This is a genomic window from Serratia sp. TSA_198.1, from assembly GCF_052686505.1.
Genome location: NZ_JBQZFP010000003.1, coordinates 457,109 through 512,781, shown reverse-complemented (window position 1 = coordinate 512,781; position 55,673 = coordinate 457,109). Strand labels below are relative to the sequence as shown.

Annotated in this window: 57 protein-coding genes and 2 tRNA genes; 39 read left to right on the top strand and 20 right to left on the bottom strand. The window is 55.2% G+C overall.

Going from position 1 to position 55,673, the window contains the following annotated elements:
• Positions 1-123: 123 nt before the first annotated feature.
• The 5 genes from nsrR to ACUTSW_RS17000 all read left to right on the top strand — a co-directional run bounded on the left by nsrR (position 124) and on the right by ACUTSW_RS17000 (position 6,126).
• Positions 124-549: a nitric oxide-sensing transcriptional repressor NsrR gene (nsrR, locus tag ACUTSW_RS17020; RefSeq protein ID WP_004952720.1), complete on the top strand. Its 426-nt coding sequence runs from the start codon at positions 124-126 to the stop codon at positions 547-549.
• Positions 550-608: 59 nt separating this feature from the next.
• Positions 609-3,104, top strand: coding sequence for a ribonuclease R (rnr, locus tag ACUTSW_RS17015; protein ID WP_445584938.1), 2,496 nt, complete (start codon positions 609-611; stop codon positions 3,102-3,104).
• A 59-nt stretch (positions 3,105-3,163) separates the two neighbouring features.
• The gene (rlmB, locus tag ACUTSW_RS17010) at positions 3,164-3,895 is read left to right on the top strand and encodes a 23S rRNA (guanosine(2251)-2'-O)-methyltransferase RlmB (RefSeq protein ID WP_004952724.1); all 732 of its coding nucleotides are present in this window, start codon (positions 3,164-3,166) and stop codon (positions 3,893-3,895) included.
• A gap of 116 nt (positions 3,896-4,011) precedes the next feature.
• Positions 4,012-5,640, top strand: a complete 1,629-nt coding sequence (locus ACUTSW_RS17005) for an isovaleryl-CoA dehydrogenase (RefSeq protein ID WP_445584937.1) — start codon at positions 4,012-4,014, stop codon at positions 5,638-5,640.
• 87 nt (positions 5,641-5,727) lie between these two features.
• Positions 5,728-6,126, top strand: coding sequence for a DUF350 domain-containing protein (locus ACUTSW_RS17000; protein ID WP_434462228.1), 399 nt, complete (start codon positions 5,728-5,730; stop codon positions 6,124-6,126).
• On the opposite strand, the gene ACUTSW_RS16995 is transcribed toward ACUTSW_RS17000, so the two are convergent.
• Positions 6,123-6,398: a YdgH/BhsA/McbA family protein gene (locus ACUTSW_RS16995; protein ID WP_063202782.1), complete on the bottom strand. Its 276-nt coding sequence runs from the start codon at positions 6,396-6,398 to the stop codon at positions 6,123-6,125. The two genes, ACUTSW_RS17000 and ACUTSW_RS16995, sit on opposite strands and share 4 nt — an antisense overlap.
• 111 nt (positions 6,399-6,509) lie before the next feature.
• A complete protein-coding gene (gene bsmA, locus ACUTSW_RS16990; protein ID WP_062869285.1) occupies positions 6,510-6,818 on the bottom strand; it encodes a biofilm peroxide resistance protein BsmA in 309 nt (102 codons plus the stop codon).
• Positions 6,819-6,944: 126 nt separating this feature from the next.
• On the opposite strand from bsmA, the gene yjfP reads away from it, so the two are divergent.
• Complete coding sequence (gene yjfP, locus ACUTSW_RS16985; protein ID WP_063202786.1) at positions 6,945-7,697, top strand: esterase; 753 nt, start codon at positions 6,945-6,947, stop codon at positions 7,695-7,697.
• A gap of 111 nt (positions 7,698-7,808) precedes the next feature.
• On the opposite strand, the gene ACUTSW_RS16980 is transcribed toward yjfP, so the two are convergent.
• The gene (locus ACUTSW_RS16980) at positions 7,809-8,075 is read right to left on the bottom strand and encodes a YdgH/BhsA/McbA family protein (RefSeq protein WP_004952740.1); all 267 of its coding nucleotides are present in this window, start codon (positions 8,073-8,075) and stop codon (positions 7,809-7,811) included.
• Positions 8,076-8,532: 457 nt separating this feature from the next.
• On the opposite strand from ACUTSW_RS16980, the gene rpsF reads away from it, so the two are divergent.
• The 5 genes from rpsF (at position 8,533) to ACUTSW_RS16955 (ending at position 10,465) form a co-directional block, all read left to right on the top strand.
• Positions 8,533-8,931: a 30S ribosomal protein S6 gene (gene rpsF, locus ACUTSW_RS16975; RefSeq protein ID WP_004952743.1), complete on the top strand. Its 399-nt coding sequence runs from the start codon at positions 8,533-8,535 to the stop codon at positions 8,929-8,931.
• 8 nt (positions 8,932-8,939) lie between these two features.
• Complete coding sequence (gene priB, locus ACUTSW_RS16970; protein ID WP_004952746.1) at positions 8,940-9,257, top strand: primosomal replication protein N; 318 nt, start codon at positions 8,940-8,942, stop codon at positions 9,255-9,257.
• Positions 9,258-9,261: 4 nt separating this feature from the next.
• Entirely contained in the window at positions 9,262-9,489 is a 228-nt protein-coding gene (gene rpsR / locus ACUTSW_RS16965; protein WP_002210155.1) for a 30S ribosomal protein S18, read from the top strand.
• Between the two features lie 39 nt (positions 9,490-9,528).
• Positions 9,529-9,981 carry a 50S ribosomal protein L9 gene (gene rplI, locus ACUTSW_RS16960; RefSeq protein WP_004952751.1) on the top strand — a complete coding sequence of 151 codons (453 nt, stop codon included), beginning with the start codon at positions 9,529-9,531 and terminating at the stop codon, positions 9,979-9,981.
• A 109-nt stretch (positions 9,982-10,090) separates the two neighbouring features.
• A complete protein-coding gene (locus tag ACUTSW_RS16955; RefSeq protein ID WP_445584936.1) occupies positions 10,091-10,465 on the top strand; it encodes a DUF488 domain-containing protein in 375 nt (124 codons plus the stop codon).
• Here the strand turns inward: ACUTSW_RS16955 and ACUTSW_RS16950 are convergent.
• A complete protein-coding gene (locus ACUTSW_RS16950; RefSeq protein WP_434462231.1) occupies positions 10,447-11,112 on the bottom strand; it encodes an OapA family protein in 666 nt (221 codons plus the stop codon). The two genes, ACUTSW_RS16955 and ACUTSW_RS16950, sit on opposite strands and share 19 nt — an antisense overlap.
• Before the next feature lie 288 nt (positions 11,113-11,400).
• Here ACUTSW_RS16950 and fklB point away from each other — a divergent pair, with 288 nt between their 5' ends.
• Complete coding sequence (fklB, locus tag ACUTSW_RS16945; RefSeq protein ID WP_004952760.1) at positions 11,401-12,021, top strand: FKBP-type peptidyl-prolyl cis-trans isomerase; 621 nt, start codon at positions 11,401-11,403, stop codon at positions 12,019-12,021.
• 43 nt (positions 12,022-12,064) lie between these two features.
• Here the strand turns inward: fklB and ytfE are convergent, their stop codons facing one another.
• A complete protein-coding gene (ytfE, locus tag ACUTSW_RS16940) occupies positions 12,065-12,730 on the bottom strand; it encodes an iron-sulfur cluster repair protein YtfE (protein ID WP_004952763.1) in 666 nt (221 codons plus the stop codon).
• A 119-nt stretch (positions 12,731-12,849) separates the two neighbouring features.
• Complete coding sequence (locus ACUTSW_RS16935; RefSeq protein ID WP_445584935.1) at positions 12,850-14,802, bottom strand: bifunctional 2',3'-cyclic-nucleotide 2'-phosphodiesterase/3'-nucleotidase; 1,953 nt, start codon at positions 14,800-14,802, stop codon at positions 12,850-12,852.
• A 256-nt stretch (positions 14,803-15,058) separates the two neighbouring features.
• Here ACUTSW_RS16935 and cysQ point away from each other — a divergent pair, with 256 nt between their 5' ends.
• Positions 15,059-15,799, top strand: a complete 741-nt coding sequence (gene cysQ, locus ACUTSW_RS16930) for a 3'(2'),5'-bisphosphate nucleotidase CysQ (protein WP_073439542.1) — start codon at positions 15,059-15,061, stop codon at positions 15,797-15,799.
• Between the two features lies 1 nt (position 15,800).
• On the opposite strand, the gene ACUTSW_RS16925 is transcribed toward cysQ, so the two are convergent.
• Positions 15,801-16,355 carry a YtfJ family protein gene (locus ACUTSW_RS16925; protein ID WP_006323250.1) on the bottom strand — a complete coding sequence of 185 codons (555 nt, stop codon included), beginning with the start codon at positions 16,353-16,355 and terminating at the stop codon, positions 15,801-15,803.
• Positions 16,356-16,680: 325 nt separating this feature from the next.
• On the opposite strand from ACUTSW_RS16925, the gene ACUTSW_RS16920 reads away from it, so the two are divergent.
• Positions 16,681-16,887, top strand: coding sequence for a DUF1107 domain-containing protein (locus ACUTSW_RS16920; RefSeq protein WP_445584934.1), 207 nt, complete (start codon positions 16,681-16,683; stop codon positions 16,885-16,887).
• 136 nt (positions 16,888-17,023) lie between these two features.
• Here the strand turns inward: ACUTSW_RS16920 and ACUTSW_RS16915 are convergent, their stop codons facing one another.
• Both ACUTSW_RS16915 and msrA read right to left on the bottom strand, forming a co-directional pair.
• Positions 17,024-18,355: a hemolysin family protein gene (locus tag ACUTSW_RS16915; RefSeq protein ID WP_004952778.1), complete on the bottom strand. Its 1,332-nt coding sequence runs from the start codon at positions 18,353-18,355 to the stop codon at positions 17,024-17,026.
• A 187-nt stretch (positions 18,356-18,542) separates the two neighbouring features.
• Positions 18,543-19,184, bottom strand: coding sequence for a peptide-methionine (S)-S-oxide reductase MsrA (gene msrA / locus ACUTSW_RS16910; protein ID WP_062869291.1), 642 nt, complete (start codon positions 19,182-19,184; stop codon positions 18,543-18,545).
• Positions 19,185-19,470: 286 nt separating this feature from the next.
• Between msrA and tamA the strand changes: the two genes are divergently transcribed.
• The 3 genes from tamA to ACUTSW_RS16895 are packed head-to-tail and all read left to right on the top strand — an operon-like array spanning position 19,471 to position 25,372.
• On the top strand, positions 19,471-21,207 hold the full coding sequence (gene tamA / locus ACUTSW_RS16905) for an autotransporter assembly complex protein TamA (RefSeq protein ID WP_062869292.1): 1,737 nt from the start codon (positions 19,471-19,473) through the stop codon (positions 21,205-21,207).
• Positions 21,204-25,022 (top strand): autotransporter assembly complex protein TamB, encoded by a 3,819-nt coding sequence (gene tamB, locus ACUTSW_RS16900; RefSeq protein WP_445584933.1) that lies wholly within the window; start codon positions 21,204-21,206, stop codon positions 25,020-25,022. Before tamA ends, tamB begins: the two co-directional genes overlap by 4 nt.
• A 2-nt stretch (positions 25,023-25,024) precedes the next feature.
• Positions 25,025-25,372, top strand: a complete 348-nt coding sequence (locus ACUTSW_RS16895; RefSeq protein WP_006317485.1) for a gamma-glutamylcyclotransferase family protein — start codon at positions 25,025-25,027, stop codon at positions 25,370-25,372.
• A gap of 53 nt (positions 25,373-25,425) precedes the next feature.
• Here the strand turns inward: ACUTSW_RS16895 and ppa are convergent, their stop codons facing one another.
• On the bottom strand, positions 25,426-25,956 hold the full coding sequence (gene ppa, locus ACUTSW_RS16890; RefSeq protein ID WP_004952787.1) for an inorganic diphosphatase: 531 nt from the start codon (positions 25,954-25,956) through the stop codon (positions 25,426-25,428).
• A 256-nt stretch (positions 25,957-26,212) separates the two neighbouring features.
• Here ppa and ACUTSW_RS16885 point away from each other — a divergent pair, with 256 nt between their 5' ends.
• Positions 26,213-27,766, top strand: a complete 1,554-nt coding sequence (locus tag ACUTSW_RS16885) for a methyl-accepting chemotaxis protein (protein WP_445584932.1) — start codon at positions 26,213-26,215, stop codon at positions 27,764-27,766.
• Between the two features lie 42 nt (positions 27,767-27,808).
• Here the strand turns inward: ACUTSW_RS16885 and fbp are convergent, their stop codons facing one another.
• On the bottom strand, positions 27,809-28,813 hold the full coding sequence (gene fbp / locus ACUTSW_RS16880) for a class 1 fructose-bisphosphatase (RefSeq protein WP_004952791.1): 1,005 nt from the start codon (positions 28,811-28,813) through the stop codon (positions 27,809-27,811).
• Between the two features lie 169 nt (positions 28,814-28,982).
• Here fbp and mpl point away from each other — a divergent pair, with 169 nt between their 5' ends.
• Positions 28,983-30,362, top strand: a complete 1,380-nt coding sequence (gene mpl / locus ACUTSW_RS16875) for a UDP-N-acetylmuramate:L-alanyl-gamma-D-glutamyl-meso-diaminopimelate ligase (RefSeq protein ID WP_445584931.1) — start codon at positions 28,983-28,985, stop codon at positions 30,360-30,362.
• Between the two features lie 191 nt (positions 30,363-30,553).
• On the opposite strand, the gene yhcN (ACUTSW_RS16870) is transcribed toward mpl, so the two are convergent.
• From yhcN (ACUTSW_RS16870) to argR, 3 genes are all read right to left on the bottom strand, one after another.
• Positions 30,554-30,817, bottom strand: a complete 264-nt coding sequence (gene yhcN / locus ACUTSW_RS16870) for a peroxide/acid stress response protein YhcN (RefSeq protein WP_445584930.1) — start codon at positions 30,815-30,817, stop codon at positions 30,554-30,556.
• 124 nt (positions 30,818-30,941) lie between these two features.
• On the bottom strand, positions 30,942-31,205 hold the full coding sequence (gene yhcN, locus ACUTSW_RS16865) for a peroxide/acid stress response protein YhcN (RefSeq protein WP_006323257.1): 264 nt from the start codon (positions 31,203-31,205) through the stop codon (positions 30,942-30,944).
• 405 nt (positions 31,206-31,610) lie between these two features.
• Positions 31,611-32,081, bottom strand: coding sequence for a transcriptional regulator ArgR (gene argR, locus ACUTSW_RS16860; RefSeq protein WP_004952803.1), 471 nt, complete (start codon positions 32,079-32,081; stop codon positions 31,611-31,613).
• A 466-nt stretch (positions 32,082-32,547) separates the two neighbouring features.
• Here argR and mdh point away from each other — a divergent pair, with 466 nt between their 5' ends.
• Positions 32,548-33,486 (top strand): malate dehydrogenase, encoded by a 939-nt coding sequence (gene mdh, locus ACUTSW_RS16855; RefSeq protein ID WP_004952806.1) that lies wholly within the window; start codon positions 32,548-32,550, stop codon positions 33,484-33,486.
• Positions 33,487-33,553: 67 nt separating this feature from the next.
• Here the strand turns inward: mdh and ACUTSW_RS16850 are convergent, their stop codons facing one another.
• On the bottom strand, positions 33,554-33,814 hold the full coding sequence (locus ACUTSW_RS16850; protein WP_409443623.1) for a helix-turn-helix domain-containing protein: 261 nt from the start codon (positions 33,812-33,814) through the stop codon (positions 33,554-33,556).
• Positions 33,815-33,995: 181 nt separating this feature from the next.
• Between ACUTSW_RS16850 and ACUTSW_RS16845 the strand changes: the two genes are divergently transcribed.
• On the top strand, positions 33,996-34,346 hold the full coding sequence (locus ACUTSW_RS16845; RefSeq protein WP_062869303.1) for a DNA-binding protein: 351 nt from the start codon (positions 33,996-33,998) through the stop codon (positions 34,344-34,346).
• 50 nt (positions 34,347-34,396) lie between these two features.
• Here the strand turns inward: ACUTSW_RS16845 and ispB are convergent, their stop codons facing one another.
• A complete protein-coding gene (ispB, locus tag ACUTSW_RS16840) occupies positions 34,397-35,368 on the bottom strand; it encodes an octaprenyl diphosphate synthase (protein ID WP_006323259.1) in 972 nt (323 codons plus the stop codon).
• 269 nt (positions 35,369-35,637) lie between these two features.
• Between ispB and rplU the strand changes: the two genes are divergently transcribed.
• The 4 genes from rplU (at position 35,638) to cgtA (ending at position 38,490) form a co-directional block, all read left to right on the top strand.
• Complete coding sequence (rplU, locus tag ACUTSW_RS16835) at positions 35,638-35,949, top strand: 50S ribosomal protein L21 (protein WP_004933561.1); 312 nt, start codon at positions 35,638-35,640, stop codon at positions 35,947-35,949.
• Between the two features lie 17 nt (positions 35,950-35,966).
• Positions 35,967-36,224, top strand: a complete 258-nt coding sequence (rpmA, locus tag ACUTSW_RS16830) for a 50S ribosomal protein L27 (protein WP_004933559.1) — start codon at positions 35,967-35,969, stop codon at positions 36,222-36,224.
• Positions 36,225-36,329: 105 nt separating this feature from the next.
• Positions 36,330-37,301, top strand: a complete 972-nt coding sequence (locus ACUTSW_RS16825) for a DMT family transporter (RefSeq protein ID WP_006323261.1) — start codon at positions 36,330-36,332, stop codon at positions 37,299-37,301.
• A 16-nt stretch (positions 37,302-37,317) separates the two neighbouring features.
• A complete protein-coding gene (cgtA, locus tag ACUTSW_RS16820) occupies positions 37,318-38,490 on the top strand; it encodes an Obg family GTPase CgtA (protein ID WP_062869305.1) in 1,173 nt (390 codons plus the stop codon).
• 52 nt (positions 38,491-38,542) lie between these two features.
• Here cgtA and pmrB read toward each other — a convergent pair whose 3' ends face one another.
• From pmrB to dacB, 3 genes are read right to left on the bottom strand one after another with little or no spacing between them, the layout of a single operon-like run.
• Positions 38,543-39,607, bottom strand: a complete 1,065-nt coding sequence (gene pmrB, locus ACUTSW_RS16815; protein ID WP_445584929.1) for a two-component system sensor histidine kinase PmrB — start codon at positions 39,605-39,607, stop codon at positions 38,543-38,545.
• Positions 39,604-40,266: a two-component system response regulator PmrA gene (pmrA, locus tag ACUTSW_RS16810; RefSeq protein ID WP_004952828.1), complete on the bottom strand. Its 663-nt coding sequence runs from the start codon at positions 40,264-40,266 to the stop codon at positions 39,604-39,606. Before pmrA ends, pmrB begins: the two co-directional genes overlap by 4 nt.
• 8 nt (positions 40,267-40,274) lie before the next feature.
• Positions 40,275-41,708, bottom strand: coding sequence for a serine-type D-Ala-D-Ala carboxypeptidase (dacB, locus tag ACUTSW_RS16805; RefSeq protein WP_445584928.1), 1,434 nt, complete (start codon positions 41,706-41,708; stop codon positions 40,275-40,277).
• A 256-nt stretch (positions 41,709-41,964) separates the two neighbouring features.
• Here dacB and greA point away from each other — a divergent pair, with 256 nt between their 5' ends.
• Positions 41,965-42,441 carry a transcription elongation factor GreA gene (gene greA, locus ACUTSW_RS16800; RefSeq protein ID WP_004952832.1) on the top strand — a complete coding sequence of 159 codons (477 nt, stop codon included), beginning with the start codon at positions 41,965-41,967 and terminating at the stop codon, positions 42,439-42,441.
• 114 nt (positions 42,442-42,555) lie between these two features.
• On the opposite strand, the gene yhbY is transcribed toward greA, so the two are convergent.
• Positions 42,556-42,849, bottom strand: a complete 294-nt coding sequence (gene yhbY, locus ACUTSW_RS16795; protein WP_004933536.1) for a ribosome assembly RNA-binding protein YhbY — start codon at positions 42,847-42,849, stop codon at positions 42,556-42,558.
• Between the two features lie 143 nt (positions 42,850-42,992).
• Between yhbY and rlmE the strand changes: the two genes are divergently transcribed.
• The 13 genes from rlmE to rpsO all read left to right on the top strand — a co-directional run bounded on the left by rlmE (position 42,993) and on the right by rpsO (position 55,497).
• Complete coding sequence (gene rlmE, locus ACUTSW_RS16790; RefSeq protein ID WP_004952836.1) at positions 42,993-43,622, top strand: 23S rRNA (uridine(2552)-2'-O)-methyltransferase RlmE; 630 nt, start codon at positions 42,993-42,995, stop codon at positions 43,620-43,622.
• Between the two features lie 56 nt (positions 43,623-43,678).
• On the top strand, positions 43,679-45,610 hold the full coding sequence (gene ftsH, locus ACUTSW_RS16785) for an ATP-dependent zinc metalloprotease FtsH (protein WP_037430164.1): 1,932 nt from the start codon (positions 43,679-43,681) through the stop codon (positions 45,608-45,610).
• A gap of 92 nt (positions 45,611-45,702) precedes the next feature.
• Positions 45,703-46,536 (top strand): dihydropteroate synthase, encoded by an 834-nt coding sequence (gene folP / locus ACUTSW_RS16780; protein WP_062869309.1) that lies wholly within the window; start codon positions 45,703-45,705, stop codon positions 46,534-46,536.
• A gap of 7 nt (positions 46,537-46,543) precedes the next feature.
• Positions 46,544-47,881 carry a phosphoglucosamine mutase gene (gene glmM / locus ACUTSW_RS16775; RefSeq protein WP_004952846.1) on the top strand — a complete coding sequence of 446 codons (1,338 nt, stop codon included), beginning with the start codon at positions 46,544-46,546 and terminating at the stop codon, positions 47,879-47,881.
• A gap of 250 nt (positions 47,882-48,131) precedes the next feature.
• Positions 48,132-48,467 carry a preprotein translocase subunit SecG gene (gene secG / locus ACUTSW_RS16770; protein WP_004952849.1) on the top strand — a complete coding sequence of 112 codons (336 nt, stop codon included), beginning with the start codon at positions 48,132-48,134 and terminating at the stop codon, positions 48,465-48,467.
• Between the two features lie 77 nt (positions 48,468-48,544).
• Positions 48,545-48,631 (top strand) — tRNA-Leu (locus ACUTSW_RS16765).
• Between the two features lie 60 nt (positions 48,632-48,691).
• A tRNA-Met gene (locus ACUTSW_RS16760) sits at positions 48,692-48,768 on the top strand.
• 217 nt (positions 48,769-48,985) lie between these two features.
• The gene (gene rimP, locus ACUTSW_RS16755) at positions 48,986-49,438 is read left to right on the top strand and encodes a ribosome maturation factor RimP (protein ID WP_004952852.1); all 453 of its coding nucleotides are present in this window, start codon (positions 48,986-48,988) and stop codon (positions 49,436-49,438) included.
• A 21-nt stretch (positions 49,439-49,459) separates the two neighbouring features.
• Positions 49,460-50,968, top strand: coding sequence for a transcription termination factor NusA (gene nusA / locus ACUTSW_RS16750; RefSeq protein ID WP_004952855.1), 1,509 nt, complete (start codon positions 49,460-49,462; stop codon positions 50,966-50,968).
• A 24-nt stretch (positions 50,969-50,992) separates the two neighbouring features.
• Positions 50,993-53,680 carry a translation initiation factor IF-2 gene (gene infB / locus ACUTSW_RS16745; protein WP_004952860.1) on the top strand — a complete coding sequence of 896 codons (2,688 nt, stop codon included), beginning with the start codon at positions 50,993-50,995 and terminating at the stop codon, positions 53,678-53,680.
• Positions 53,681-53,748: 68 nt separating this feature from the next.
• Entirely contained in the window at positions 53,749-54,159 is a 411-nt protein-coding gene (rbfA, locus tag ACUTSW_RS16740) for a 30S ribosome-binding factor RbfA (RefSeq protein WP_004952863.1), read from the top strand.
• Complete coding sequence (truB, locus tag ACUTSW_RS16735; protein WP_004952866.1) at positions 54,159-55,103, top strand: tRNA pseudouridine(55) synthase TruB; 945 nt, start codon at positions 54,159-54,161, stop codon at positions 55,101-55,103. Before rbfA ends, truB begins: the two co-directional genes overlap by 1 nt.
• 124 nt (positions 55,104-55,227) lie before the next feature.
• Positions 55,228-55,497, top strand: a complete 270-nt coding sequence (rpsO, locus tag ACUTSW_RS16730) for a 30S ribosomal protein S15 (protein ID WP_004933502.1) — start codon at positions 55,228-55,230, stop codon at positions 55,495-55,497.
• The last annotated feature ends 176 nt before the right edge of the window (positions 55,498-55,673 follow it).

Genomic DNA, 55,673 nt, shown 5'->3' with positions numbered 1-55,673 from the left:
GCCTGAGATACGCTAAATAATTAGCGGCGAACTCTCCGGCTGGTTTATTATCCAATAAGTAATCTTTTGAATAATGCCGAAAATCGGCTTGTCAGACGGGTAGAAAGAGACCCAGAGGTAGATGTGCAGTTAACAAGTTTTACTGATTACGGCCTGCGGGCGTTGATCTACATGGCCTCGCTGCCACCGGACAAAATGACCAGCATTTCGGAAGTTACCGAAGTCTATGGCGTGTCCCGTAACCATATGGTGAAGATCATCAATCAGTTAAGCCGGGTTGGGTTTGTGACCGCAGTGCGCGGAAAGAACGGTGGCATCCGTTTGGGCAAACCGGCCGAAACCATTCGCCTCGGCGACGTGGTAAGAGCGCTGGAGCCGCTCTCGTTGGTTAACTGCAACAGTGATTTTTGCCACATAACCCCTGCCTGCCGCCTGAAGCAGGTGCTGCACCAGGGCGTACAGAATTTCCTTGAAGAGCTGGATAGCCACACGCTGGCCGATATGGTCGAAGACAATCCACCCCTCTACAAGCTATTGCTTGTCGAATAAAGCGTCGCTGAGAAGACAAGGCTCAGCGGCACCCTGCTGATGACAACGGAGGAACCGCAATGTCACAAGATCCATTCCTGGAACGAGAAGCAGAAAAATATGAGTCCCCAATCCCGAGCCGTGAATTCATTCTGGCCCATCTGGCGAAAAGAGAAACGCCAGCCAGCCGCGAAGAGCTGGCCAAAGAGCTGGATTTAACCGGTGAAGAGGCGCTAGAAGCGTTACGTCGTCGTCTGCGCGCGATGGAGCGTGACGGTCAATTGATATTTACTCGCCGCCAGTGCTATGCGCTGCCGGAACGTCTGGATCTGCTGCGCGGTACCGTAATCGGTCATCGCGACGGTTTTGGTTTCCTGCGTATTGAAGGCAGCAAAGACGACCTGTATTTGTCGGCTGAGCAGATGAAAATGGCGATCCACGGCGATGTGGTGCTGGCGCAAGCGATGGCTGCCGACCGTAAGGGCCGCCGTGAAGCGCGTATCGTGCGCGTTTTGGTGCCGAAAACCAGTCAAATCGTCGGCCGCTTCTTTATGGACGCGGGTACCGGCTTTGTGGTGCCGGACGACAGCCGTCTCAGCTTTGATATCCTGATCCCCGCCGAGGCCGTCAGCGGTGCGCGCATGGGCTTTATGGTGGTGGTTGAACTGACTCAACGCCCGACCCGTCGCACCAAGGCGGTAGGCAAGATTGTTGAGATCCTCGGCGATAAAATGGGCACCAGCATGGCGGTGGACATCGCACTGCGTACCCATGAGATCCCGCATGTCTGGCCGCCGCAGGTGGAAAAACAGGTTGCCGATCTCAGCGAGCAGGTACCCGAGGCCGCCAAGAAAGGCCGTGTTGACCTGCGTCAGCTGCCGCTGGTAACCATCGACGGTGAAGACGCGCGCGATTTCGATGACGCCGTCTACTGCGAGAAAAAACGCGGCGGTGGCTGGCGCCTGTGGGTAGCCATCGCCGATGTCAGCTACTACGTGCGCCCGCGTACCGCGCTGGATGACGAAGCGCGCAACCGTGGCACCTCGGTGTACTTCCCGTCGGAGGTTATCCCGATGCTGCCGGAAGTACTTTCCAACGGCCTGTGCTCGTTGAACCCGCAGGTTGATCGTCTGTGTATGGTGTGTGAGATGACCATCTCCGCCCAGGGCCGCCTGTCGACGTCCAAATTCTATGAAGCGGTGATGAGCTCCCATGCCCGCTTAACCTACAATAAAGTCTGGCACATTCTGCAGGGCGATGAGGAGCTGCGTGAGCATTATCACCCGCTGGTCAAGCACCTGCAGGAACTGCACACCATGTACAAGGTGTTGGATCAGGCGCGCGCCGAACGTGGCGGCATCGCCTTCGAAACCGAAGAAGCCAAGTTTATCTTCAACGCCGAACGTCGTATTGAGCGCGTTGAGCCAACGGTACGCAACGACGCGCACAAGCTGATCGAAGAGTGCATGATCATGGCGAACGTCGCCGCTGCACGCTTTGTCGAGAAGCATAACGAGCCGGCACTGTTCCGCGTGCACGATCGCCCAAGCGACGATCACATTACTGCACTGCGCAGCGTGCTGGGTGAACTGAGCCTGACGCTGGGCGGCGGTAACAAACCGCAGCCGAAGGACTACGCCACCCTGATGGATGAAGTGGCCGAACGCCCTGACCGCGAAATGCTGCAAACCATGCTGCTGCGTTCGATGAAACAGGCGATCTACGATCCGGAAAACCGCGGGCACTTTGGCCTGGCGCTGGCCTCTTATGGCCACTTTACCTCGCCAATTCGCCGCTATCCGGACCTGGCGCTGCACCGCGCGATCAAATATCTGCTGGCTAAAGAGCACGGTCAGCCGAAAGAGCGCTGGACGCCGACCGGCGGCTGGCACAGCGAGTTTGAAGAAATGCTGCAGCTCGGCGAACACTGCTCGATGACCGAACGCCGCGCTGATGAAGCGACGCGTAACGTTGCCGACTGGCTGAAATGCGACTTTATGCAGGATCACGTCGGTGAAGTGTTTAGCGGCATTATCGCCAGCGTAACCGGCTTCGGCTTCTTCGTGCGCCTGAACGATCTGTTTATCGACGGTCTGGTGCACGTCTCAACGCTGGATAACGATTATTATCGTTACGATAATATCGGCCAGCGCCTGATCGGCGAATCCTCGGGCATGGTTTATCGCTTGGGTGATACGGTGGAGATCCGCGTTGAAGCGGTGCATATGGACGAGCGCAAGATTGATTTTGCCCTGGTCTCCAGCACCCGCAAACCGCGCGGCGAAGGTAAAACCGAACGCGATCGCGCCAAGAACGGCGGCCAACGCACCTTGCGTGACGGTGCCGGTGCAGGCCGCGCCCCGGCATCGCAGCGCAATAAGCGACGTGGTGGCAAGCCACCGGCCAACTTTGAGCCGGACAGCGCCTTCCGCAAAAAAGACGACGCCAAACCGGCTGACCAGGTGAAGAAAGACAAAAAGGCGAAAGCCAAGAAAGCGTCTGACAAAACCCGGAAAATAGCGGCGGCCACCAAGGCCAAGCGCGCCGGCAAGAAGAAAGGTGCTGAGCAGGCTTAACCTGCCGCACGTCATTATCACCGGCAGGCATTTGCCAGCCGCACAGTAAAAAGAGCATCATGAGCGAAATTATTTACGGCATCCATGCCGTCAAAGCCCTGTTAGATAACGATCCGCAGCGCTTCCTGGAAGTGTTTATTCTGAAAGGGCGCGACGATCGCCGGCTGCAACCGCTGATCGCCGAGCTGGAAGCGACCGGCATTGTTATCCAGGTGGCGAACCGTCAGTGGCTGGATGAGAAAGTCGAGGGCGCAGTACATCAGGGCATCATCGCCCGGGTGCGCGAAGGGCGTCAGTATCAGGAAAACGATTTGCCTGGCCTGCTCGAAGGCATAGACACGCCATTCCTGCTGGTGCTGGACGGCGTGACCGACCCGCACAACCTCGGCGCCTGCCTGCGCAGCGCGGATGCGGCCGGCGTGCATGCGGTTATCGTCCCGCGAGATCGTTCCGCCCAGTTGAACGCGACCGCCAAGAAAGTGGCCTGCGGCGCGGCGGAAAATGTTCCGCTGATCCGCGTTACCAACCTGGCGCGTACCCTGCGTTTGCTGCAGGAAATGAACGTCTGGGTCGTCGGCACCGCCGGCGAAGCCGACCATACGCTGTTCCAGAGCAAAATGACCGGCCCGATGGCGTTGGTGATGGGGGCTGAAGGCGAAGGCATGCGCCGCCTGACCCGCGAACACTGCGATGAGCTGATCAGCATCCCGATGGCGGGGACGGTTTCGTCTCTGAACGTCTCTGTCGCCACCGGCATCTGTTTGTTCGAAGCGGTGCGCCAGCGCAGCTGATTTATCTACGGGGGCGCTTGCGCCTCCGTCAATTTCCCACCTTGTGATCCCACCTCCGGCAAAAATCCCCCTTGTGACCATAATTACTCCTGAAGCCTTTATCAGGGAGCAAGCCGATGGTCTGGACAACGCATACCGTTTTCAATCAACCCAAGCCGCTGGGCAACAGCAATCTGTTCCTGTCTGATACGTCGCTGCATGAGGCGGTACAGCGCGAGCAGGCTGGCTGGGACACCGACGTACTGGCCTCGCTGGGCCAACAGCTGGGCACCCAGGAATCGCTGGAACTGGGGCGACTCGCCAACGCCAATCCCCCTGAACTGCTGCGCTATGATGCCACCGGGCAGCGCCTGGACGACGTTCGTTTCCATCCCGCCTGGCATATTTTGATGCAGGGGCTGATCGCCAACCGAGTGCATAACCTGCCGTGGCAGGAGGATGCCCGTATCGGTGCGTTCGTAGCGCGTGCCGCGCGCTTTGTGCTGCATGCACAAGTGGAAGCCGGCACTTTATGCCCAGTGACGATGACCTTTGGCGCTATTCCTCTGCTGCGACGCTTGCTGCCGTCAGAATTTCAATCCTGGCTGTCGCCGCTACTTTCCGATCGCTACGATGCGCATTTGTCCCCGGGTGGGCAAAAGCGTGGTTTGCTGATTGGTATGGGAATGACTGAAAAGCAGGGAGGATCCGACGTGCTGAGCAATACCACCACCGCCACCCCGTTAACGGCTCGCGGTTCTGGGGAAGCGTACCGGTTGGTGGGGCACAAATGGTTCTTCTCGGTGCCGCAAAGTGATGCGCATCTGGTGCTGGCGCAGACCGAAGGCGGCCTGTCCTGCTTCTTCCTGCCGCGTATTTTGCCCGACGGTACGCGCAATGCGATACGGCTGGAACGGCTGAAAGATAAGCTGGGCAACCGTTCCAACGCCAGCAGCGAGGTGGAGTTCCAGGATGCCACTGCCTGGCTGCTGGGTGAGGAAGGGGATGGTGTGCGGCATATCCTTAAAATGGGGGGGCTGACGCGCTTTGACTGCGCGCTGGGCAGCCACGGCTTGATGCGTCGCGCGTTATCGGTAGCCTTGTACCATACCCTGCAGCGGCAGGCATTTGGCAAGACGCTTATCGAACACCCGATGATGCGTCAGGTATTGGGACGTATGGCGTTGCGGCTGGAAGGGCAGACGGCGGCGCTGATGCGCCTGGCTCGGGCTTATGACAGCGCCGACGATCCTCTTGAGCAGGTATTGTGTCGGGTGCTGACTCCGGCGGCGAAGTTTGAGGTCTGCCGACAAGGGATCCCTTTTGTGGGAGAGGCCATGGAGGCGCTGGGGGGCCTGGGTTACTGCGAAGAGAGCGAACTGCCGCGACTCTATCGTGAAATGCCGGTGAACAGCATCTGGGAAGGTTCCGGCAACATTATGTGCCTGGACGTGATGCGAGCCTGGGGAAGATTACCGGCAGTACAGGAAGCGCTGGAGCGTGAATTTGGTGAGGTGAAGGGACAGAATCGACATTTTGACCTCCAGTGGCGACGCCTGAGCCAACTGATGCGTAAACCCCATGAAGAACAGGGGCGGGCGGTCACCAGCACGTTATTCAATTTGTTCGTGGCGGCACAGCTTCTGCGCTACAGTTCACCACCGTTGGCGGAAGCCTGGTGTCAAATGACGCTCGACGCCCGTGGCGAACGGATACTGCCCGATCGGTTGTGCGATATGCTGTTTGCCAGAGCGATGGGCGGCTAGGGAAAACAGTGGCGTCGCAACAGAAAAAGCTTTTTAATTCAGCATTTGGCCCGTAAGGGATACTGACCTCTGACCAGGAAACATGACATGGATATTCTCAGCGCGTTGGCGGCATTCGCCTCTTACTTCTTCAGTGGCTTTGCCATGGTTCTGGTGTTCTTGTTTGTTTATACCCGTATTACGCCGCATGACGAATGGGCATTGATCAAGGCGGACAACCCGTCAGCCGCCTTCGGGTTCGTCGGTGCCTGCCTGGGGTATGTGATCCCGCTGGCCAGCGCAGCGATCAACTCGGTCAGCCTGCTGGACTACCTGCTGTGGGGCGTAGTGGCGCTGGTGGTGCAACTGTTGCTGTTCGCGGCGGTGAAAATCTACATGCCACGCATCAGCGACAAGATTGAGTCCAATCACCTGGCCGCCGGGATTTTCCTGGGGGGCGTTTCGATCAGCGGCGGCGTGTTAAATGCGGCTTGCATGAGTTATTAAAGATAAAAAATCGCCGAGGCGCGCCAGCCGGGCTGATGCGCCTGTTCCTCCATCTGCAGAATTCGGTAATAGCTTGCCCCATGCTCGTCAGCCTTGCGGGCAATGACCTGTTCGACGTCCTGAGGCGAGCCTGAAAGATTATTCAGGGTGATTTGCGCAATTTCACTGAGCGGTGTCACACGGTCCGCGGGCGCCAGTTCGGCAGACTGGGCGCTGACAGTGAGCAACCCCACGGAGAGCAGGAGGGCGGTGAGTGCGGCGGAGCGTTTCATGGCGTTCCCCTTCGTCGAACGACCGCAGATTGCGGCAGGTTGACCGCCAGTGTGCAATATCCAACTTCAGTCTGTGCAAAGCCATTGTAAATATGGTTAAAACGCCTCAGCTTACCGATACAGGATCGCCTGCGAATACCATTGGCCGGGAACGACAGTTTCGCTGTTCATGATGATCATGTAATAGCGTGCGCCGCTGGCGTTGGCCTTCCTGTTGATCTCCGCTTCCACATCCATCGGGCTGCCGTAAACCAGGGCGCTGGTGGTGCCTATCTTCACCAACTCAGAAGTTTGCGCTCGGGTGATCTCCTGCGCCCGATCGGTAGGCGGCGGCGGGGCTTTTGGTGTTGTGGTCATTATGCCGCAGGCGGAAAGCGATGCAGCCAGCGTCAGGAGCAGCAGCAGGCGGGAAAGTTTCATGGATACCTCGAGGAAACCGCTATCATGGCTTCAGTGTAACCCAATATAAAGTGGAACAGATTGAGCTAATGCTTTTAGCTCAAGTTTGCCATTATGAAGGCAACAGGTACGCAGAGGGAAAAACGGATGATTGAAATACATGACGAACGGGTGGGCGAGGTTGCGGTGATCCATGCTGTGCCGGCGGGGCAGTATCATCAGCCGCTGCCGACGGTGTTTTTCTACCATGGTTACACCTCGTCGAAAGAAGTGTACGCCTACTTTGCCTATGCGTTGGCCAGGGCGGGTTTTCGCGTGGTGCTGCCGGATGCCGATCTGCACGGCGAGCGCTTTGACGGTGATGAACAGCGGCGCTTGGCCAGCTTTTGGGAGATCCTCAAACGCAATATCGACGAACTGCCGGCGCTCAAAGCGCAGTTTGAGCAGCGTGGCCTGATTGCCGACGGGCGGATCGGCGTGGCCGGTGCCTCAATGGGCGGCATGACCACCTTGGGCTGTTTTGCGCGCTATCCGTGGATTAACGCAGCTGCCAGCCTGATGGGGAGCGGTTATTACACCTCGTTGGCCCAGACGCTGTTTCCGCCGTTGGATGAGCAGGGCAACCTTTTGACTGCCGCCGGTTTTGCGGCGCGCATTGCCGTTCTGGCGGATTACGGTCTGGAGTATCAGTTGGAAAAGGTTACCGATCGCCCGCTGCTGCTGTGGCACGGTGAGGCGGACGATGTGGTACCGGCGGCGGAAAGCCTGCGGTTGGCTACCGAACTGCGCCAGAGCGGTTGGGATCGCCAGTTGACGTTTATTAGCGAACCGGGCGTCAAGCACCGTATTACGCCGTTGGCATTGTCCGCGACCGCAGACTTTTTCCGCCGCGAGCTGTAAAAAAAGCCCCCTGAATAATAGGGGGCCAGGTATTACCATTCAGCGAGAGCGTCGCCTGTTCTCATTTGCCGCTTGTTGGCGCGGCTTCGTTCCCTGGTGCTGCATTTTCGCTTAGCGGTACAGCTCGGCGCTGACGTGAATGGTGCTGTTGCTGTCCGGCTCATGCAGGGCAATGATGCGGTAGGCGGTGGCACCCCGCTGGTCGGCTATTTTGCTCACCTGGCTGGTGGCGTCATCCGGCGATACCACGTTCTGGTTTAGAGTGACGAAACCGACGCTCTGGCGCTGGTCGGCCTCATGCGAAGTGATTTCGGTGGCGGCCATGACGTTGGCGGAAAACAGTAAAGCAATGGCGGTGGCGATGGTAATGCGTTTCATATTTGCCTCTCTTAACCGTTTGCTTCAACGGCCTGACAGCGGGTGCCAGTGCAGCAAAAAGTTATTTATATACATTGAATAACTTCAAATCTTTTTCGTCGCGCTGTCTGCGGCGGATAAGTACAATTTTAGACCTTCCGGCCGGATTAAAAAGTGTGTGGTTTTGATAGCCTCTTTCAAAAAAAATGAATAAAATTTACGCGTAGATGATGATTTTATTGAAAGATTTTTGGAACTGATGGATCTGCATACATAGGTTCCGCAGAGAGCAAATCGTGCTATTTTTGAATTGGCCTCGCATTACCGATAATAAACCTCACGCTGTCCTTGAGTTTTTCACCCCCCGCAAGTATGATTACGCGTCATTTTTTCAGCCGTACACACATACACGTTCCTTGCTTCCATGGGCCACGGTTGACCCTGACAGGAGGCTGAATAATCCGTAAGGAGCAATTCGATGCGTCATTACGAAATCGTTTTTATGGTCCACCCTGACCAAAGCGAACAGGTTCCGGGCATGATCGAGCGTTACAGTGCTACCATCACTAACGCTGCCGGTCAGATTCACCGTCTGGAAGACTGGGGCCGCCGTCAACTGGCTTACCCGATCAACAAACTGCACAAAGCTCACTACGTTCTGCTGAACGTTGAAGCTCCGCAGGAAGCGATCGATGAGCTGGAAACAAACTTCCGCTTCAACGACGCCGTTATCCGCAGCATGGTTATGCGCGTTAAGCACGCGGTAACTGAAGCATCTCCGATGGTTAAAGCGAAAGACGAACGTCGTGGCGATCGCCGCGAAGACTTCGCTAACGAAACCTCAGATGATGCAGATGCTGGGGATTCTGAAGAGTAATTGCTGCTGTGACCTCTAATCGTCTGGTTTTGTCGGGCACTGTGTGCAAGGCGCCGGTTCGAAAGGTGAGTCCTTCCGGGATCCCCCACTGCCAATTTGTGCTAGAGCACCGTTCGCAGCAGGTTGAAGCCGGATTCAGCAGACAAGCATGGTGCCGAATGCCCGTGGTTGTCAGTGGACAACAGTCACAAGCACTAACTCAAAGATTAACGGTCGGCAGTCAGATAACCGTGCAAGGCTTCGTAAGTTGCCATCAAGGGCGCAACGGGCTGAACAAATTGGTTCTGCATGCCGAGCAGATTGAATTGATAGATTCTGGAGACTAGCCTAATGGCACGTTATTTCCGTCGTCGCAAGTTCTGCCGTTTCACAGCGGAAGGCGTTGTTGAGATTGATTACAAAGATATCGCAACGTTGAAAAACTACATTACCGAAAGCGGTAAAATTGTCCCGAGCCGTATCACCGGTACTCGTGCAAAATACCAGCGTCAGCTGGCTCGCTGCATCAAGCGTGCTCGCTACCTGTCCCTGCTGCCATATACTGATCGTCATCAGTAATCGGCCGCTGTCTATTAACGACTTTAAGAGGATAAGGTAATGCAAGTTATTCTGCTTGATAAAGTAGCAAACCTGGGCAGCCTGGGTGATCAGGTTAACGTTAAAGCGGGCTACGCCCGTAACTTCTTGGTACCACAGGGCAAAGCTGTTCCTGCTACCAAGAAAAACGTAGAGTTCTTCGAAGCACGTCGTGCTGAACTGGAAGCCAAACTGGCTAACGTTCTGGCTGCTGCTGAAGCTCGCGCAACCAAGATCAACGAACTGGGTTCAGTAACCATCGCGTCTAAATCAGGCGACGAAGGCAAACTGTTCGGCTCTATCGGCACCCGCGACATCGCTGACGCAGTTACTGCGGCAGGCGTTGAAGTTGCCAAGAGCGAAGTTCGTCTGCCGAACGGCGTTCTGCGTACCACTGGTGAACATGAAGTTGAGTTCCAGGTACACAGCGACGTGTTCGCTAAGCTGAATGTAGTTGTGGTTGCAGAAGCTTAATCGCTCCTGCCAGCCAAGTTAAAACGCCAGCCTTGTGCTGGCGTTTTGCTTTTCTGCGCCCGGTAAAACGCGCTACCTTGCGATTATCGTTGGCGAGGAGAAGCAGTAAATGACAGATATCAATTTACAGCGCGTGTATGACTTTACCGGTCCTGCGCCGGAGAACTGCTACCTGATTGATCGGCTGTGGCCGCGCGGGGTTAGCAAGGAACGGTTGCTGGGCGTGCAGTGGCTGAAACAGGTTGCGCCGGATAACGCACTGCGGCAGTGGTTTCATCAACACGTCGATCAGTGGGAAGAGTTTGAACGCCGCTACCAGTTGCAACTGGCGGAAAACGAAGCCTGGCAGCCGCTGGTGACGTTATTGCGGCAGGGGCAGGCCTTGACCTTGCTGTACGGCAGTAAAGACACACAGCACAACCAGGGCGTGGTGCTGCGTGACTTCCTGTTGGCTCAACTGGCGGATTACCGCTCGCGGCGATAGCCGCCGTCGGCCTGACGGCGGAACAGGGCCTGGGTATTGTCTGCGGTGGTGACCGACAGCGCGGTAATCACGCCGTTGGCATCACGTTCGATACGCACTTCCTGACCTACCTTCATGTTGCTGAGCGGTTTGTCGCTCCCTTCCACTTGCGCCATGGCGAAGACTTCGTTCACCGGCAGGCTGTTATCGCGAAATAGCTGCGCCAGCGTTTGGCCAGGCTGGATCTGATAGCGTTGCCAATTGCCCGCAGGTTCCGGTTCGGCCGCTTGCTGCTGGCCATTATCTTGCAAATCGGCTTGCAGCGGTATGCCGTTGCCCTGCTGGGTGACCGGGAATGGCTGCTTCTCTGACGAGTAAGGCCATAACAGCGCCAACAGCAGAATCACGCCGAAGATAAGGGTCCAGCGACGATGGAAATAGGGCAGCGGTTCCATCCAGCCGAAGCTGTCCGGCAGGTGCCAGATCTTCAGCAGTAACGCTTTTATTCCCTGTCCTTTGCCGTTTACCGGCGGTTGCTCTGAATCCGGATCTTCTGCCGCCTCTGGCGCAGGGCCAGGTTTCAGGCGCTGGCTGAAGTTCAGCCAGGTGCGCAGCAACGGCTGGTAGATACGGGTGGTTTTCCTTCTCCTGGGCGAGATTCTGCCCATGGTGACCTCTCTTCAACTGCGTAAAAATGCCACAGTACAACATGGTGTACCGCCGGCCCGATTTCCTGCTTTCAGTATAGTCCGCTAACTGTTTGAAGTGAAAGGCAGCAGCAATTCAATGGCTGTCGCGGCAGGCGATGAGCCTGGGATCGCGGGAACGGGCGTTAACAGGGGGCCATTGTTTCTTTTTCTACGACAAAAGTCATCATTCTCCACACAAGATTTTACCCGGCTTTCCGGCACTGTTATGCTGCGCCTTCGACTTTTTACAGACTAAAGGAAAACCCCATGACAACCCCTTCTTTTGACAGCGTTGAAGCGCAAGCAAGTTACGGGATTGGTTTACAGGTCGGCCAGCAGTTGCAAGAGTCCGGTCTGGAAGGTTTGCAACCGGAAGCTTTGCTGGCAGGTTTGCGCGACGCGCTGGAAGGGAATGCCCCGGCGGTTCCGGTAGACGTAGTGCACCGTGCACTGCGTGAAATCCACGAGCGTGCGGATGCCGTGCGTCGTGAGCGCCAGCAGGCAATGGCCGTTGAAGGTCAGCAGTTCCTGGAAGACAACGCCAAGCGTGACGAAGTGACGCTGACCGAATCCGGCCTGCAGTTCTCCGTGCTGGAGCAGGGTAATGGCCCAATCCCGTCCCGTCAGGATCGCGTGCGCGTGCATTACACCGGTCGTCTGATTAACGGCGACGTGTTCGACAGCTCCGTAGAGCGCGGCCAACCGGCAGAATTCCCGGTTAGCGGCGTGATCCCAGGCTGGATCGAAGCGCTGACTCTGATGCCGGTCGGCTCCAAATGGCAGCTGTATATCCCGCACGATCTGGCCTACGGCGAGCGCGGGGCCGGCGCATCCATCCCGCCATTCAGCGCGCTGGTGTTTGACGTCGAGCTGTTGGAAATTCTGTAATTCAATAACAGATTTCTCTGGGCGCCTTAATGGCGCCCTTGTTTTATGCACCGCTCAGCGCACGTGGGAACAACAGGTTGTTCTCCAGATTGATGTGTTCCATCAGGTCGTCGATGAACTCGTCGATGCCGCCATACAGCGCCTGCCAGGTATTGCATGCTCCTTCCGGTGGCGTCACGTTATGGGTGAGGAATTTCACCACCTCAAGCTGTTCGCCCGCTTCGTCATGCTCATGCTCCATCACCGAGATCGGCCCGGCGGCCTGGCGCCCCATGCCCTGTTTGATCATCGGGAACAGGATCTGCTCTTCTTTCATCATGTGGTTTTCCAAATCCAGCCGGATCAGGTTCAGCTGTTTAGCCAAGCCGCGCGGGCAGGTGGGTTTATCTGCATGTACCCGCTCAACCTTTTCTGCCATCAGCACCAGTTCGGCCAACTGTTCACGGTGACGTTGATGGAAGCGCGGCAGTATATGGTCAATCACTTCGCCGAGCGGCGCAGTGCGCCAGTCGCGGGTTTGTTCCGGTTTGGCGGCGAGGGCGGCCAGCTCGGTTTCCAGCCGGTCGATATCCAGCCCTCTGCGCTCGGCGGCACGTTGCAGCGTTTGCTTGCCGCCACAGCAATAATCCAGATCGTTCAGACGAAACAGGCGGGATGCCCGGGGAATGGCGATGGCGAGTGCGCCGAGGGATTGATTGCGGTAATCCATGGTAGTGCCTCTTTAAATGAAGGAATTTTATAACATGCATTTTAAATGCAATTTAAAGGGCGCGCCAGAGAGAAAAAGAGGTAGGTAGCCGAGGGAAGGTATTTCCCCCGGCCTGGTGCTTATTTACTGCTCAAATCGATCTGATAAACCGCAAAACCGATGCTGTCCGTACCCTCAGCCTTCATCGGGTACTGCGCATGCGTTTTGATAAACGCCGTGGCTTTCTCACTGGGTGAGGTTTCGAAGCGGATATCCAGCGGCTGTACACTGCTGAACGTCGCCAGGCGCCAGTTATTGTCCACCTGTGGCCGTACCGCGCCGTGTTTTTTAGTCTCGGCACCGATATACGCCGCCAGTACCGAGCGGTTCTCGTCCGGCGATGCGAAGGCGATGTGCTTGTCGCCGGTGCCGGCAAACTTGCCGCCGTAAGCGCGGTAGTTATTGGTGGCAACCAGGAAAGTGGCGTTCGGATCGATCGGCTTGCCCTTGAACGTCAACTGCCTGATGCGTTCCGCCTTGTCATTGATTAACTGGCATTCGCCGTCGTAGCGCGCCGGTTGGCTGACGTCGATCTGGTAATTCACACCGTCAATCACGTCGAAGTTATAGGTGCGGAAGCCGTCCCAGTTAATCAGGCCTTGAGGCTTGCTGCTGGTGACGTCGATCTGATTGAACTGCCCGGCCGAGCATTCCAACCATTCCTTCACCTCTTTGCCACTGGCTTTCACCACCACCAGCGTATTGGGGTAGAGATAGAGATCGGAAGCGTTGCGGAAGGTGAGCTGGCCTTTTTCCACTTCCACGAAGCTGGCCGGGTCGTTTTTGCGCCCGCCGACCTTGAACGGCGCTGCGGCTGACAGCACTGGCAGGTCGGCCAGATCCGGATCGCCTTGAATGTAGTGTTCAACATAGGCCTTCTGCGCATTGTTGACGATCTGCACCGTCGGATCGTCTTGCACCAGCGCCAGATAGCTGTACATGTTGTCGTCAGACTTGCCGACCGGCTGGCTGACGAAGTCTCGCGTGCCTTTATGATCCTCTGCCAGCACTTTCACCAGCGCCGTGTCTTCCGCTGCCAGTGATTTCTTGTTTTCTTTGTCGTAGATCGGTCGCGCTTCCGCTTTGGCAGAGGCCACTTTCCAACTGCCGGAGTCGTTGTTCAGTTGCAGATCTACCACGCCGAGGTGATCGCCCCATTGGCCCGGCATGACCGCCGGTATGCCATTCAGCAGGCCTTTTTCAATATCTGCGCCTTTGATAGCGGCGAAGTCCTTGCTCGGGAATACCGCGTGGGCATGGCCGAACATGATGGCATCAATGCCCGGTACCTGGCTGAGGTAGTACACCGAATTCTCCGCCATGGCCTTATAGGGTTCGCTGGAAAGGCCGGAATGCGGGATTGCCACCACCAGGTCGGCGCCCTGTTTGCGCATTTCAGGCACGTAGCGTTTGGCGGTTTCGGTAATATCGTTAACCGTCACTTTGCCCTGCAGATTGGCTTTATCCCACACCAGAATTTGCGGGGGGACGAAGCCGATATAGCCGATGCGTAAAGTATGTTCCTTGCCGTCACGGTCTTTTACCGGCGTATCGACGATAATATAAGGCGTGAATAGCGGTTTTTGAGTTTTAGCGTCGATCACGTTGGCGTTGATATACGGGAATTTGGCGCCGGCAATGGCGTTTTTCAGGTAGTCCAGCCCGTAGTTGAATTCATGGTTGCCGATATTGCCGACCACGTAATTCAGCGTATTCATCGCCTTGTATACCGGGTGTACGTCGCCCGGTTTGAGCCCCTTGGCCGCCATATAGTCGCCCAGCGGGCTGCCCTGAATAATATCGCCGTTGTCCACCAGCACCGCATTGGTGGCCTGCTGACGCGCCTGCTCGATCAGGCTTGCGGTGCGCACCAGACCGAATTTATCGGTCGGTTTATCCTTGTAGTAATCGAAGTCCATCATGTTGCTGTGCAGGTCGGTGGTTTCCAGTACGCGCAGATCGACCGTTGCCGCTTGCGTCGAGGCGCAAACCAGCATAGCGAGGGCGGACAATGTCAGCGGACGCTTCATCATTTTTGGCTTTCTCCATTCCATTTTTCGAGTTTTATCGCAGAGGGACATGTAATTAACATTGGTTGTCTCACCAAACTGTGAAGTGTGGCAGAAAATTGGCCGAGGTTACGCAGGAAATGTCACAGTTGTGACGGCAAAGACTTGAATAAATACCGATGGTTAAACCGTTGTGATGGATATTCCATGCAAAAAAAACTAGGCTGCTAGCAATGAGGAAGGGGAAATGACCCACGGAACTGCATATCTGAGGTGAATGATGTTAGAGCAAATTTGCCAACTGTCCCGCGAGGCGGGGGCGGCAATCATGGCGGTGTATGACGGTGAACAACCGCTTGATGTCGCGCAGAAAAAAGATGATTCACCGGTGACGGCGGCCGATCTGGCGGCGCATCATATTATCAAACGCGGGCTGGCGGCGTTAACGCCGGACGTGCCGCTGCTGTCGGAGGAAGATCCGCCGGCCTGGGAGGTGCGTCGGAACTGGACGCGTTATTGGCTGGTCGATCCGCTGGACGGCACCAAGGAATTCCTCAACCGCAACGGCGAGTTTACGGTCAACATCGCGCTGATTGAAGACGGCCAGGCGGTAATGGGCGTGGTTTACGCACCGGCGATAGACGTGCTGTACCTGGCCGAGCGCGGTAAAGCCTGGAAAGAAGAGAAAGGACAACGCCAGGCGATCCGCGTCAGCAATGCTCATCCGCCGCTGGTGGTGGTAAGCCGCTCCCACAGCGACGAAGAATTGAAGGATTACCTGAACCAACTGGGTGAACATCAGACTATTTCTGTCGGATCATCGCTGAAGTTTTGTTTGGTGGCGGAAGGAAAGGCGCAGCTCTATCCGCGTTTTGGACCGACCAATATCTGGGATACCGCCGCCGGCCATGCCGTCGCGGTGGCCGCCGGGGCGCAGATCCACGACTGGCAGGGGCAGCCTTTGCTTTATGCCCCGCGTGAATCTTTCCTCAACCCCGGCTTCCGGGTTTCGCTGTTCTGATTCAGTTCAGGAGCTGGTGCAGTTGGGTCATGACCTGCTGCACCTCTTCCGGCGTCAGCGCACCGTCTTTGGCGAATTGGATCTTGCCCTGTTTATCCAGCACCACAATGGCTGACCCTTTCGGCTGTAGATCCCAGGCTTTGCGAACGTTACCGTTGCTGTCGACCACAAACTGCGACCACGGAAACTCCTTCTTGCTGTCCTCAATGCTGTTGCGAACAAACATCGCGGTGCCGAGCAGGGCGTCGTCGGTATTGACTATTGTCGTCGTTTGGTAACGTTCGTGCGGTAGCTTAGCTTTTTTAATCGCTTCTATCAGTGGGTCGTTCATGTCCTTGGCGGAGCTGCGGCCGGCAATATGCTGAATCACTCGCACTTTCCCACTGAGCTGCGCGCTATTCCAGTTTTTATAGCTAAACTTATCATTAGCGTAATTTAACTCTCCTTTATCGCTGACGCCGACCGGCGCGACGCGTTGCTGGAGCTGGAAGTTGTGCGCAGAGGCCAAAAGGGGAGCAAACAGCAGGGATACAATGAGCATGCTACTTTTTTTCATGCCTTCTCCTTGGAAGGGGACGGTGCCGACAGCACCCAACAGCCTAAAGCATAGGTGGTGATCGGAGGTCTGTCCTGTTAGCCGGATCGCAGTTTTTCCTTCTGGGAGGTAATACCTTTATTTTGAAGGGATATACTGAGAAAGTTATATATTATCATATACAATTCTGTCAAAAAGTGTAAATCCAGTGAAGATGACCGAGCGGAAGTGAACGATATGGTCTTTACTAGGTCTACTACATGGCAATCAAGTTGCGTTCTTACTTTAGAGGCTGCCACCTTGGCGGCTCGCTGAGCGCATGGACCAAACGGAGGAGAGTAAAAGAATGAGAATCTTCCAGCGTTATAACCCATTGAAAGTGGCGAAGTACGTAAAGACCCTGTTTCGTGGCCGGCTGTATATCAAAGATCTAGGCGCGTTCGAGTTCGACGAAGGGAAAATCCTGATACCGAAAATTCGTGACAGACGCCATTTCAGTGTGATGTCAGAGGTGAACCGGCAGGTGTTGTTGCTGCAATCTGAGATGGGTTAATGCGCTATACCCGTCGTATTTCAAGCGGCAGCGTTGTTTTCTGCAATTTGAAATTGATAGGGTAAATTTTGTGTACCTGCAAAAGCTCCAATTATCGCGGCCCCGATGGGGCCGCTGACGTTTTTGTCGGCAGGGGTCAGGCTGGGGAGTTGTCCCCCGGCGCTTTTGGCAGCACCGCGGCAGGTTTGTCGCTCAACCGGGTCACCAGCAACTGATCAATCTTGTAGCTGTCGATGTCCACCACCTCAAATTTATAACCGGCGTACTTAACGAAGTCAGTGCGTTTCGGGATCTTGCGCAGCATGTACATCATAAAGCCGCCAATGGTTTCGTAGTTGCCCGCCTGCGGGAACTCGTCAATGTGCAGCACGCGCATCACATCTTCGATCGGCGTGCCGCCCTCAATCAGCCATGAACTTTCGTCACGCGCCACGATCTGCTCTTCCTGGCCCTGGCCCACCAGATCGCCCATCAGCGTGGTCATTACGTCATTCAGCGTAATGATGCCCACCACCAGCGCATACTCATTAAGAATAACGGCAAAGTCCTCGCCGGCAGTTTTAAAGCTTTCCAGCGCTTCAGACAGCGTCAGGGTGTCGGGTACGATCAGCGCCGCGCGGATCTGTACGCCGCTGCTCAGTACCAGGCTCTGGTTGCCCAGCACGCGGTTCAGCAGGTCTTTGGAGTCGACGTAGCCAACCACCTGATCGATGTTGCCATCGCACACCAGGAACTTGGAGTGCGGGTGGGTCGAGACCTTCTGAATGATGCTTTCTTCGCTCTCGCGCAGATCGAAGTAAACCACGCTTTCACGCGAGGTCATCGAAGAGGGAACGGTACGCGATTCCAACTCGAACACGTTTTCGATCAGCTCATGTTCCTGTTTACGCAGCACGCCCGCCAGGGCACCGGCTTCCACCACCGCATAAATGTCGTCGGAGGTAATGTCGTCTTTACGTACCATCGGCAGCTTGAACAGGCGGAAGATCAGGTTTGCCATGCCGTTGAAGAACCACACCAGCGGCCGGAAAAGCATGATCGAGAAACGCATCGGGTTGATGATCCGGACGGCGAACGTCTCTGGTGCAATCATACCGATGCGCTTCGGGGTCAAATCTGCGAACAGGATAAACAGGCTGGTCACCAACACGAACGAACAGATAAAGCTAACCTGCTCCGCCAGTTCCGGTGACAAAAAGCGATCGAACAGCAGTTTGAACGTCGGAGAAAAAGCCGCATCGCCCACGATACCGCCGAGGATGGCCACGGCGTTCAGGCCAATTTGCACTACGGTAAAATACAGGCCCGGCGTTTCCTGCAGTTTGAGCACCTTGGCGGCGTTGACGTTACCTTCGTCAGCCATCATTTTCAGTTTAATCTTGCGTGATGCAGCCAGAGATATTTCCGACAGTGAGAAAAACGCACTCACGGCGATCAGAAAAAGAATCAGTAAAATACTGTTTAACATATTCTATCCATACGTGCCGACGGGATGACGGCGCTCTTGAGGAAGGGTAGTACCTTGTAAAAAAAGAATTGTAGGGGGCCGTATATCGCGCCCGCCAGAGCTTTATCAAAAAGCAGGGCCGCAAATGCGACCCAGCACAGTATAGCAGCAGCCCCACAGGGGCCGCCAGCGGTTAAAAAATAGTAGGTTAGCCCTGTGGCGGCAGACAAACGCCGATCCCGCCCAGGCCGCAATAGCCCTCAGGATTTTTATACAGGTATTGCTGATGGTCGTCTTCGGCATAGTAGAACGGCAGCGCCGGCGTCACTTCGGTGGTGATGGTGCGCTTGTCGCCGGCTTCATCCATCGCCTGCTGGAAACGTTGCCGGCTGCTTTCGGCTTCAAGCTGCTGTTCCGGCGTCAGCGTGTAAATCGCCGAACGGTACTGGGTACCGACGTCGCCGCCCTGACGCATGCCTTGCGCCGGGTCGTGGTTCTCCCAGAACACCTGCAGCAGGTGCTTGTAGCTGACGATTTTCGGGTCAAACACTACGCGCACCACTTCGGTGTGGCCGGTCTGGCCGCTGCACACTTCGCGGTAGGTCGGGTTTGGCGTGTAGCCGCCGCTGTAGCCTGCTGCGGTGCTGTAGACGCCCTGTTGTTGCCAGAACAGGCGTTCGACACCCCAGAAGCACCCCATGGCGAAGATTGCCACTTCCATGCCATCCGGGACATGAGTCATCGAATGATCGGTGACCACGTTGAGCGTCGCAACCGGCATCGGCGTCGTGCGGCCAGGCAGTGCGTTCGCCTTGTCGACGGTTTGGGTTTTATCAAAAAATGGCACCACGGTTGACTCCTGTTGTCACAGTAAGAATTGGCCCAAGACGCAGCGGTTCGGTTGTATCTAACCGCAACTTTGCTCACAATAAGCTGCATATTGAGATTAAGTGTAAGCTTAACGCAGTATTTTGAGCGCCAAAAGCGAAGAATGCGCCTGTTTACGGCGACAGTAAAACGGTAACACGCGGCGTCTGGAATAACGCTGAAGAGGGCTGCCGTCTTGATAGCACGGAGTCTGCCCTGGCACCAGAGAGCGATGTTATACAGGATAGTAAAATAAATAAGGAGAACGCGTGCCACGATACCGTGCCCTGTGCTTTTTTTGTACTCTGCTCGCGACGCCCGCGGCGTTTTCGGTGAATGTGCGGCTGCAGGTTGAAGGACTCAGCGGGGAATTGGAGAAAAACGTCCGGGTACGGCTGTCTTCCATTACGCCGGAAGAGGTCGGCACCGATGGGCGGTTCCGTGCTCGCGTGGATGAAGCCGTCCGTCAGGGGCTGCGTGCGCTGGGCTATTATCAGCCCACCATCGATTTTACGCTGGATGACCGACCTCAGCTGGCGCGCCCCGTGCTGTATGCCAAGGTGAACCCGGGCGAGCCGGTACGGATTGCCGGTGCCAATATCCAGTTGGAAGGCGGTGCGAAAACCGACGAAGACTATCTGCAATTGGTCAAAAAGGGTCGGCCGACGATAGGCGAGATCCTTAATCACGGTCAATATGACAATTTCAAAAGTTCTCTGACCGGCATGGCGCTACGCAAAGGCTATTTCGATGCCGATATGATCAAGAGTCAATTGGGCGTGGCAGAGGATCTGCATAAGGCTTATTGGGACATCGACTTCAACAGCGGGCAGCGCTACCGCTTCGGCAAGGTGAAGTTCCAAGGTTCGCAAATCCGCGAAGACTACCTGCAAAATCTGGTGCCCTTTCATCAGGGGGATTATTACAGTTCGGAAGAGTTGGCCGAGCTGAACCGTCGTTTGTCCGCCACCAACTGGTTTAACTCGGTGGTGGTGTCCCCTGATTTCCAAGACTCCAAAGAGAACAAGATTTTGCCGTTAGATGCGCTGGTTACGCCACGCACTCGCAATACCATCGAAACCGGGGTCGGTTATTCCACCGACGTCGGCCCGCGGATAAAAGGTACCTGGAAAAAACCGTGGCTTAACGATCGCGGGCATAGCCTGGAAACCAGCGCCAGCATTTCCGCACCGGAACAGCAGCTTGATCTGACCTATAAAATCCCACTGCTGAAGAACCCGTTGGAGCAGTATTACCTGCTGCAGGGCGGCTTCAAGAACGTCGATCTCAACGATACCAAGTCCGTCACGTCAAAAGCGGTGGTTTCCCGCAACTGGGATCTCTCCAGCGGCTGGCAACGGGCGCTGAACCTGACCTGGCGTCTGGACCACTTTACCCAGGGTACCGTCACCGACACCACCATGCTGCTGTATCCCGGCGTCAGCGTTAACCGTACCCGCTCGCGCGGCGGTTTGATGCCGACCTGGGGCGACAGCCAGCGTTATTCTCTCGACGTGTCCGATACCACCTGGGGTTCCGGCGTCGACTTTGCGCTGATACAGGCACAGAACGTCTGGATCCGCACCTTGGCCGACAAACACCGGTTTGTCGCACGCGGGCAGGTTGGCTGGATCGAAACCAATAACTTTGAAAAAGTGCCGCCGGATCTGCGTTTCTTCGCCGGTGGCGATCGCAGCATTCGCGGCTACAAATATAAAGGCATTTCACCCCGTGACGATGACGGCAAGCTGACCGGCGCCTCCAAAATGCTGACCGGCTCTCTGGAATACCAATACAACGTGACCGGCAAATGGTGGGGCGCGTTGTTCGTGGATTCCGGCGAAGCGGTGAACGATATCAAGCAAAGCAACGTCAAGACCGGCGCCGGCTTCGGCGTGCGCTGGCAGTCGCCGGTAGGCCCGGTGAAGCTGGATATCGCCGCTCCGGTTGGGGATAAAGACACCCACGGGGTGCAGTTCTATATTGGTTTGGGGCCTGAATTATGAGCCTGATTAAAAAGATTTGTCTGGGATTCCTGATCGTCTTGTTGTTGCTGATCGGCGGGTTGGCTTATTTGCTCGGCACCACCAGCGGCCTGCATACGGTTATCAACGGCGCTGCGCGTTGGGTTCCGGGGCTGGATATTGCCGGCGTCAGCGGCGGTTGGCGCGATTTGACGCTAAAGGGCGTGAAATACCAGATGCCGGGCGTGACGGTAAACGCCGGGCAGTTCCATCTTTCGCTGGATTTGTCGTGTTTTAAACGCAGTTCGCTGTGCGTTAACGCCCTGACTGCGCAGGACGTGGACGTGGTGGTGAAAACCAAAGAGATGACGCCGTCGGCGGCGGTGGAAGAGACCGGCGAGCCGACCACGAATCTGAGTACGCCGTACCCGATCACCCTGCGCATGCTGGCGCTGAACAACGTCAAGGTCAGCGTCGACGACACGGCGATTTCACTGGGCGAGTTCCGCACCGGTGCACAGTGGCAAGAGCGCGCGCTGACCCTGTTGCCGACTAAAATCAGCTCGCTGCTGATCGCTCTGCCGAAAACGCCGCAAAACCCATTGCCGGAAGTCGTGCAACCGGTCGTTGAGGTGGCGAAAAAGGTCGGTGAAAAAGTCGATGAGGCTGCCAAGCCTGCGCCACAGCCGGAAGAGAAGCCACTGGGCGAAACGCTGAAAGAACTGTTCGCCAAACCGCTGTTGCCGGATCTGCCGGACATCCGTCTGCCGCTGGATATCACCGTCAAGGAAATCAGCGGTGAACAGCTGCGGCTGACTGGCGACACCGAGGTGTTGATCACCAGCCTGCTGCTGCAGGCCAGCACCAAAGACCAGCATATCCAGCTGGACAACTTTGATGTGAAATCGCCGCAGGGCACGCTGTCCGCCCAGGGGCAGGCGACGCTGGCCGGCAACTGGCCGATGGAGATGGTGGCGAACGGCACGCTGAATATTGAGCCGCTGAAGGGCGAGAAGGTCAAACTGAACCTCGGCGGCGGGTTGCGTGAAGAGCTGAAAGTGGCGCTCAATCTGTCCGGGCCGGTCGGCGCGCAATTGGATATGCAAACTCAATTGGCTGAGGCTGGTTTGCCGCTGGCACTGACGCTGCAAAGCAAACAGCTGAAATGGCCGCTGAGCGGCGAGGCGCAATACCAAATCAACGATTTCCGCCTGCGCTTCAACGGCAAGGCGACCGACTATGCGCTGTCGACGCGCGCCAACATCAAAGGCCAGGATCTGCCGCCGGCGGTGCTGACGCTGGATGGCAAAGGCAACGTCGAACAGTTCAAACTGGATCGCTTGCGGCTGGCCGCCTTGCAGGGCAATGCCGATTTGACCGCGCTGGTGGACTGGAGCAAGGCCATCAGTTGGAATTCGCAACTGATGTTAAGCGGTATTAATACCGCCAAACAGTGGCCGGAATGGCCGGCGAAGCTGGATGGGAAGATCACCACTCGCGGCAGCCTGCACGGCGGCAGTTGGCAATTGCAGGTGCCGGTGCTGCAGCTCGACGGCAACGTGAAGCAAAATAAGGTCACCGCGCGCGGTTCGCTCAGCGGCAACGCTGCCGGGCAGTGGAAAATCCCCGGCATCGATCTGACGCTGGGGCGTAACCAACTGAACGTTAAAGGCCAACTGGACGAGAAAAGTTGGAATCTGGATGCGAACATCGACGCGCCGCGCCTGGACGGCGCGCTGCCGGGGCTGGGCGGTACGGCGAAAGGCCTGCTTAAACTGCGTGGCAACCTGCAGGCGCCTCAGTTGCTGGCCGATCTGACCGCTTCCGGTCTGCAGTGGCAGGCGCTGCGCATCAATCGGGTTAAAATTGACGGCGACGTGCGCTCCAGCGATCAGATTCAGGGGCAACTGGCGGTTCGGGTTGAACAACTGAAGCAGGATGCTCTGGAGATCAGCCTGCTGACGCTGGATGCCAAAGGCAGCGAAAAACAGCATCAGCTGCAACTGAAGATCAACGGCAAGCCGGTATCCGGCCAATTGGCGCTGCAGGGCAGTTTCGATCGCCAGCAGCAGCGCTGGCGCGGCAACCTGAACAATACCCGTTTCGATACCCCGGTGGGCGAATGGCGGTTAACGCGCGCCATTACGCTGGACTACCTGAATACCGCACAGAAAATCAGTATCGGGCCGCACTGCTGGCAGAACCCGAATGCCGAACTGTGCGTGCCGAAAACCATTGAGGCCGGCCCGAGCGGCCAGGCCAGCGTAGTGCTGAACCGCTTTGATCTGGCGATGGTGAAACCTTTCCTGGGGCCGGAAACGGCCCTGAGCGGCGTATTCTCCGGCCGGGCGGATGTTAGCTGGAAACCGGGTGGCGCGTTGCCTGATGCGAAAGTCTCGCTGGTGGGCAACGGGGTGAAAGTGGTGCAGCAGGTGCAGGGTAATGCGCTGCCGATCGCCTTCGATACGCTGAATCTCAACGCCGGGCTGACCAACGGCCGCGCTCAGGCGGACTGGTTGATCAAGCTGCACAATAATGGCCAGTTTAACGGTAACATCCAGGTCACCGACCCGCAGGTGCGCCGCAATATCAGCGGTAATGTCAATATCACCAATATTTCGCTGGCGATGATCAACCCGGCGCTGATGGATGGGGAAAAAGCGGCGGGCATGTTGAACGCCAACCTGCGTTTGGGCGGCAGCGCGCAGAAACCGCTGGTTTACGGCCGGTTAGCGCTGGATAAGGTGGATATCGATGGCCACTGGATGCCGTTTGACATGACTGACGGCCGGTTGGTGGTTAACTTCGATGGCATGACCTCGACGCTGGAGGGGCTGATCGGCACGACCCGTGGGCAGTTGAACCTGTCCGGTGACGCCGACTGGCGCGATATCAACGCCTGGCGCGCCCGTATCGCCGCCAAGGGCGACAAGCTGCGGGTGACGGTGCCGCCGATGATCCGCATCGATGTTTCGCCTGATCTGGTCTTCGAGGCGACGCCGCAACTGTTCTCGCTCAACGGCTCAGTCAATATTCCGTGGGCGCGCATAACGGTGCAGGAGCTGCCGGAAAGTGCGGTAGGCGTCTCTTCCGATGAAGTGATGCTGGATGATCAACTGAAACCGATCCAGCCAAAAACCGCTGCGATCCCGATCAACAGCAACCTGATGATCCACGTCGGCAACGATGTACGCCTGGATGCCTTTGGCCTGAAAGCCAAACTGAAGGGCGACTTGAAAGTGGTGCAGGACAAGAATGGCCTGGGCCTGAATGGCCAGATTGACATCCCGTCCGGTCGCTTCCATGCTTATGGTCAGGATTTGATTGTCCGCAAGGGCCAACTGCTCTTCTCTGGGCCGCCGGATCAGCCGTTACTCAACATCGAGGCGATCCGTAATCCGGACTCGACCGAAGACGGCGTCACCGCCGGGGTTCGCGTCACCGGGTTGGCGGATGCACCTAAGCTGGAAGTGTTCTCAGACCCGACTAAATCGCAGCAGGAAGCCTTGTCTTATCTGCTGCGCGGGCAGGGTTTGGGCAGTTCCGGCGCCGACGGCAACGCCATGACCTCAATGTTAATTGGGATGGGGGTTGCACAAAGTGGTCAACTTGTGGGTAAAATCGGCGAGGCGTTTGGCGTAAGTAATTTGGCCCTGGACACTCAGGGGGTTGGCGACAGCTCTCAGGTTGTCGTGAGCGGCTATGTTCTCCCTGGCTTACAAGTAAAATATGGGGTGGGCATTTTCGACTCGCTGGCCACGCTGACGTTGCGTTACCGCCTGATGCCTAAGTTGTATCTTGAAGCGGTGTCTGGTATCGACCAGGCATTAGATTTGCTCTATCAGTTTGAGTTTTAGCGATGCGAATAATTGTCTACGGCAGTTTACGACGCAAACAGGGAAACAGCCATTGGATGACCAACGCCCAATGGCTCGGCGAGCATGAGCTCGAAGGCTATCAGATTTATAATCTGGGCCATTACCCGGCGGCGATCCCTGGAGAGGGCACGGTACATTGTGAGGTGTACCGTATTAACTCATCGATTCTGGCAGAGCTGGACGAACTGAAAAGCAACACCAAGGACTATAAGCGCGAGCTGATTCAGACGCCTTATGGGAGTGCGTGGATCTACCTGTATAAACACAGTGTGGACGGTTACCCGCGGATTAACAGCGGCGACTGGTTGAAGCGTCTCGACGAAAAGTAATAAAAAAAACACCGCTCATTGAGCGGTGTTTTTTCATCGGACGGCGGCAAGAATTACTTCTTGGCAGCGCGTTCGAAAGAGGCAACGATTTCAGCTTTGGCAGCGGCAGCGTCTGCCCAGCCTTCCACTTTCACCCATTTGCCTTTTTCCAGATCTTTATAATGCTCGAAGAAATGGGCGATCTGGGCACGCAGCAGTTCTGGCAGGTCGTTCACATCTTTGATGTGATCGTACTCTTTGGTCAGCTTGCTGTGCGGAACGGCAACCAGTTTTGCATCTTCACCGGCTTCGTCGGACATCTTCAGCACGCCTACCGGACGGCAGCGGATCACAGAACCCGGCTGCAGCGGATACGGGGTCGGTACCAGCACGTCAACCGGGTCACCGTCCAGAGACAGGGTGTGGTTGATGTAACCGTAGTTGCACGGATAGAACATCGCGGTGGACATGAAACGGTCAACGAACAGCGCGCCGGTGTCCTTGTCGATTTCATATTTGATCGGATCGGCGTTAGCCGGGATTTCGATAACAACGTAGATGTCTTCCGGCAGGTCTTTGCCAGCTGGGACCAGATTCAAGCTCATGTCGGTTTCCTTTAATCAAACCAGAAATGGAGTGGCGGCTATTATAGCGGACTCTTTTGCGATTTCCTGCCCTTTTCATCACCGACTCCCCCGAGGGGAGCCATCCGCCCCATTTCCAGATTAATCCTCCAACAAGGTTAAGTTTCTCCCGCGGTTGCCGATAACTTCATCAAATAATAATGAGCCGGCGAAGTCTGGCTCTGCGTTTTACCTCCCCTACGTTTGATCTCACAATTTCTGAAGCCGGGAAGAACTCATGCTAAAAAAGATTACGGTGAAGGCCGGGCTGATTGCCCTGCTGAGCCTGACGACGCTGTTGCTGATTATGGTCAGCACGATTGGCGTCAACGCGATTAATGAAGGGTCGCGCTCGCTACATACACTGAACCAGATCCTGGGGGAGGAACTGGGATCGCTGGCCAGCAGTTCCAACCTGACGCTGCGCGCCAGAACCGCCGCTTCGCTGGCGGTGCGTCAGCGGGAAATCGGCCAGATTGAGGTCTCCGATGCCACGGTAGGCCGTATCTATGATTACCTCGAGCAGTCGAAGCACGAAATGGAGCGCTTTGTCAGCGTCGGCACCGTTACGGAACGCGGGCGTGAACTGTCTACCCGTTTGCAAAACAGCTACCGGGATTATCTGGAACAGGGGGTCAGGCCGATGGCTGACGCCATCAAGGCCGGCAAGGTCGATGACTATTACGAGATTCAGGAAACCCGGATTTCGGCCCTGAGTATCGCCTTCGAAAAAGACCTCAGCGATTTCCGCAGCTTTGCCATGAAGGTGGGGCAGCAGCGGGTGGATGAGGCGGAGAATAATGCCAGCACCAAAATCACCCTGATCGTGGTCGCCGGTTTGCTCAGCGTGCTGTTGGCGGTACTGGCCTGGTTTGCGCTGCGAGTGATTATCCTGCGCCCCCTCGATGAGTCTATCGCCCAACTGGAATACATCGCCGGCGGCGACCTGACGCACCGAATTACCGGCGAAGGGGATACCGAGATGGGTCGCCTGATCCGCGCCATGCAACGCATGCAACAGGCATTGGTCGGCTCGGTCAGCAAGGTGCGCGACGCCAGCAGCCAGATTGATACCGGCTCACGTGAGCTGGCTGCCGGTAACCTGCATCTGGCGCAGCGTACCGAAGAGTCCGCAGCCTCGCTGGAGGAAACGGCGGCCAGCATGGAACAGCTGACTTCGACGGTGAAAATGAACGCCGAGAATTGCGAGCAGGCAAACCAGCTGGCGCTGAGCGTATCCGATATCGCCAACCAAGGCAGTGAGGTGGTCAGCCAGGTGATGGACAAGATGCAGGCGATTACCGACAGCTCGCGGCGCATCGCCGATATCATCAGCGTGATGGACGGCATTGCCTTCCAGACCAATATTCTGGCGTTGAATGCGGCGGTCGAAGCGGCCCGCGCCGGCGAACAGGGGCGCGGTTTCGCGGTAGTGGCCGGTGAGGTGCGCAGCCTGGCACAGCGCAGTGCGCAGTCGGCGAAAGAGATCAAAGGGTTGATCGAAGCGTCACAGAATCGGGTGCAGGAAGGCGAGCAAATGGCGGAGTCTGCGGCGAAAACCATGAACGGCATTACCGGCGAAGTGGGCCGCGTAACGGCGCTGATGCGGGAAATTTCGGCGGCTACCCGGGAACAAAGCAGCGGTATTGAGCAGGTGAATCTGGCGGTGGCGCAGATGGATCAGGTGGCGCAACAAAACGCTGCGTTGGTCGAAGAGTCCGCGGCGGCGACGCGTTCGCTGGAGGAGCAGGCTCAATTGCTGGCGCAGAGCATGGCAGCGTTCAAATTATGATGGAGTGACAGGGGGCGGCATGCCGCCCCCTGAAGAGAGGCTTTACTCGTCCGGGTTTTCGGCGATAAAGCGCTCGGCGTCTTCAACCATGGATTTGGTGCCGACGAAGAACGGTGCGCGCTGGTGCAGTTTCACCGGGGTAATGTCCAGAATACGGTTTTTACCGTCGCTGGCTTTACCGCCGGCCTGTTCCGCCAGGAACGCCATCGGGTTGCATTCATACAGCAGGCGCAGCTTGCCTTGCGGGTGGCTGGCGGTGCTTGGATAAATGTAGATGCCGCCTTTCAGCAGGTTGCGGTGGAAGTCGGCAACCAGTGAACCAATGTAGCGTGAGGTGTAAGGGCGTTGTGTCGCTTCGTCCTGCTCCTGGCAATACTTGATGTATTTCTTCACGCCGCGAGGGAACTTGATGTAGTTGCCTTCGTTGATCGAATACATGTTGCCGGTGGCAGGATAACGCACTTTCTCATGGGAGAGACAGAACACGCCCAGAGACGGATCGTAAGTAAAGGCATGCACGCCATAACCGGTGGTGTATACCAGCATGGTGGATGAACCATAAACCACGTAGCCGGCTGCAACCTGAGCGCTGCCTGGCTGCAGGAAATCTTCTTCGGTCACGGGAGTGCCGACCGGGGTGATGCGACGATAGATAGAGAAAATAGTACCGACCGAGACGTTGACATCAATGTTGGACGAACCGTCCAACGGATCCATCAACACCACATACTTGCCATTTTCAGCCCGCTCGCCATCGAAAATCACGATTTCATCTTCTTCTTCAGAAGCGATACCCGCAACTTCACCGCGCGCTTTCAACGCAGCTTTCAGCTTTTCGTTGGCGAACAGGTCCAGTTTCATCTGGACTTCACCCTGTACGTTGGAAATGCCGCTGGTACCGAGGATATCAACCAGACCCGCTTTGTTGATGTCGCGGTGGATGATTTTGGCGCCCAGTTTAATTGCAGAAAGTAACGCTGTCAGCTCGCCGGTGGCGTGAGAGAAGTCGTGCTGTTTCTCGACGATAAATTCGCCTAACGTTTTCATGACACAATCCCTGAATCTACGGATGGGTAGCGGTTTGTTAACAAACCGCCAACGTATTCGCGAGCAGTGTAGCCCAAAGATGAGCGCTATTCATAGGCAAATCCATTTCTTCTGGACGATTCTGAGCGGTAGAATAAGGTAACATTCGACGTACTCAATTGAGAAAACTATGCGCATTCACATTCTTGGGATCTGTGGCACCTTTATGGGCGGGCTGGCGGTACTGGCTCGTTCGTTGGGACATGAGGTGACCGGCTCTGACGCTAATGTCTATCCGCCGATGAGCACGCTGCTGGAGAAAGAGGGGATCGACCTGATCCAGGGTTACGATCCGGTTCAGTTGTATCACGTGCCGGATCTGGTGATCATCGGCAACGCCATGACGCGCGGCAACCCGTGCGTGGAAGCGGTGCTGGAGCAAGGCATCCCTTATGTTTCCGGCCCGCAATGGCTGCATGACTATGTACTGCGCGATCGCTGGGTGTTAGCGGTTGCCGGGACCCACGGCAAGACCACCACCGCCGGCATGGCAACCTGGATCCTGGAAGCCTGCGGTTATCAGCCCGGTTTTGTCATCGGTGGCGTGCCGGGGAACTTCGACGTTTCCGCACGCTTGGGTGGCAGCCCGTTCTTTGTGATCGAGGCCGATGAGTACGACTGTGCGTTCTTCGACAAACGCTCCAAGTTTGTTCATTACAGCCCGCGTACGCTGATCATGAACAATCTGGAGTTTGATCATGCCGATATTTTCGACGATCTGAAAGCGATCCAGAAGCAGTTCCATCATCTGGTGCGTCTGGTGCCGGGCAAGGGCAAGATCATTTTGCCTGATAACGACAACCACCTGAAACAGGTGATGGCGATGGGCTGTTGGAGCGAGCAGGAGTTGGTCGGAGAAGAAGGCGCATGGCGGGCGCACAAGCTGACGCCGGACGCCAGCCACTATGAAGTGTTCCTCAATGGCGAAAAAGCTGGCGAGGTGAAATGGGCGCTGGTGGGCGAACACAATATGCATAATGGCCTGATGGCGATTGCTGCCGCACGTCATGTTGGCGTGCAGCCTGCGGATGCCTGCGCCGTGCTCGGCGATTTCATCAATGCCCGTCGCCGCCTGGAGTTGCGCGGTGAAGCCAATGGCGTCACGGTGTATGACGATTTTGCGCATCACCCAACGGCGATCCTGGCGACCCTGGCCGCCCTACGCGGTAAAGTGGGCGGCACTGCCCGTATTCTGGCGGTGCTTGAACCACGTTCCAATACCATGAAAATGGGTATCAGCAAGAACGATTTGGCGCCATCGCTTGGCCGCGCCGATGAGGTATTCCTGTTCCAGCCGCATCATATTCCCTGGCAGGTGGCGGAAGTGGCGGAAGCCTGCGTGCAGCCGGCCCACTGGAGTGCCGATCTCGGCACCTTGGTGGACATGATTGTGAGAACCGCCCAGCCGGGTGACCATATCCTGGTGATGAGCAACGGTGGGTTCGGCGGGATCCACGATCGGCTGCTGGAGGCACTGGCCAACAAGCCAGAGCCGAAAGTCACCTACTGATCGACAGGGTTAATTCGAGAAAGGGCCGTTTGCGGCCCTTTTTTTCGCCTATAAAAAAGCCCTCGCGAGCGAGGGCAACGGGGTTCGTCGGATAGGACGACGAGACTTCTTCAGAGAATCAGTGGTTACCACAGAACTCGGCAGTGGCAGTGACGAGGGTAATCAGTTCGGCAACCGCGCTCTCTGAATTGTTATTTGTAGATTTCGGCAGTCGCGTGCCAGTTGCCGTTTTCGTAGGCTTCGATCACTCGGTACGCTTTAGCGCCTTGCTTATCGGCTTTGTCGGACAACGCCTGACGAATATCCGAAGGTGCGCCGGCTACGCCACTGGCGGTAATGGTGCCGACAGACTGAAGATCAGCGGCCTGGTCATTGGTGATCAACGTAGCGGCTGAAGCGTCGAACGAAAGGGCAGACATCAGGCTAATTGCAGCGAGGGTAATTTTCATGTTCATGGTCGTGGGTCCTGTTGCGATAACAGCCAGGAAGGGCTTTACAGCGTTTATTATTCTTGAAAGCTGTTATCGGTAATGCTGGTTTCCAGAGATTTATTGCCCGTTGCCGGGTAATGCCGGGGTCTTATTTATAAATTTCAGCCGTAGCGTGGTAGTTGCCTTCGTTACGCGCTTCGATCACACGGTAAGCGGTCGCGCCACGGGCATCGGCTTTTTCAGACAGCGCCTGACGGATATCTGAAGGGGTGCCGGCAATGCCGCTGACGGTAATGGTGCCTGCGGACTGCAGTTTGGCTGCCTGATCTGCATCAACGGATTGTGCTGCAAATGCGCCAAAGGAAAGCACAGACAGGAGGCTTAGTGTTGCAACAGTAGCTTTAATTTTCATGATCTCACCTTATCGTATTCTTTTATCAGTTCCAATGAACTGTGATTTACGTCACGGAAATGAGTATACATCTAGTAACCCTAAAAATTAATAGCTAGCTAACAGTTTCTAGTGAAACTTTATTATGGCGCCTCTTATTTTTAATAACCATATGGAATAAAAAGCGCTCATAAAACGTTCTTTTGATGTTAAATTTATGTAATTTCAATAAGGTAAGTGTTTTTGACCAAATGTGCGGAAAAGGGCAGCAGCTATCGCTGGCTTTATATAAATGTCATTGGAATGTGTCGTAACAAGGCGGAAATCAGGTTTTAAACGTGGTAGGGCGCGGGGGAAAGGTAAAGACAGGGTTAAAGAAGCGCTAACAAAACGCGACCGTCAGTCGCATTTTGTTAGCGTTGAGCATCATAACTCTTGTTCGAACAGCGACAGAATGGCTTCGTACAGTTGGCGAGCGGTAAAGCTGCTGGCCGGGGTAACGAAAATGGTGTCGTCACCGGCGATGGTGCCGAGTATACCTTCGGATTTACCCAGGGAATCCAGCAGGCGGGCGATCAGCTGTGCGGCGCCGGGGCTGGTATGAATGACCACTACGGCATCGTTATGATCGACATCCAGTACCAAATTTTTCAGTGGGCTGGTAGTGGTCGGCACGCCGAGCTCGGCTGGAAGGCAATACACCATTTCCATTTTGGCATTGCGGGTACGCACCGCGCCGAACTTGGTCAGCATGCGCGATACTTTGGATTGGTTGATGTTTTCGAAGCCTTCTTCTTGCAGCGCCAAAACGATCTCGCCTTGAGAACTGAATTTTTCTTCTTTCAATAACGCTTTAAACGCCTTGATCAGATCTTCCTGCTTTGCGGGATTACGCATTTTGCACCGTGGAATGTTGACAATAGAAGTGATTATTATGCATATAAATGAATTTTTATGCAATAAAAGGACGTCCGAAGAAAACAATGCTACCCGGACAATGAGGAAAGGGCGGGATTTTAACAAAATCCGTACCCCATGAATATGCCCTTTCAGCGACCGAAAAAGCGGCCCGTGGCGGTAAAGAAAATGTTATTAAAATGATGTTGTTCTGATGTTGTGTAAGGGTGTAATGTAACCGCCGGTTAACTTGCTTGTGAATAACCTCGCACTATTTTTGATTAATGTGCGCTATGCCCTTAATGTGTAAGCCATTTAATTTAAAATGAGCGCGACATCGGCTGTTTTATTGCGCCAGCTCTCAAACAGACTGTTAAGAGATTGTTTTTAAAGGTGTAATAATTTAAGGTCCGTAACCAACATATTCACGGCGCTTTATATATTTAAGATAATAAAGGAGTATAGGATGAAAGTTGCAGTTCTCGGTGCTGCTGGCGGTATCGGCCAGGCCCTCGCCCTTCTACTCAAAACCCAGCTTCCTTCAGGTTCTGAACTCTCTCTCTACGACATTGCCCCCGTTACCCCAGGCGTTGCCGTCGACTTAAGCCACATCCCTACCGCAGTTAAAATCAAAGGCTTCAGCGGCGAAGATGCTACTCCGGCTCTGCATGGTGCAGACGTAGTGCTGATTTCTGCCGGCGTTGCGCGTAAACCTGGTATGGATCGTTCAGATCTGTTCAATGTCAACGCAGGCATCGTGCGTAATCTGATCCAGCAAGTGGCAACAACCTGCCCGAAAGCCTGCATCGGCATTATCACCAACCCGGTAAACACCACCGTGGCAATCGCGGCAGAAGTGCTGAAGAAAGCCGGTGTTTACGACAAAAACAAACTGTTTGGCGTGACCTCGCTGGATATCATCCGTTCCAACACCTTCGTGGCTGAGCTGAAAGGCAAACAGCCGGAAGAGCTGAACGTGCCGGTTATCGGCGGGCATTCTGGCGTGACCATTCTGCCACTGTTGTCACAGATCCCGGGCGTGAGCTTTACCGAGCAGGAAGTGGCGGATCTGACCAAGCGTATCCAGAATGCGGGTACTGAAGTGGTTGAAGCCAAAGCCGGCGGCGGGTCCGCAACTCTGTCAATGGGTCAGGCGGCGGCGCGTTTCGGCCTGTCTCTGGTTCGTGCGCTGCAAGGCGAAGCGGGCGTGGTGGAATGTGCTTATGTGGAAGGTGACGGCAAATATGCCCGCTTCTTCGCACAGCCGCTGCTGCTGGGCAAAAACGGCGTAGAAGAACGTAAAGACATCGGCACTCTGAGCGCGTTCGAGCAGAAAGCGTTGGAAGAGATGCTGGATGTTCTGCATAAGGATATCGAACTGGGCGAAAAGTTTATCAATAACTGATCAACCCAGGACGCATGAGTATGCACAAGCCGCCGGACATCGCACCGGCGGTTTTTTTATGCCCGAATCATGACCTGATACGGGCTTTTCGATTCAGCAGGTTGTTGGTGTGCGGGTCGAAATAGCGGCTTGGCCAGATCTCGGCAGGATGGATGTCCAGCGCTTCGGCAATCAGCCATTCCCCTTTTGGCCAGGGCCGCGATAGCGCGTTTGCCAGTGTTGATGAACTAAGCCCCGCTTTGCGGGATACCGCCGCCAGTGTCGTTCCCTTCTTACGTAAAGCTGCAATGATATCCGCCGGATGCCAGTCCTTGTTCCTTGAATTCATGTTTGCATTCCCTTTTTTGATTAGCGAAAGTTCTGTTAGTGGTATAACTAACAGGTCAAGATTAATCGTTTGAACAACATGAAACGCTTATACGGAAATTAGAATACCACTAAATTTCCAAAAAAATATCTCATTAATTTCTAAAAAATATCTTTGCACATTTTCCTCAGAGATCATGGCTATGAAAAAAGAGTGGTTTGCCGCCAAGGAACTTACAGGCATTGCAGGATTACCCTCTTCACCACAGGGAATAAATTTGATGGCGCGTCGTGATGGCTGGATCAGCCGCCGGCGTAAAGGCGTGCAGGGAAAGGCGCTGGAATATCATATTGACAGCTTACCGTCAGGTACGCGCAACTTACTGATGATGAAAGAAGATCCTGCTGTTTATGACATCGAGCGAAAGGATCCGTTGGCGGTATGGATTGAATATTACTATCACCTGACGGAAACCGAGCGTGACAAAGTATTGGCGTTCCTGATGCGTGAAGGCATAGGTAGCCTGCTGGCGCGTATTACAGAGGGGAAGTGAAGCAGACCCGCGCTGCGGGTCTGTAGAAACTGCTTAAGTTTTTTTGTTTCTCAAAAATCTCGCTGAACCGCAAGGTGCGCTAATCCTTCCAACGCGGAGCGATGAGGGGATTCCGGCAGAACCTGCAGCGCGGCAATCGCCTTATCGGCTTCCTCTTCGGCGCGTTGGCGGGTATATTCAAGCGAACCGCACTGTTGCATGGCCTGTAAAACCGGTTCCAGCAGGTGACGGCCGCTGCCTTGCTCAATGGCTTCGCGGATCATGGCCGTTTGCGCGCTGTTGCCGTTACGCATGGCGTGCAGCAAGGGCAGTGTGGGCTTCCCTTCGTTCAGATCGTCACCGGTATTTTTACCCAGGGTGCTGCCGTCGGCGCTGTAATCGAGCAGATCGTCGATCAACTGGAAAGCGGTGCCGAGATAACGGCCGTAATCCTGCAGCGCTTTTTCTTCTGCTTCGCTGGCCTCTGAAAGGATCGCTGACGATTGCGCCGCCGCTTCAAACAGACGAGCGGTTTTGCTGTAGATTACCCGCATATAGCTTTCTTCGGTGATGTCCGGATCGTTCACGTTCATTAACTGCAGCACTTCACCTTCAGCAATGACGTTGACCGCTTCGGACATCAGCGCCAGCACGCGGAGTGATTCCAGGCTGGTCATCATCTGGAAAGCACGGGTATAAATGAAGTCGCCCACCAGCACGCTGGCAGCATTGCCGAACGCGGCATTGGCGGTAGCCTTGCCGCGTCGCATGTCGGATTCATCCACCACGTCATCATGCAGCAGAGTCGCGGTATGAATGAATTCGATCAGCGCAGCAACGGTAATGTGCTTATCACCTTGATAATGCAATGCCCGCGCCGCCAGAACGGCGATCATCGGGCGGATGCGTTTACCGCCACCGCTGATAATGTAATAGCCAAGCTGATTGATGAGTGTGACATCGGAATTCAGCTGTTCGAGAATTGTTGCGTTCACGGCCGCCATATCTTGCGCGGTTAACTCGGTAATTTGCTCTAGGTTCATTGTATTTTTTTCAGCTGTGTTTCTCTTCACCGCGTTGAGATCGCTGCTCACATCGGTACATGGCGGTAACTGTCCTCCTGATTGTACTTGAAAAACGGCTCAGATAAACGCCATGAAAGAAACTGTGCTTTTTTTCTTCTTTTTTCTGCTTCTGGTCTTATTCTGCTCTTGTCATACGCGGGATTATTGCGTAGAATTCGCGCCCTATTGTGAATATTTATAGCGCGCTCTGTACTAAACAGTTGGGCACGCGGAAAGCGGAGTTTTATATGTACGCGGTTTTCCAAAGTGGTGGTAAACAACACCGAGTAAGCGAAGGTCAGACCGTTCGCTTGGAAAAGCTGGACATCGCAACTGGTGAAGCGGTTGAGTTTGACCAGATTCTGATGATCGCTAATGGCGAAGATATCAAAATCGGCGTTCCTTTCGTCGATGGCGGTAAGATCAAAGCTGAAGTAGTTGCTCACGGTCGTGGCGAGAAAATTAAGATTGTTAAGTTTCGTCGTCGTAAGCACCACCGTAAGCAGCAGGGCCACCGTCAGTGGTTCACTGACGTTAAAATCACCGGCATCAGCGCTTAAGTTAGGAGAGCGGATTAATGGCACACAAAAAGGCTGGCGGCTCGACTCGTAACGGTCGCGATTCAGAAGCTAAACGTCTGGGCGTAAAACGCTTTGGCGGCGAAGCAGTACTGGCAGGCAGCATCATCGTTCGTCAGCGCGGCACCAAATTCCACGCTGGTACCAACGTGGGTTGCGGCAAAGACCACACTCTGTTTGCTTTGAAAGACGGTAAAGTCAAGTTCGAAGTTAAAGGCCCGAGCAATCGTAAATTCATCAGCATCGAAGCTGAATAATTTTCCGAGCCTTACTAAATAGATGTAAGCCCCGCAACTCGTTGCGGGGCTTTTTACATTTATGGGCTGCTTATGTACCGGCCCGTCAGCGTTGGCAAAGGTAAGATGGAAACGAAACAGCAGGTCGGAATTGGCATTTCTCTGGCGGTGACTACGGCGATTTGCTGGGGTGCGTTGCCGATTGCGATGAAAGAAGTGCTGGTAGTGATGGATCCGTTTACCATCGTTTGGTATCGATTTACCCTTGCTGCACTCGGCCTGGGGACTATTCTGGCGATACGCGGCAGGCTGCCCCCGGTAAAAATGTTCCGTCAGCCGCGCTGGCTGTTAATACTGGCTGTCGCCACTGCGGGCCTGTTGGGGAACTTTATCTTCTTCAGTTCTTCGCTACAGTATCTCAGCCCGACGGCATCGCAGGTGATCGGCCAGCTGTCGCCGGTGGGTATGATGTTCGCCAGCGTGTTGATTTTAAAAGAACGCATGCGTATCACCCAAGTGATTGGCGCGCTAATGTTGATCTGTGGGCTGATGCTGTTTTTCAATGTCAGCCTGATTGAGATCTTCACCCGCCTGACGGATTACACCCTTGGGGTGCTGTTGGGCGTCTGTGCGGCGATGGTTTGGGTGACTTATGGCGTTGCGCAGAAAGTATTGCTGCGCCGATTGGCCTCGCCGCAGATCCTGGTAATGTTGTACACTTTATGTGCAGTGGCGCTGTTCCCTCTGGCCCGGCCAGAGCTGATTTCCCAGCTCAGTGGTTGGCAATTGGCCTGCCTGCTGTTTTGTGGCGCCAACACGTTGATTGGCTATGGCGCACTGGCGGAAGCCATGGCGCGCTGGCAGGCGGCGCAGGTGAGTGCGTTAATCACGCTGACGCCGCTGTTTACCCTGCTGTTTTCAGATTTATTGGCGCTGGCCTGGCCACACGTATTCGCCGCCCCGGCATTGAATGTCGTCGGCTATATCGGTGCTTTCGTGGTGGTAGCGGGCGCCATGTTTTCCGCAATTGGTCACCGGTGGTGGCCGCGACGGGCAGAAACCAACCTGGTTGCTCCTTTAAAGCAGCCCGGTGAATGATTTACGGAGACGGTAAATGAAGTTTGTAGATGAAGCAGCGATTTTGGTCGTTGCAGGTGACGGTGGTAATGGTTGTGTCAGCTTCCGCCGCGAAAAGTATATCCCGAACGGTGGGCCGGATGGCGGTGACGGCGGTGACGGCGGTGACGTCTATCTGCTGGCGGACGAAAACCTCAATACGTTGATCGACTACCGCTTTGAGAAATCTTTCCGTGCCGAACGCGGTCAGAATGGCCAGAGCCGTGACTGTACCGGTAAGCGTGGCAAAGACATTACCGTCAAGGTGCCGGTCGGTACTCGTGTGCAGGATCAGGGCACCGGCGAGATCCTCGGTGACATGACCCGCCACGGCCAACAACTGATGGTCGCTAAAGGCGGTTGGCACGGTTTGGGCAACACCCGTTTCAAATCCTCGGTTAACCGTGCACCGCGTCAGAAGACGCTGGGTACTGCCGGTGAAGCCCGCGACATCTTGCTGGAGCTGCTGCTGCTGGCCGATGTCGGCATGCTTGGTCTGCCGAATGCCGGCAAGTCGACCTTTATCCGCGCGGTTTCCGCCGCCAAGCCAAAGGTTGCCGACTATCCGTTTACCACTCTGGTGCCAAGCCTCGGCGTGGTGCGTATGGATCACGAGCAGAGCTTTGTGGTTGCCGATATTCCGGGGCTGATTGAAGGTGCATCCGAGGGTGCCGGTCTGGGTATCCGTTTCCTGAAGCATCTGGAGCGTTGCCGCGTGCTGTTGCACCTGGTGGATATCGCCCCGATCGACGAATCCAACCCGGTAGAAAATGCCAAAGTCATCATCAACGAGCTGAACCAATACAGCGAAAATCTGGCGCAGAAGCCACGCTGGCTGGTGTTCAACAAAGTTGACCTGGTAGGTGCGGAAGAAGCGGCCGAACGTGCCAAGGCGATCGCAGAGGGCATGGGTTGGGAAGGTAAGTACTATATGATCTCCGCCGCCAACCGCGAAGGTGTCAATGCGCTGTGCTGGGACGTGATGAACTTTATCAATACCCAACCGAAAGCTATGGCGATCGAAGAAAGCGCACCTGAGAAAGTCGAGTTCATGTGGGACGATTACCACCGTGAACAGCTCGCGGAAGTGGAAGCAGAAGCGGATGACGATTGGGATGACGACTGGGACGAAGATGACGACGAAGGCGTCGAGATCGTTTACCAGAAATAATCTTGCGAAGAGAAGGGCCCAGTTCACAAAACTGGGCCTTTTTTTATCGACGCTATTTATTCAGCACGTTTTCGGGTAGCCAGCATTGGGCATTCAGCCCACTGGCATCCTGTCGATTTTCCAGCGTCAGATGTCCCTGATGCAACTGCACGATACGGGTTACGATGTTCAGACCTAGCCCACTGCCGCCATAACGCTGATCCATACGGCGGAACGCCTGGGTGAGTTCACCCGCCATCTTTTCTTTAACGCCCGGGCCTTCATCGATCACCTGCAGCAGGTGGCCGCGGTCCTGCGCTATAAGCTTAACCTGAATGAGGCTGCCTTCGGGGCTGTAGCGGTGCGCATTCTCCACCAGGTTGCGCAGCAAGAGGCGCAGCAGCACCGGGTCGCCATGGATTTGCGCCTCCGCAGGGAGTCGCCAAAGCAACTTTTGTTCGCGTTGAGCGGCCAACTCCTCAAGCTCATCCCTTAGTGGCTGGATCACATCTTTCACCCAGTCAAAACGTTGATAGTGCCCGCTGGCAAAATCCTGCCCGGCGCGCGACAGCATCAGCAGTTGTTCGACGGTGTGCATCAGTTGGTCAATGCGGGTAATCAGCGGTTTGCTTTGTGCAATACCCTGTTTTTCCATCAGTTCCAGATGCAGTCTGATCCCTGCCAACGGCGTGCGCAGTTCATGTGCCGCGTCGGCGGTGAACAGCCGCTCTTGCTGGATGGTGTTGTCCAGGCGTGAGAAAAGCTGATTGAGTGCAGTGGTGACTGCTTTCATTTCCAGGCTGTCGCTGTTGAGCGGCAGTGGGGTCAGGTTATCGGCGGAGCGTTTTTCCAGCCGTTGTTGCAGCTGATTGAGTGGGCGGATAATCCAGCTAATGGCCCAGAATGAGGCGAGCAGCGTGACGATCATCATGATCAGTGAAGGGGCGAGCAGCGAAGCTATCGCTTCGGCGATTTCGGTGTCGACGCGCTCGGTACGGATCTTGGCCGACAGCGTTTCATCCACCAGGAAGCTGATTTGTTCCTGGCTTTCATGCCACAACCAAAAGGCGCTGATAAGCTGGGTGACCAGGAGGATCAGCGCCAGCATCAACAACAGACGACGGCGCATGCTGATCATGATGAGGATTCCAGGCGATAACCGATACCGCGGACGGTACGGATGCGATCCTTGCCCAATTTGCGGCGCAGGTTATGGATATGCACTTCCAGCGTGTTGGAACCTAAATCATCCTGCCAGGTGTAAAGGTCCTGTTGCAGCAGTTCACGGTTGACCGTTTGCCCGGCGCGCATCATAAGGCGAGACAGGATGGCGAACTCTTTTGGCGTGACTTCAACCGGCTGTTGTTGAACGTAAACCTGCTGGCTGGAAAGATTGAGCTGGAGATCGTCCAGTTGCATGAGGTTGTCGCTGTGGCCCTGATAGCGGCGGATTAAGGCGCGCACCCGCGCCTGCAGCTCAACCAGCGCGAAGGGCTTCACCAGGTAATCGTCAGCACCGGCGTCCAGCCCGTCGACACGGTCTTCCAGTGCGTCGCGGGCGGTGAGGATCAGCACCGGCAAGTCGACTTGCTGACGGCGCCACTGCCGCAGCAGGCTGGCGCCGTCCTGGTCGGGCAGACCGAGATCGAGGATGATCATGCTGTATTGGCTGGTAATGAGCAGCGCATTGGCTTGCGCAGCCGTAGCGGCGCAGTCGCAGGCATAACCTTCGTTGGCCAATGCCAGCGCCAGCCCTTGCTGCAACAGCTCATCGTCTTCAACAATCAGCAGTTTCATCCTGACCCTCAGTTATTCTGATAAATATCCCGGTACAAGCGGCTTTCGAAACGCACCAGAGGAGCGCGACGCTGTTTCTGATCTTCCGGCGGCACGGCATAACCCGACAGGTATTGCACGAAAGCAAAACGTTGGCCGCTGGCGGTGGTGATAAAGCCCGCCAGGTTATACACGCCCTGCAGTGCGCCGGTTTTGGCGGAAACCTTGCCATCGACACCGGCTTCGTGCAGCCCGCCACGGTAGCGCAGCGTGCCGTCGTAGCCCGACAGCGGCAGCATCGAAATAAAGTTCAGTTCGCTGTCATGCTGCGCGATGTATTGCAACGCTTGCATCATGGTCGCCGGGGCCAGCAGGTTATGACGCGAGAGGCCAGAGCCGTCCACCACAATGCTGTTGCCCAGATCGACCCCGGCTTTTTGACGCAGCACCTGACGTACGGCGTCCGCGCCGGCGCGCCAGGTACCCGGAACGCCGAAACGTTCATGGCCGATAGTGCGGAACACGGTATCGGCGATCATGTTGTCCGATTTCTTCAACATGATTTTCAGCAATTCGTGCAACGGTGCCGATTGCGTCTGCGCAATCACCGTGCCGGTCAGGCCAGGTTGAGTCTGGCGTTTCAGGTGGCCATCTATCTGGATGCCGGCTTGCGTCAGCTCATCTTTCAGGATAGCCCCGGCATAGCTGGCTCCATCCTGAATGGCGAACGCCAGCGGCAGCGGATCGCTGCGTTGGGTCAGGCAGCCGGTCAGGGTAAAGCGGTTCAGTTCGCCCGGCACCACGTCCAGCTCACAGTATTGGGCGTCCGCAGAGCCTCTCGCCAATGTTCGCACCTGGCTGAACATGTTGACCGGGTAATAAGAGGCTACGCGTATAAAGGCCATATCGCCTGGGTTTGGCGCACTGTACAGCGATACCGAGAAGCAGTTGCGATCGACGATTGCCGCTGCCGGCGGTGCACTAAAGCACTGCGTCAGATCGTTCCACGGCCAGCCTGGGGCTTTGTCGTGGCTGGCGAATACCGACGTGTCGACCAGCACGTCGCCGGTAATCTGGCGCACGCCCTGTTTTTTCAGGATCGCCACCATATTACGCAGGCTTTGGCGTTTAAAGGTCGGGTCGCCGCTGAAGCGGGCGATCAGATTGCCGCGCAGCACACCGTCACTGATGTCGCCCTGGCTTTCCAGCGTGGTGGTGAAGCGATAGTCGGGGCCGAGCTGCAACAAGGCAGCCAACGCCGTCAGCACCTTTTGGGTACTGGCCGGTAACGCCATTTGCTGTGAATGATAATCGATGGTCGGCGCATCGGCGCCGATCTTCTGAACTACCAGGGCAAGGTTGGCCCCATCAGGCAAATATTGTGTGTAATCTTCCACCGGGGCCGCATTTGCATTCAGAACAAATGCGCAAGCCAATGCACTGACAATTCGTGAAAAACGCATAATCTCGGGATAACAGCTGGATAACGTGCCGTCATACTACGGTGCATTCAGGGAGAAAGTAAACGATGACCCTCAAGGAACTCTACGCTAAAATGCGTATCAAAATGCAAAATCGATCCTGGCTTGGGCGAATGTCCCGAGTCAGGCTTCTTTTGTTTGTCGCCTGGAGGCGGGGGGGCATACACCCACCGTTTTTTCATTCGAACACGTCAGGACGACGGCTATTTGAACAGGAAGATTTAGAGGTATTTACTATATGAAACAGATCCCGATGACTTTGTTTGGCGCTGAAAAACTGCGCGAAGAGCTTGAATATCTGAAGGGCGTGCGCCGTCCTAAAATCATTGCGGACATCGCGACTGCCCGTGAACACGGCGATTTGAAAGAAAACGCAGAGTACCATGCGGCTCGTGAGCAGCAAGGTTTTTGCGAAGGGCGTATTCAGGAAATTGAAGCCAAACTGTCGAACGCGCAAGTGATCGACATCACCAAGATGCCAAACAATGGCCGCGTGATTTTTGGCTCCACCGTTTCGGTGATGAATCTGGATAGCGAAGAAGAAGTGACTTACCGAATCGTGGGTGACGATGAGGCCGACTTCAAGAAAAATCTGATTTCGGTAAATTCACCTATGGCACGCGGTTTGATCGGTAAAGAGCAGGACGATGTGGTCGTCATTAAAACCCCGGGCGGCGATGTAGATTATGAGATCTTGAAGGTTGAATATCTCTGATATACGCCCAATCGCTCAGAAATTCGCCAGGGTTTTGTAAAGAAAGGAAAAAGGCCGCATGCGGCCTTTTATCTGAATCAGGTGCATGGCACCTTTTCGTTAACCCAATGCTTATTAACGCGGTAGACTGATCTTGCGCTCTTTCGATGGGCGGTAAAGAATAAGCGTACTGCCGATGACTTGTACGTTGCAGGCACCCGTTTCACGCACGATAGCGTCGGCGATCAGGGTTTTGGTTTCGCGATCTTCAGCAGCGATTTTTACCTTGATCAGCTCATGATGTTCCAGAGCCTGTTCAATTTCAGCCAGCACCCCTTCGGTGAGACCGTTATTACCCAGCATGACAACCGGTTTTAACGGATGCGCCAAGCCTTTCAGGTGCTGTTTTTGTTTATTATTCAGATTCATTGTCTTTTTTGCTTAAGTTGGGATTGAAAACGGTACATTCTACCGCCATCTCATGTATATCACCAAATCGGTCTTCACCGGTGTGAGTCTACGTGAGCAGCGAACCTGACATAAGACTCTTTTTATGATAGTTGGAAAACGAGATGGCTAATAAAAAGCGTTCTGCTAGCTCCAGTCGCTGGTTACAAGAACACTTTAGCGATAAATATGTGCAACAGGCGCAGAAAAAAGGGCTGCGTTCGCGCGCCTGGTTTAAACTTGATGAAATACAGCAAAGTGACAAGCTATTTAAACCCGGCATGACCGTAGTGGATTTAGGCGCAGCGCCGGGCGGTTGGTCGCAGTATGTAGTAACGCAGATCGGCGGTAACGGTCGTATCATCGCCTGTGATATTTTGCCAATGGATCCTATCGTTGGTGTCGATTTCCTTCAGGGCGATTTTCGTGATGAACTGGTCCTTAAAGCTCTGTTGGAACGTGTAGGTGAAAGTAAGGTTCAGGTGGTTATGTCTGACATGGCCCCGAATATGAGTGGCACTCCGGCCGTCGATATTCCAAGATCGATGTATCTGGTGGAATTAGCACTGGGAATGTGTCGTGATGTCCTCGCGCCAGGCGGAAGTTTCCTGGTGAAGGTGTTCCAGGGAGATGGCTTTGACGAGTACCTACGGGAAATTCGCTCCCTGTTTACGAAGGTTAAGATTCGTAAGCCAGACGCTTCCCGCGCACGTTCGCGCGAAGTGTACATTGTAGCGACAGGGCGCAAGCTGTAGTACCCTAACGCTGTTTGTTAACACAGTTGTAATATGAGGTTAATCCCTTGAGTGACATGGCGAAAAACCTAATTCTCTGGTTAGTCATCGCGGTAGTGTTGATGTCTGTATTCCAGAGCTTTGGGCCCAGCGAGTCGAATGGCCGTAGGGTGGATTACTCTACCTTCATGTCCGAGCTGACCCAGGACCAGGTTCGCGAAGCGCGAATCAACGGACGTGAAATTAACGTTACCAAGAAAGACAGTAACAAATACACGACCTACATCCCTGTCAACGATCCTAAGTTGCTTGATACGTTGTTGACGAAAAATGTGAAAGTTGTTGGTGAACCGCCTGAAGAGCCGAGTTTGCTGGCTTCTATCTTCATTTCATGGTTCCCGATGCTGTTGCTGATTGGGGTTTGGATCTTCTTCATGCGGCAGATGCAGGGCGGCGGCGGCAAGGGCGCGATGTCCTTCGGCAAGAGCAAGGCCCGTATGCTGACGGAAGACCAGATCAAAACCACTTTTGCCGACGTTGCCGGTTGCGATGAAGCAAAAGAAGAAGTGAGCGAACTGGTGGAATACCTGCGCGAGCCGAGCCGCTTCCAGAAGTTGGGCGGCAAGATCCCGAAAGGCGTGCTGATGGTTGGCCCACCGGGGACCGGTAAAACCCTGCTGGCGAAAGCCATCGCGGGTGAAGCAAAAGTGCCGTTCTTCACCATTTCCGGCTCCGACTTCGTGGAAATGTTTGTCGGTGTGGGTGCTTCCCGTGTGCGCGATATGTTCGAGCAAGCGAAGAAAGCGGCACCGTGCATCATCTTCATCGATGAAATCGACGCCGTCGGTCGCCAGCGTGGCGCCGGTCTGGGTGGCGGTCATGATGAACGTGAGCAGACGCTGAACCAAATGCTGGTTGAGATGGACGGCTTTGAAGGCAACGAAGGCATTATCGTCATCGCTGCGACCAACCGTCCGGACGTGCTTGACCCGGCGTTGCTGCGTCCAGGCCGTTTCGACCGTCAGGTCGTGGTAGGGCTGCCGGACGTGCGTGGCCGTGAACAAATCCTGAAGGTGCATTCACGTCGCGTGCCGTTGGCGCCAGACGTTGATGCTTCTGTGCTTGCACGTGGTACCCCGGGCTTCTCCGGTGCGGACCTGGCTAACCTGGTCAACGAAGCGGCGCTGTTTGCCGCCCGCGGCAACAAACGCGTAGTGTCGATGGTTGAGTTCGAAAAAGCCAAAGACAAGATCATGATGGGCGCGGAACGTCGCTCCATGGTGATGACCGAAGCGCAGAAAGAGTCGACCGCGTATCACGAAGCAGGCCACGCCATTATCGGCCGTCTGGTTCCTGAGCACGATCCGGTGCACAAGGTCACTATTATTCCGCGTGGCCGTGCGTTGGGCGTTACCTTCTTCCTGCCGGAAGGCGATGCAATCAGCGCCAGCCGTCAGAAGCTGGAGAGCCAAATTTCTACGCTGTACGGCGGTCGTCTGGCTGAAGAGATCATTTACGGGCCAGAGAAAGTCTCTACCGGTGCGTCGAACGACATTAAAGTGGCGACCTCGATTGCCCGCAACATGGTGACCCAATGGGGCTTCTCCGAGAAGCTGGGGCCGCTGCTGTATGCGGAAGAAGAGGGCGAAGTGTTCCTGGGCCGTTCCGTGGCCAAAGCGAAACACATGTCGGACGAAACTGCGCGCATCATCGACCAGGAAGTGAAATCCCTGATCGAACGCAACTATATCCGTGCGCGTGCGTTGTTGATGGAAAACATGGACATCCTGCATTCAATGAAGGATGCCTTGATGAAGTATGAAACCATCGATGCGCCACAGATTGACGATCTGATGAACCGTAAAGACGTGCGTCCGCCAGCGGGTTGGGACGATGTGAACAAAGGCAGCAATTCCGACAACGGCGGCACCCCAAAAGCCCCGACGCCGGTAGATGAGCCGCGCACGCCAAACCCAGGCAATACCCTGTCTGAACAGCTAGACAAGTAACTTCGGCTGTGTAATAACATCGAACCCCGGCATGCCGGGGTTTTTTATTGCCCGGCGGGCAGTGATCCAGGCGACAGTAAGGTGAATTAGCGATGCAGTTAACCGTGCGAGACATGACTCTCGATCTTTCCCATCCACGGGTGATGGGGATCCTCAATGTAACCCCGGATTCTTTCTCTGACGGTGGCCGTCACAACACCTTGAATCAGGCGTTGTTGCATGCGCATGCGCTGATTTCGGCCGGTGCGACCATGATTGACGTGGGCGGAGAGTCGACCAGACCGGGAGCCGCGGAGGTCAGCGAAGAGGAAGAGATCGCACGCGTGGTGCCCGTGGTGGAAGCCATTGCCCGGCGTTTTGAAGTCTTTATCTCGGTGGATACTTCGAAAGCGGGGGTGATTCGCGAGTCGGCTAAAGCGGGGGCGCATCTGATCAATGACGTTCGCTCGCTGCAGGAGCCGGGGGCGCTGGACGCAGCCGTGGCAAGCGGGCTGCCGGTGTGCCTGATGCATATGCAGGGCGAACCGCGCACCATGCAGCAGGCGCCGCATTATGACGACCTGATCGCCGATGTGAATACATTTTTCCAGCGGCATATCGAACGTTGCAATGCCGCCGGCATTACAAATCAGAAATTGCTGCTCGACCCGGGATTCGGTTTCGGTAAGAATTTGGCTCACAATTATCAACTGCTGGCCAGATTGTCAGAGTTTCATCACTTCGGCCTGCCGCTGTTGGTAGGGATGTCGCGTAAGTCGATGATTGGACAGCTGCTGAATGTCCCCCCTGAACAGCGGGTTATCGGCAGCGTGGCCTGTGCGGTGATCGCCGCTATGCAGGGCGCACAGATTGTCAGAGTGCATGACGTTAAAGAAACCGTCGAGGCGATGCGTGTCGTCGAGGCAACACTTTCAGCTAAGGGATGACAGAGACATGAGCGAGCGCAAATATTTTGGTACCGACGGCATTCGTGGCAAAGTCGGCGATAGTCCTATTACCCCGGATTTCGTGCTGAAACTTGGCTGGGCTGCGGGTAAGGTACTGGCACGTCACGGCTCCCGTAAAATCATTATCGGTAAAGATACCCGCATTTCCGGCTACATGCTGGAGTCGGCGCTGGAGGCCGGCCTGGCCGCTGCGGGGTTATCCGCTTCTTTCACCGGTCCGATGCCGACGCCGGCGGTGGCTTATCTGACGCGCACCTTCCGTGCCGAAGCCGGTATCGTGATCTCTGCATCACATAACCCATTCTACGACAACGGTATTAAATTCTTCTCCATTGATGGGGCCAAGCTGCCGGATCATGTCGAAGAGGCCATTGAAGCCGAAATGGAAAAACCGCTGACCTGCGTGGAATCTGCCGAGTTGGGTAAGGCGAGCCGGATTATCGATGCCGCCGGCCGTTACATCGAATTCTGCAAAGGCACCTTCCCGAGCGAACTGAGCCTGAAGGGTCTGAAAATCGTGGTGGACTGCGCCAACGGCGCGACCTACCACATCGCACCGAGCGTGTTGCGTGAGCTGGGCGCTACGGTGATTGCCATCGGCGTTGAGCCGGATGGCATGAACATCAATGAGAAATGCGGCGCGACCGACGTTCGCCAACTGCAAGAACGCGTACTGCTGGAAAAAGCGCACGTCGGTCTGGCGTTTGACGGTGACGGCGACCGCGTGATGATGGTTGATCACCTTGGCAACAAAGTGGATGGCGACCAGATCCTGTACATCATCGCCCGTGAGGGGTTGCGTCAGGGCCAGTTGCGCGGTGGCGCAGTCGGTACGCTGATGAGTAACATGGGCCTGGAACTGGCGCTCAAGCAGCTTGGTATCCCGTTTGCCCGTGCGAAAGTGGGTGACCGCTACGTACTGGAGAAGCTACAGGAGCTGGGCTGGCGCATCGGCGCAGAAAACTCCGGCCACGTGATCCTGCTGGATAAAACCACAACGGGTGATGGCATCATCGCCGGCCTGCAGGTGCTGACCGCGATAGTGCGTAACAGCATGAGTTTGCACGACCTGTGCAGCGGCATGAAACTGTTGCCGCAGATCCTGGTTAACGTGCGTTTTGTCGGCGAGCACAACCCGTTGGAGTCTGACGATGTGCGTAAAGTCACCGAGCAGGTTGAAACCGAGTTGGCTGGCCGTGGCCGCGTTCTTTTGCGTAAATCAGGTACCGAACCCTTGATCCGCGTGATGGTGGAAGGTGAGGATGAACAGCAGGTTACCGCGCTGGCGCACCGTATCGCCGATGCTGTAAAGGCTGCCGGTTAACGGATTGCCGAGAGCCGGGGGCTGTTTGGGGTCCCCGGAAAACACAGCCTGCGAATTTTATTGGTGTTTTTTTCCGCAAACACGCCGGCTGCTGCAAATTGCCCTTGCGCGGGTTAGCGGCTTTGGTTAGTATTCACACCCGCTTCAGTGGGCAGTTTGATACAACGCCTGCGACTTCTTAATAGAAAAGAAGCCTTTGGGGTGTGAAGCATTTGGCACGCGGTGAAGCCGCAAGGATACGGGTACAACTATGTACGAAGCTCTTCTGGTAATTTTCCTGCTGATCTCAATCGGGCTTGTTGCTCTGATTATGCTGCAGCAAGGTAAAGGCGCTGATATGGGAGCCTCATTCGGAGCAGGTGCGTCTGGCACATTGTTCGGTTCGAGTGGTTCCGGTAACTTCATGACCCGCATGACGGCTATTCTGGCGGCATTGTTCTTCGTCATCAGTTTGATCCTGGGCAACCTGAGCACCAACCAGAGCAAGAAAGGCAGCGAGTGGGAAAACCTGGGTCAGCCAGTGAAATCTGAGCAGACTACCGCACCGGCAGCACCAACCAAGCCGAGCAGCGATATCCCACAGTAAGCGGCAAGCAGTCACAGAGTTTGAAAACGGTTGTTGTTACCTCAATAAAATAACAGCCGTTAGCAGCAAGAATCAGTACCGAGGTGGTGGAATTGGTAGACACGCTACCTTGAGGTGGTAGTGCCCTAACGGGCTTGTGGGTTCGAGTCCCATCCTCGGTACCAAATCCCAGAGATAACTTGCAATTTTGCAATTATCGGCGTAATATTTGCCACGTTTTCGGACGCGGGGTGGAGCAGCCTGGTAGCTCGTCGGGCTCATAACCCGAAGGTCGTCGGTTCAAATCCGGCCCCCGCAACCACTTTCCTTTAAGTGTTTATTTTCAAATACACTTTTCGATTGAATTCCGCTTTTCTCGAACAACATTTGAAAATGACACTTGTTAGAAAGTTGCACCGAAGTCGCTTTGCGGCAAACAGGGTCCAGTTGCATAAAGCCCCGAATTTTCGGGGTTTTTTGTTATTTGGCAACAGAATCACTGGGCTATTAGGCCCTTTTTTTATGTCTTGGGGGTGGGCTTGTCCACATTAGAGCAAAAATTAACAGAGATGCTTTCGGCACCGGTAGAAGCGTTGGGCTTTGAGCTTGTAGGCATCGAATTTATTCGTGCGCGCCAATCGACGCTCCGTATCTATATTGATAGTGAAAACGGCATCAATGTTGACGATTGTGCTGATGTCAGCCACCAGGTCAGCGCTGTATTGGACGTCGAAGAGCCAATCACGGTCGCTTACAACTTGGAAGTCTCCTCTCCTGGCCTTGATCGCCCGATGTTCACCGCTGAGCACTATACTCGTTTCCTCGGTGAAGAAGTCAGCTTGGTCCTGCGCATGGCCGTACAGAACCGTCGCAAATGGCAGGGCATTATCAAGTCTGTCGATGGCGAGATGATCACGGTTACTGTGGAAGGGAAAGATGAAGTGTTCGCGCTGAGCAACATCCAGAAAGCGAACCTGGTACCCCACTTTTAAAGTTTGGATGAGGCAACTAGGATGAATAAAGAGATTCTGGCTGTTGTTGAAGCTGTTTCCAACGAAAAATCCCTTCCGCGTGAGAAGATTTTCGAAGCGTTGGAAACCGCATTAGCCACCGCAACCAAGAAAAAATACGAGCAAGAAATTGAGGTTCGCGTCAGCATTGACCGCAAAACCGGCGATTTCGATACCTTCCGTCGTTGGGTCGCCGTAGATGAAGTGACCCAGCCAACGCGTGAAATCACGCTGGAAGCCGCTCAGTATGAAGAGCCGGGCATCGAGTTGGGCGGGTACATTGAAGATCAGATCGAATCTGTGACCTTTGACCGCATCACCACCCAAACCGCGAAACAGGTTATCGTACAGAAAGTACGTGAAGCCGAACGCGCCATGGTCGTCGACGCTTTCCGTCAGCACGAAGGTGAAATCGTCACCGGCGTGGTGAAGAAAGTTAACCGTGACAGCATTGCGCTGGACCTGGGCAGCAACGCAGAAGCGGTCATTGGCCGTGAAGACATGCTGCCGCGCGAAAACTTCCGTCCGGGCGACCGAATTCGCGGCATATTGTACGCCGTCCGCCCTGAAGCTCGTGGCGCACAGCTGTTCGTCAGCCGTTCCAGCGCAGAGATGCTGAAAGAACTGTTCCGCATCGAAGTGCCGGAAATCGGCGAAGAAGTGATTGAAATTAAAGCGGCAGCCCGTGATCCTGGCTCCCGTGCAAAAATTGCTGTGAAAACCAACGACAAACGCATCGACCCGGTCGGCGCTTGCGTAGGTATGCGCGGTGCGCGCGTTCAGGCCGTTTCGAGCGAACTCGGCGGCGAACGTATCGATATCATCCTGTGGGATGATAACCCTGCGCAGTTCGTCATCAACGCCATGGCGCCGGCAGACGTTGCCTCGATCGTGGTTGATGAAGATAATTGCACCATGGATATCGCCGTCGAAGCCAGCAATCTGGCACAGGCGATCGGCCGTAATGGCCAAAACGTGCGTTTGGCTTCCCAATTGTTAAAACAGCATCGTGACGATGACCGTTGGGAACTGAACGTGATGACGGCGGACGATCTGCAGGCCAAGCACCAGGCCGAAGCTCATGCCGCCATTGATACCTTCACCAAGTATCTTGATATCGACGAAGATTTCGCCACCGTACTGGTCGAAGAAGGCTTCTCTACTCTGGAAGAGTTGGCTTACGTGCCAATCAAAGAGCTGCTGGAAATTGACGGTCTGGATGAAGATATGGTTGAAGCGTTGCGCGATCGCGCCAAAGCTGCATTGACCACGCTTGCCCTGGCCCAAGAAGAGAGCCTGGGCGACCAAAAACCTGCTGACGATTTGCTCAACCTTCCGGGTCTTGAGCGCAGCATGGCCTTTAAACTGGCCGCGCGTGGGGTTTGTACGCTGGAAGATCTTGCCGAGCAGGGTGTTGACGATCTGGCGGATATTGAAGGGCTTAGCGATGAGCAAGCCGGCGAGCTGATTATGGCCGCACGTAATATCTGTTGGTTTGGCGACAACGCGTAATAAACTGTAGCAGGAAGGAACAGCATGACGACAGATGTAACCGTAAAATCGCTGGCAGCAGAGATTCAGACTCCAGTTGATCGCCTGGTACAGCAGTTTGCTGATGCAGGGATTAACAAGTCTGAGACAGACTCTGTGACCCAGCACGAGAAAGAAGCCTTACTGGCGCACCTTAACCGTGAACACGGTAGTGCGCCGGGTAAGCTCACGTTGCAGCGCAAAACGCGCAGCACCTTGAATATTCCGAGCACCGGCGGTAAAAGTAAATCGGTGCAAATCGAAGTCCGCAAGAAACGCACTTATGTAAATCGCGATACGCCAGAAGCCCAACAGGCTGAAGCGGCAGAGCAGGCACAGCGTGAAGCGGAAGAGCAGGCACAGCGCGCAGCGGAAGAGCTGGCGAAACGCGAAGCAGAAGCAAAGCGCGCAGCCGAAGACCAAGCCAAACGTGAGGCCGCGGAGATTGCTAAGCGTAATTCAGCGGAAAAAGAAAAAGTGACCAATCAACATACCGACGAAATGACCAAGCCAGCTCAGGCAGAAAAAGCACGCCGTGAAGCCGAAGCCGCAGAACTGAAACGTAAAGCGGAAGAAGAAGTGCGCCGCAAGGTTGAAGAAGACGCTAAACGCGTAGCGGAAGAAGCGCGCCGTATGGCCGAAGAGAACGGCGAGAAGTGGGCCGAAGCTGAAGCAGCAAGCGCTGCGGTTGAAACAGCCGATTACCACGTGACCACCTCTCAGCACGCCCGTGCAGCCGAAGACGAAAACGACGCCAAAGTTGAAGGCGAACGCCGCGCCCGCACTCGTGGCGGTAAAGCGACCAAGCAGAAGAAAGGCAACAAGCTTTCCGAGTCTAAAGCAGACCGTGAAGAAGCGCGCGCCGTTACCCGTGGCGGTAAAGGCAAGCGTAAGCCAAGCACTCTTCAGCAGGGCTTCAACAAGCCGGCTCAGGTGGTTAACCGTGACGTTGTGATCGGCGAAACCATCACCGTAGCCGAACTGGCTAACAAAATGGCGGTTAAAGGCTCTCAGGTCATCAAAGCGATGATGAAACTGGGCGCAATGGCCACCATTAACCAGGTCATCGACCAGGAAACCGCACAGCTGGTTGCCGAAGAGATGGGCCACAAAGTTATCCTGCGTCGTGAGAACGAGCTGGAAGAAGCGCTGATGAGCGACCGTGATACCGGTGCTGCCGCCGAGTCACGTGCACCTGTCGTGACCATCATGGGCCACGTTGACCACGGTAAAACTTCTCTGCTGGACTACATCCGCTCCACCAAGGTGGCAGCAGGCGAGGCCGGTGGTATTACCCAGCATATCGGTGCTTACCACGTAGAAACCGACAACGGCATGATCACCTTCCTGGATACCCCAGGCCACGCAGCCTTTACCTCAATGCGTGCCCGCGGTGCTCAGGCGACAGACATCGTTGTTCTGGTTGTTGCAGCCGACGACGGCGTGATGCCGCAAACCATCGAAGCTATTCAGCATGCGAAAGCAGCGAAGGTGCCGTTGGTGGTTGCAGTGAACAAAATCGACAAGCCGGAAGCCGATCCGGACCGCGTTAAGCAGGAACTGTCCCAGTACGGCGTTATGCCGGAAGAGTGGGGCGGCGAAGCACAGTTCGTTCACGTATCTGCGAAAGCCGGTACCGGTATCGACGAACTGCTGAACGCTATCTTGTTGCAGGCCGAAGTTCTCGAACTGAAAGCCGTACGCAGCGGCATGGCCAGCGGCGTGGTTATCGAATCCTTCCTGGATAAAGGTCGTGGTCCGGTTGCTACCGTGCTGGTACAGGAAGGTACGCTGAACAAAGGCGATATCGTTCTGTGTGGCTTCGAATACGGCCGTGTACGTGCCATGCGTGACGAACTGGGTCGCGAAGTGACCTCTGCGGGTCCTTCTATTCCGGTTGAGATCCTGGGCCTGTCCAGCGTTCCTGCCGCCGGTGATGAAGCGACCGTGGTGCGTGACGAGAAGAAAGCGCGTGAAGTTGCGCTGTACCGTCAAGGCAAGTTCCGCGAAGTTAAGCTGGCGCGTCAGCAGAAATCTAAACTGGAAAACATGTTCGCTAACATGACCGACGGTGAAGTTTCTGAGCTGAACATCGTACTGAAATCTGACGTACAGGGTTCTTGTGAAGCGATTTCCGAATCACTGCAGAAACTCTCTACCGATGAAGTGAAAGTGAAGATTGTCGGCTCCGGCGTGGGGGGTATCACCGAAACCGACGCAACGCTGGCAGCGGCTTCCAACGCTATCATCCTGGGCTTCAACGTCCGTGCCGACGCTTCTGCGCGCCGCGTGATTGAAGCTGAAAGCCTGGATCTGCGTTACTACTCCGTCATCTATAACCTGATCGACGAAGTGAAGCAGGCGATGAGCGGTATGCTGGCGCCTGAGTACAAGCAGCAGATTATCGGTCTGGCCGCCGTGCGTGACGTGTTCAAATCTCCGAAATTTGGTGCCATCGCAGGTTGTATGGTTACCGAAGGGACGATCAAGCGTCACAACCCAATCCGCGTTCTGCGCGACAACGTGGTTATCTATGAAGGCGAGCTGGAATCCCTGCGCCGCTTCAAAGATGACGTTAACGAAGTCCGTAACGGCATGGAATGTGGTATCGGCGTTAAGAACTACAACGACGTGCGCGTCGGCGACATGATCGAAGTGTTCGAAATCATTGAGATTCAACGCACCATCGCTTAACGCTTGCACATCTGCTTAAGTCTGTTCCGGGGGGCCTTGTGCCCCCCGATTTGTCTGGAGAATCCATAATGGCAAAAGAATTCAGCCGCGGTCAGCGCGTGGCACAAGAGATGCAAAAAGAGATTGCTATCATTCTGCAGCGTGAAGTCAAAGATCCGCGTATCGGCATGGCTACCGTTTCTGGTGTAGAAGTTTCTCGTGATTTGGCCTATGCCAAGGTTTACGTCACCTTCCTGAACGTGTTGACCGAAAACGCCGATCCGGATCTGGTGCCTAAAGGCATTAAAGCGCTGGAAGACGCTTCCGGCTACATCCGCACGCTGCTGGGTAAAGCCATGCGCCTGCGCGTGGTGCCTGAGCTAACCTTCGCGTACGACAACTCACTGGTGGAAGGCATGCGCATGTCCAACCTGGTGACCAACGTCGTGAAGAATGACGCCGAACGCCGTTCTGCATCAGGCGATGACGAGGAGGCTTAATGAGTCGCCCTCGTCGCCGCGGCCGTGATATTCACGGCGTACTGTTGCTGGACAAACCGCAGGGTCTGTCGTCCAACGACGCTCTGCAAAAAGTGAAACGCCTTTATAACGCCAATCGCGCGGGCCACACCGGCGCGCTCGATCCGCTGGCGACAGGCATGCTGCCGATTTGCCTGGGTGAGGCGACCAAGTTCTCGCAATTCCTGCTCGACTCCGATAAACGCTATCGTGTCATTGCCAAGCTGGGTCAGCGTACCGACACCTCGGATGCGGACGGCCAGATTGTGCAAGAGCGCCCGGTGAATTTCACTCAGGCGCAACTCGATGCGGCGCTGGACAGCTTCCGCGGCGATATCAAGCAAGTGCCGTCGATGTACTCGGCGCTGAAGTACCAGGGCAAGAAACTCTACGAGTATGCGCGCCAGGGTATCGAAGTGCCGCGTGAAGCGCGCAGCATTACGGTGTATGAACTGCAGTTCATTCGCTGGGAAGGCGACGAGCTGGAGTTGGAAATCCACTGTTCGAAAGGCACCTACATCCGCACCATCACCGATGATCTCGGTGAACTGCTGGGCTGCGGCGCGCACGTGATCTATCTGCGTCGTTTGCAGGTAGCGACTTATCCGATCGAACGTATGGTCACGCTTGAGCAGTTGAACGCGTTGCTGGAGCAAGCCCAGGCGCAGGAAATCGCGCCAGGCGAGTTGCTCGATCCGTTGCTGATGCCGATGGACAGCCCGGTAGAAAACTACCCGGAAGTGAATTTGCTGCCGGTCGTTGCGGGTTACGTCAAGCAGGGGCAGCCGGTACAGGTTGCCGGCGCACCGGCCTCGGGCATGGTGCGAATGACCGAAGGTGAAGAGCGTAAATTTATCGGCGTAGGTGACATCGCCGATGACGGTCGCGTAGCGCCGCGCCGCCTGGTGGTCGAACATTTCGACTGAGGGTGGAAAAACGCACTGCCTTGCGATCGCACTGCGCTAAGAGTAGAATGGCGCAGCTTATGCATTGGGTTGCTGAATTAGAGATCGGCGCCTGTATTTATTATCTATAATCTGGAGTATGACAATGTCTCTAAGTGTTGAAGCTAAAGCTCAAATCGTAGCTGATTTTGGTCGTGGTACTAACGACAGCGGTTCTACCGAAGTTCAGGTTGCCCTGTTGACTGCGCAGATCAACCATCTGCAAGGCCACTTCTCAGAACACAAAAAAGATCACCACAGCCGTCGTGGTCTGCTGCGTATGGTTTCTCAGCGTCGTAAGCTGCTGGATTACCTGAAGCGTAAAGATGTAGCACGTTACACCAGCCTGATCGAGCGTCTGGGTCTGCGTCGCTAATCTAGCAAGTTTCAGCGGAAAGGGGCCTATTTTGGCCCCTTTCTTCTAGGAAGCATAAGCAAATCAGGTTAATGTATTACTGATGTTTCCAAACAGGTTCTTCCGTTACAGAGGTTCGCGCGGCTAATGAGAGGCTTTGTCTCAGGCTTGAGATAAGGATTGTCATTAGTCGCGAG

Bases quoted from the DNA above. Each gene is read 5' to 3' on its own strand.
- ACUTSW_RS17000 (WP_434462228.1), top strand. From the start codon at position 5,728: ATGGATATTCTCAGCGCGTTGGCGGCATTCGCCTCTTACTTCTTCAGT.
- infB (WP_004952860.1), top strand. From the start codon at position 50,993: ATGACGACAGATGTAACCGTAAAATCGCTGGCAGCAGAGATTCAGACT.
- ACUTSW_RS16950 (WP_434462231.1), bottom strand. From the start codon at position 11,112: ATGGGCAGAATCTCGCCCAGGAGAAGGAAAACCACCCGTATCTACCAG.
- nusA (WP_004952855.1), top strand. From the start codon at position 49,460: ATGAATAAAGAGATTCTGGCTGTTGTTGAAGCTGTTTCCAACGAAAAA.
- greA (WP_004952832.1), top strand. From the start codon at position 41,965: ATGAAACAGATCCCGATGACTTTGTTTGGCGCTGAAAAACTGCGCGAA.
- yjfP (WP_063202786.1), top strand. From the start codon at position 6,945: ATGATTGAAATACATGACGAACGGGTGGGCGAGGTTGCGGTGATCCAT.
- yhbY (WP_004933536.1), bottom strand. From the start codon at position 42,849: ATGAATCTGAATAATAAACAAAAACAGCACCTGAAAGGCTTGGCGCAT.
- rlmE (WP_004952836.1), top strand. From the start codon at position 42,993: ATGGCTAATAAAAAGCGTTCTGCTAGCTCCAGTCGCTGGTTACAAGAA.
- rlmB (WP_004952724.1), top strand. From the start codon at position 3,164: ATGAGCGAAATTATTTACGGCATCCATGCCGTCAAAGCCCTGTTAGAT.
- mdh (WP_004952806.1), top strand. From the start codon at position 32,548: ATGAAAGTTGCAGTTCTCGGTGCTGCTGGCGGTATCGGCCAGGCCCTC.
- ACUTSW_RS16935 (WP_445584935.1), bottom strand. From the start codon at position 14,802: ATGATGAAGCGTCCGCTGACATTGTCCGCCCTCGCTATGCTGGTTTGC.
- ACUTSW_RS16845 (WP_062869303.1), top strand. From the start codon at position 33,996: ATGAAAAAAGAGTGGTTTGCCGCCAAGGAACTTACAGGCATTGCAGGA.
- ispB (WP_006323259.1), bottom strand. From the start codon at position 35,368: ATGAACCTAGAGCAAATTACCGAGTTAACCGCGCAAGATATGGCGGCC.
- pmrA (WP_004952828.1), bottom strand. From the start codon at position 40,266: ATGAAACTGCTGATTGTTGAAGACGATGAGCTGTTGCAGCAAGGGCTG.
- rpsR (WP_002210155.1), top strand. From the start codon at position 9,262: ATGGCACGTTATTTCCGTCGTCGCAAGTTCTGCCGTTTCACAGCGGAA.
- glmM (WP_004952846.1), top strand. From the start codon at position 46,544: ATGAGCGAGCGCAAATATTTTGGTACCGACGGCATTCGTGGCAAAGTC.
- ppa (WP_004952787.1), bottom strand. From the start codon at position 25,956: ATGAGCTTGAATCTGGTCCCAGCTGGCAAAGACCTGCCGGAAGACATC.
- rplU (WP_004933561.1), top strand. From the start codon at position 35,638: ATGTACGCGGTTTTCCAAAGTGGTGGTAAACAACACCGAGTAAGCGAA.
- truB (WP_004952866.1), top strand. From the start codon at position 54,159: ATGAGTCGCCCTCGTCGCCGCGGCCGTGATATTCACGGCGTACTGTTG.
- dacB (WP_445584928.1), bottom strand. From the start codon at position 41,708: ATGCGTTTTTCACGAATTGTCAGTGCATTGGCTTGCGCATTTGTTCTG.
- ACUTSW_RS16955 (WP_445584936.1), top strand. From the start codon at position 10,091: ATGACAGATATCAATTTACAGCGCGTGTATGACTTTACCGGTCCTGCG.
- ytfE (WP_004952763.1), bottom strand. From the start codon at position 12,730: ATGGATTACCGCAATCAATCCCTCGGCGCACTCGCCATCGCCATTCCC.
- ACUTSW_RS16915 (WP_004952778.1), bottom strand. From the start codon at position 18,355: ATGTTAAACAGTATTTTACTGATTCTTTTTCTGATCGCCGTGAGTGCG.
- ACUTSW_RS16850 (WP_409443623.1), bottom strand. From the start codon at position 33,814: ATGAATTCAAGGAACAAGGACTGGCATCCGGCGGATATCATTGCAGCT.
- secG (WP_004952849.1), top strand. From the start codon at position 48,132: ATGTACGAAGCTCTTCTGGTAATTTTCCTGCTGATCTCAATCGGGCTT.
- fbp (WP_004952791.1), bottom strand. From the start codon at position 28,813: ATGAAAACGTTAGGCGAATTTATCGTCGAGAAACAGCACGACTTCTCT.
- rpmA (WP_004933559.1), top strand. From the start codon at position 35,967: ATGGCACACAAAAAGGCTGGCGGCTCGACTCGTAACGGTCGCGATTCA.
- rbfA (WP_004952863.1), top strand. From the start codon at position 53,749: ATGGCAAAAGAATTCAGCCGCGGTCAGCGCGTGGCACAAGAGATGCAA.
- rpsF (WP_004952743.1), top strand. From the start codon at position 8,533: ATGCGTCATTACGAAATCGTTTTTATGGTCCACCCTGACCAAAGCGAA.
- ACUTSW_RS16895 (WP_006317485.1), top strand. From the start codon at position 25,025: ATGCGAATAATTGTCTACGGCAGTTTACGACGCAAACAGGGAAACAGC.
- rpsO (WP_004933502.1), top strand. From the start codon at position 55,228: ATGTCTCTAAGTGTTGAAGCTAAAGCTCAAATCGTAGCTGATTTTGGT.
- yhcN (WP_445584930.1), bottom strand. From the start codon at position 30,817: ATGAACATGAAAATTACCCTCGCTGCAATTAGCCTGATGTCTGCCCTT.
- cysQ (WP_073439542.1), top strand. From the start codon at position 15,059: ATGTTAGAGCAAATTTGCCAACTGTCCCGCGAGGCGGGGGCGGCAATC.
- cgtA (WP_062869305.1), top strand. From the start codon at position 37,318: ATGAAGTTTGTAGATGAAGCAGCGATTTTGGTCGTTGCAGGTGACGGT.
- ACUTSW_RS16920 (WP_445584934.1), top strand. From the start codon at position 16,681: ATGAGAATCTTCCAGCGTTATAACCCATTGAAAGTGGCGAAGTACGTA.
- rnr (WP_445584938.1), top strand. From the start codon at position 609: ATGTCACAAGATCCATTCCTGGAACGAGAAGCAGAAAAATATGAGTCC.
- yhcN (WP_006323257.1), bottom strand. From the start codon at position 31,205: ATGAAAATTAAAGCTACTGTTGCAACACTAAGCCTCCTGTCTGTGCTT.
- tamB (WP_445584933.1), top strand. From the start codon at position 21,204: ATGAGCCTGATTAAAAAGATTTGTCTGGGATTCCTGATCGTCTTGTTG.
- folP (WP_062869309.1), top strand. From the start codon at position 45,703: ATGCAGTTAACCGTGCGAGACATGACTCTCGATCTTTCCCATCCACGG.
- ACUTSW_RS16995 (WP_063202782.1), bottom strand. From the start codon at position 6,398: ATGAAACGCTCCGCCGCACTCACCGCCCTCCTGCTCTCCGTGGGGTTG.
- ACUTSW_RS16980 (WP_004952740.1), bottom strand. From the start codon at position 8,075: ATGAAACGCATTACCATCGCCACCGCCATTGCTTTACTGTTTTCCGCC.
- ACUTSW_RS16885 (WP_445584932.1), top strand. From the start codon at position 26,213: ATGCTAAAAAAGATTACGGTGAAGGCCGGGCTGATTGCCCTGCTGAGC.
- fklB (WP_004952760.1), top strand. From the start codon at position 11,401: ATGACAACCCCTTCTTTTGACAGCGTTGAAGCGCAAGCAAGTTACGGG.
- ACUTSW_RS16925 (WP_006323250.1), bottom strand. From the start codon at position 16,355: ATGAAAAAAAGTAGCATGCTCATTGTATCCCTGCTGTTTGCTCCCCTT.
- argR (WP_004952803.1), bottom strand. From the start codon at position 32,081: ATGCGTAATCCCGCAAAGCAGGAAGATCTGATCAAGGCGTTTAAAGCG.
- pmrB (WP_445584929.1), bottom strand. From the start codon at position 39,607: ATGATCAGCATGCGCCGTCGTCTGTTGTTGATGCTGGCGCTGATCCTC.
- rplI (WP_004952751.1), top strand. From the start codon at position 9,529: ATGCAAGTTATTCTGCTTGATAAAGTAGCAAACCTGGGCAGCCTGGGT.
- ACUTSW_RS16825 (WP_006323261.1), top strand. From the start codon at position 36,330: ATGGAAACGAAACAGCAGGTCGGAATTGGCATTTCTCTGGCGGTGACT.
- bsmA (WP_062869285.1), bottom strand. From the start codon at position 6,818: ATGAAACTTTCCCGCCTGCTGCTGCTCCTGACGCTGGCTGCATCGCTT.
- mpl (WP_445584931.1), top strand. From the start codon at position 28,983: ATGCGCATTCACATTCTTGGGATCTGTGGCACCTTTATGGGCGGGCTG.
- ftsH (WP_037430164.1), top strand. From the start codon at position 43,679: ATGGCGAAAAACCTAATTCTCTGGTTAGTCATCGCGGTAGTGTTGATG.
- ACUTSW_RS17005 (WP_445584937.1), top strand. From the start codon at position 4,012: ATGGTCTGGACAACGCATACCGTTTTCAATCAACCCAAGCCGCTGGGC.